The sequence below is a fragment of the Methylocystis sp. genome, from assembly GCF_051061285.1.
GTDB lineage: Bacteria > Pseudomonadota > Alphaproteobacteria > Rhizobiales > Beijerinckiaceae > Methylocystis.
The window spans coordinates 169,487-226,112 of record NZ_JBPFEA010000048.1 but is presented as its reverse complement, the minus strand read 5'-3'; the positions used below and the strand labels follow the sequence as shown (position 1 = coordinate 226,112).

Annotated in this window: 52 protein-coding genes, 2 tRNA genes, 3 pseudogenes and 1 riboswitch (2 of these 58 cut by a window edge); of the genes and pseudogenes, 25 read left to right on the top strand and 32 right to left on the bottom strand. The window is 63.0% G+C overall.

All coding sequences use genetic code 11. The features are described 5' to 3' along the window. Nucleotides 1-332 carry the final stretch of a hypothetical protein gene (locus ACR65T_RS17590; RefSeq protein WP_434497693.1) on the top strand. It extends 517 nt beyond the left edge of the window, so the window shows 332 of its 849 coding nt (coding positions 518-849); its start codon lies beyond the left edge, outside the window; its stop codon occupies nt 330-332. A 54-nt stretch (nt 333-386) separates the two neighbouring features. On the opposite strand, the gene ACR65T_RS17585 is transcribed toward ACR65T_RS17590, so the two are convergent. The 10 genes from ACR65T_RS17585 to ACR65T_RS17540 all read right to left on the bottom strand — a co-directional run bounded on the left by ACR65T_RS17585 (nt 387) and on the right by ACR65T_RS17540 (nt 14,268). Then, complete coding sequence (locus ACR65T_RS17585) at nt 387-515, bottom strand: hypothetical protein (protein ID WP_256034246.1); 129 nt, start codon at nt 513-515, stop codon at nt 387-389. Nucleotides 516-634: 119 nt separating this feature from the next. Further along, nucleotides 635-2,341: a bifunctional protein-serine/threonine kinase/phosphatase gene (locus ACR65T_RS17580; RefSeq protein WP_434497692.1), complete on the bottom strand. Its 1,707-nt coding sequence runs from the start codon at nt 2,339-2,341 to the stop codon at nt 635-637. Nucleotides 2,342-2,355: 14 nt separating this feature from the next. After that, nucleotides 2,356-3,618 (bottom strand): MFS transporter, encoded by a 1,263-nt coding sequence (locus tag ACR65T_RS17575; protein WP_434497691.1) that lies wholly within the window; start codon nt 3,616-3,618, stop codon nt 2,356-2,358. Continuing rightward, nucleotides 3,599-6,379 carry a nitrate reductase gene (locus ACR65T_RS17570; protein ID WP_434497690.1) on the bottom strand — a complete coding sequence of 927 codons (2,781 nt, stop codon included), beginning with the start codon at nt 6,377-6,379 and terminating at the stop codon, nt 3,599-3,601. The genes ACR65T_RS17575 and ACR65T_RS17570 overlap by 20 nt, the downstream gene beginning before the upstream one ends. Before the next feature lie 8 nt (nt 6,380-6,387). After that, complete coding sequence (locus tag ACR65T_RS17565; protein WP_434497727.1) at nt 6,388-7,968, bottom strand: sulfite reductase subunit alpha; 1,581 nt, start codon at nt 7,966-7,968, stop codon at nt 6,388-6,390. Between the two features lie 5 nt (nt 7,969-7,973). Next, a complete protein-coding gene (locus tag ACR65T_RS17560; RefSeq protein WP_434497689.1) occupies nt 7,974-9,728 on the bottom strand; it encodes a NirA family protein in 1,755 nt (584 codons plus the stop codon). A gap of 1 nt (nt 9,729) precedes the next feature. After that, the gene (locus ACR65T_RS17555) at nt 9,730-10,959 is read right to left on the bottom strand and encodes an NAD(P)/FAD-dependent oxidoreductase (protein WP_434497688.1); all 1,230 of its coding nucleotides are present in this window, start codon (nt 10,957-10,959) and stop codon (nt 9,730-9,732) included. A gap of 327 nt (nt 10,960-11,286) precedes the next feature. Beyond that, a complete protein-coding gene (locus ACR65T_RS17550) occupies nt 11,287-12,435 on the bottom strand; it encodes a CmpA/NrtA family ABC transporter substrate-binding protein (protein ID WP_434497687.1) in 1,149 nt (382 codons plus the stop codon). After that, a complete protein-coding gene (locus ACR65T_RS17545; protein WP_434497726.1) occupies nt 12,432-13,004 on the bottom strand; it encodes an ANTAR domain-containing response regulator in 573 nt (190 codons plus the stop codon). Before ACR65T_RS17545 ends, ACR65T_RS17550 begins: the two co-directional genes overlap by 4 nt. A 97-nt stretch (nt 13,005-13,101) precedes the next feature. After that, entirely contained in the window at nt 13,102-14,268 is a 1,167-nt protein-coding gene (locus ACR65T_RS17540) for an alpha-amylase (protein ID WP_434497686.1), read from the bottom strand. 706 nt (nt 14,269-14,974) lie between these two features. On the opposite strand from ACR65T_RS17540, the gene ACR65T_RS17535 reads away from it, so the two are divergent. The 4 genes and pseudogenes from ACR65T_RS17535 (at nt 14,975) to ACR65T_RS17520 (ending at nt 18,016) form a co-directional block, all read left to right on the top strand. Beyond that, a complete protein-coding gene (locus ACR65T_RS17535) occupies nt 14,975-16,447 on the top strand; it encodes a pyruvate kinase (RefSeq protein WP_434497685.1) in 1,473 nt (490 codons plus the stop codon). 113 nt (nt 16,448-16,560) lie between these two features. Continuing rightward, nucleotides 16,561-16,775: pseudogene (locus ACR65T_RS17530) on the top strand (IS5/IS1182 family transposase); the annotation flags it as partial. Between the two features lie 316 nt (nt 16,776-17,091). After that, nucleotides 17,092-17,202 (top strand): annotated as a pseudogene (locus ACR65T_RS17525) (DUF6471 domain-containing protein); the annotation flags it as partial. Nucleotides 17,203-17,308: 106 nt separating this feature from the next. Then, entirely contained in the window at nt 17,309-18,016 is a 708-nt protein-coding gene (locus ACR65T_RS17520; protein ID WP_434497684.1) for a hypothetical protein, read from the top strand. A 198-nt stretch (nt 18,017-18,214) separates the two neighbouring features. Here ACR65T_RS17520 and ACR65T_RS17515 read toward each other — a convergent pair. Further along, nucleotides 18,215-18,299 (bottom strand) — tRNA-Leu (locus ACR65T_RS17515). A 184-nt stretch (nt 18,300-18,483) separates the two neighbouring features. Here ACR65T_RS17515 and ACR65T_RS17510 point away from each other — a divergent pair. Then, nucleotides 18,484-19,515 (top strand): complex I NDUFA9 subunit family protein, encoded by a 1,032-nt coding sequence (locus ACR65T_RS17510; RefSeq protein WP_434497683.1) that lies wholly within the window; start codon nt 18,484-18,486, stop codon nt 19,513-19,515. Between the two features lie 16 nt (nt 19,516-19,531). Here the strand turns inward: ACR65T_RS17510 and ACR65T_RS17505 are convergent, their stop codons facing one another. The 5 genes from ACR65T_RS17505 to ACR65T_RS17485 form a co-directional block, all read right to left on the bottom strand. Next, nucleotides 19,532-20,236, bottom strand: a complete 705-nt coding sequence (locus ACR65T_RS17505; RefSeq protein ID WP_434497682.1) for a sulfate transporter family protein — start codon at nt 20,234-20,236, stop codon at nt 19,532-19,534. 128 nt (nt 20,237-20,364) lie between these two features. Further along, entirely contained in the window at nt 20,365-20,952 is a 588-nt protein-coding gene (locus ACR65T_RS17500) for an SRPBCC family protein (protein ID WP_434497681.1), read from the bottom strand. A gap of 63 nt (nt 20,953-21,015) precedes the next feature. Continuing rightward, complete coding sequence (locus tag ACR65T_RS17495; RefSeq protein ID WP_434497680.1) at nt 21,016-21,702, bottom strand: 4'-phosphopantetheinyl transferase family protein; 687 nt, start codon at nt 21,700-21,702, stop codon at nt 21,016-21,018. Between the two features lie 38 nt (nt 21,703-21,740). After that, the gene (locus ACR65T_RS17490; RefSeq protein ID WP_434497679.1) at nt 21,741-22,790 is read right to left on the bottom strand and encodes an NAD(P)/FAD-dependent oxidoreductase; all 1,050 of its coding nucleotides are present in this window, start codon (nt 22,788-22,790) and stop codon (nt 21,741-21,743) included. A 189-nt stretch (nt 22,791-22,979) separates the two neighbouring features. Beyond that, entirely contained in the window at nt 22,980-23,369 is a 390-nt protein-coding gene (locus tag ACR65T_RS17485) for a 2Fe-2S iron-sulfur cluster-binding protein (RefSeq protein ID WP_210266921.1), read from the bottom strand. A 235-nt stretch (nt 23,370-23,604) separates the two neighbouring features. Between ACR65T_RS17485 and ACR65T_RS17480 the strand changes: the two genes are divergently transcribed. Continuing rightward, a complete protein-coding gene (locus ACR65T_RS17480) occupies nt 23,605-24,411 on the top strand; it encodes a methyltransferase domain-containing protein (RefSeq protein ID WP_434497678.1) in 807 nt (268 codons plus the stop codon). Nucleotides 24,412-24,434: 23 nt separating this feature from the next. Here ACR65T_RS17480 and ACR65T_RS17475 read toward each other — a convergent pair whose 3' ends face one another. The 4 genes from ACR65T_RS17475 to ACR65T_RS17460 all read right to left on the bottom strand — a co-directional run bounded on the left by ACR65T_RS17475 (nt 24,435) and on the right by ACR65T_RS17460 (nt 28,014). Then, on the bottom strand, nt 24,435-25,031 hold the full coding sequence (locus tag ACR65T_RS17475) for an ABC-type transport auxiliary lipoprotein family protein (protein WP_434497677.1): 597 nt from the start codon (nt 25,029-25,031) through the stop codon (nt 24,435-24,437). Between the two features lie 96 nt (nt 25,032-25,127). Next, the gene (locus tag ACR65T_RS17470) at nt 25,128-26,030 is read right to left on the bottom strand and encodes an MlaD family protein (protein ID WP_434497676.1); all 903 of its coding nucleotides are present in this window, start codon (nt 26,028-26,030) and stop codon (nt 25,128-25,130) included. Continuing rightward, complete coding sequence (locus tag ACR65T_RS17465; RefSeq protein ID WP_434497675.1) at nt 26,003-26,857, bottom strand: ABC transporter ATP-binding protein; 855 nt, start codon at nt 26,855-26,857, stop codon at nt 26,003-26,005. The genes ACR65T_RS17470 and ACR65T_RS17465 overlap by 28 nt, the downstream gene beginning before the upstream one ends. An 8-nt stretch (nt 26,858-26,865) precedes the next feature. Then, nucleotides 26,866-28,014, bottom strand: a complete 1,149-nt coding sequence (locus tag ACR65T_RS17460) for an ABC transporter permease (protein WP_434497674.1) — start codon at nt 28,012-28,014, stop codon at nt 26,866-26,868. Nucleotides 28,015-28,230: 216 nt separating this feature from the next. On the opposite strand from ACR65T_RS17460, the gene dgcA reads away from it, so the two are divergent. The 6 genes from dgcA to ACR65T_RS17430 all read left to right on the top strand — a co-directional run bounded on the left by dgcA (nt 28,231) and on the right by ACR65T_RS17430 (nt 37,255). Then, nucleotides 28,231-29,214, top strand: a complete 984-nt coding sequence (gene dgcA / locus ACR65T_RS17455) for an N-acetyl-D-Glu racemase DgcA (RefSeq protein WP_434497673.1) — start codon at nt 28,231-28,233, stop codon at nt 29,212-29,214. 55 nt (nt 29,215-29,269) lie between these two features. Beyond that, a riboswitch (Fluoride riboswitch) is annotated at nt 29,270-29,331 on the top strand. 83 nt (nt 29,332-29,414) lie between these two features. Continuing rightward, a complete protein-coding gene (locus ACR65T_RS17450) occupies nt 29,415-31,034 on the top strand; it encodes an efflux transporter outer membrane subunit (RefSeq protein WP_434497725.1) in 1,620 nt (539 codons plus the stop codon). Between the two features lie 39 nt (nt 31,035-31,073). Then, nucleotides 31,074-32,264, top strand: a complete 1,191-nt coding sequence (locus tag ACR65T_RS17445) for an HlyD family efflux transporter periplasmic adaptor subunit (RefSeq protein ID WP_434497672.1) — start codon at nt 31,074-31,076, stop codon at nt 32,262-32,264. 118 nt (nt 32,265-32,382) lie between these two features. Continuing rightward, entirely contained in the window at nt 32,383-34,944 is a 2,562-nt protein-coding gene (locus ACR65T_RS17440; RefSeq protein WP_434497671.1) for a plasma-membrane proton-efflux P-type ATPase, read from the top strand. Between the two features lie 32 nt (nt 34,945-34,976). Further along, complete coding sequence (locus ACR65T_RS17435; protein ID WP_434497670.1) at nt 34,977-35,831, top strand: polyphosphate kinase 2 family protein; 855 nt, start codon at nt 34,977-34,979, stop codon at nt 35,829-35,831. After that, nucleotides 35,828-37,255 (top strand): MFS transporter, encoded by a 1,428-nt coding sequence (locus ACR65T_RS17430; RefSeq protein WP_434497669.1) that lies wholly within the window; start codon nt 35,828-35,830, stop codon nt 37,253-37,255. Before ACR65T_RS17435 ends, ACR65T_RS17430 begins: the two co-directional genes overlap by 4 nt. 190 nt (nt 37,256-37,445) lie before the next feature. Here the strand turns inward: ACR65T_RS17430 and ACR65T_RS17425 are convergent, their stop codons facing one another. The 6 genes from ACR65T_RS17425 to ACR65T_RS17400 form a co-directional block, all read right to left on the bottom strand. Beyond that, entirely contained in the window at nt 37,446-37,829 is a 384-nt protein-coding gene (locus tag ACR65T_RS17425) for a cytochrome C oxidase subunit IV family protein (protein WP_434497667.1), read from the bottom strand. A gap of 18 nt (nt 37,830-37,847) precedes the next feature. After that, on the bottom strand, nt 37,848-38,507 hold the full coding sequence (locus ACR65T_RS17420) for a heme-copper oxidase subunit III family protein (RefSeq protein ID WP_434497724.1): 660 nt from the start codon (nt 38,505-38,507) through the stop codon (nt 37,848-37,850). Between the two features lie 81 nt (nt 38,508-38,588). Next, nucleotides 38,589-39,299, bottom strand: coding sequence for a cytochrome c oxidase subunit 3 (locus ACR65T_RS17415; RefSeq protein WP_434497666.1), 711 nt, complete (start codon nt 39,297-39,299; stop codon nt 38,589-38,591). Next, nucleotides 39,296-41,062: a cytochrome c oxidase subunit I gene (locus ACR65T_RS17410; RefSeq protein ID WP_434497665.1), complete on the bottom strand. Its 1,767-nt coding sequence runs from the start codon at nt 41,060-41,062 to the stop codon at nt 39,296-39,298. The genes ACR65T_RS17415 and ACR65T_RS17410 overlap by 4 nt, the downstream gene beginning before the upstream one ends. Nucleotides 41,063-41,177: 115 nt before the next feature. Further along, nucleotides 41,178-42,005, bottom strand: coding sequence for a cytochrome c oxidase subunit II (locus ACR65T_RS17405; RefSeq protein WP_434497664.1), 828 nt, complete (start codon nt 42,003-42,005; stop codon nt 41,178-41,180). 249 nt (nt 42,006-42,254) lie between these two features. Then, complete coding sequence (locus ACR65T_RS17400; RefSeq protein ID WP_434497723.1) at nt 42,255-42,977, bottom strand: invasion associated locus B family protein; 723 nt, start codon at nt 42,975-42,977, stop codon at nt 42,255-42,257. A 368-nt stretch (nt 42,978-43,345) separates the two neighbouring features. Between ACR65T_RS17400 and ACR65T_RS17395 the strand changes: the two genes are divergently transcribed. From ACR65T_RS17395 to ACR65T_RS17365, 7 genes are all read left to right on the top strand, one after another. Next, nucleotides 43,346-45,175: an extracellular solute-binding protein gene (locus ACR65T_RS17395; protein WP_434497663.1), complete on the top strand. Its 1,830-nt coding sequence runs from the start codon at nt 43,346-43,348 to the stop codon at nt 45,173-45,175. 181 nt (nt 45,176-45,356) lie between these two features. Further along, nucleotides 45,357-46,349, top strand: a complete 993-nt coding sequence (locus ACR65T_RS17390) for an SPFH domain-containing protein (protein WP_434497662.1) — start codon at nt 45,357-45,359, stop codon at nt 46,347-46,349. A gap of 2 nt (nt 46,350-46,351) precedes the next feature. Then, a complete protein-coding gene (locus tag ACR65T_RS17385) occupies nt 46,352-46,816 on the top strand; it encodes an NfeD family protein (RefSeq protein ID WP_434497661.1) in 465 nt (154 codons plus the stop codon). 127 nt (nt 46,817-46,943) lie between these two features. Beyond that, nucleotides 46,944-47,204: a type II toxin-antitoxin system ParD family antitoxin gene (locus tag ACR65T_RS17380; RefSeq protein WP_434497660.1), complete on the top strand. Its 261-nt coding sequence runs from the start codon at nt 46,944-46,946 to the stop codon at nt 47,202-47,204. 4 nt (nt 47,205-47,208) lie between these two features. Continuing rightward, nucleotides 47,209-47,511: a type II toxin-antitoxin system RelE/ParE family toxin gene (locus ACR65T_RS17375; protein WP_434497659.1), complete on the top strand. Its 303-nt coding sequence runs from the start codon at nt 47,209-47,211 to the stop codon at nt 47,509-47,511. A gap of 21 nt (nt 47,512-47,532) precedes the next feature. Then, entirely contained in the window at nt 47,533-47,877 is a 345-nt protein-coding gene (locus ACR65T_RS17370) for a recombinase family protein (protein WP_434497722.1), read from the top strand. Continuing rightward, on the top strand, nt 47,865-48,659 hold the full coding sequence (locus tag ACR65T_RS17365) for a DUF5677 domain-containing protein (protein WP_434497658.1): 795 nt from the start codon (nt 47,865-47,867) through the stop codon (nt 48,657-48,659). The genes ACR65T_RS17370 and ACR65T_RS17365 overlap by 13 nt, the downstream gene beginning before the upstream one ends. A gap of 11 nt (nt 48,660-48,670) precedes the next feature. On the opposite strand, the gene ACR65T_RS17360 is transcribed toward ACR65T_RS17365, so the two are convergent. Continuing rightward, on the bottom strand, nt 48,671-49,000 hold the full coding sequence (locus ACR65T_RS17360) for a helix-turn-helix domain-containing protein (protein ID WP_434497657.1): 330 nt from the start codon (nt 48,998-49,000) through the stop codon (nt 48,671-48,673). Further along, entirely contained in the window at nt 48,990-49,364 is a 375-nt protein-coding gene (locus ACR65T_RS17355; RefSeq protein ID WP_434497656.1) for a type II toxin-antitoxin system RelE/ParE family toxin, read from the bottom strand. Before ACR65T_RS17355 ends, ACR65T_RS17360 begins: the two co-directional genes overlap by 11 nt. A gap of 130 nt (nt 49,365-49,494) precedes the next feature. On the opposite strand from ACR65T_RS17355, the gene mutL reads away from it, so the two are divergent. From mutL to msrA, 3 genes are all read left to right on the top strand, one after another. Then, complete coding sequence (gene mutL / locus ACR65T_RS17350; protein ID WP_434497655.1) at nt 49,495-51,273, top strand: DNA mismatch repair endonuclease MutL; 1,779 nt, start codon at nt 49,495-49,497, stop codon at nt 51,271-51,273. Nucleotides 51,274-51,364: 91 nt separating this feature from the next. Further along, nucleotides 51,365-51,874, top strand: coding sequence for a peptide-methionine (R)-S-oxide reductase MsrB (gene msrB, locus ACR65T_RS17345; RefSeq protein ID WP_434497721.1), 510 nt, complete (start codon nt 51,365-51,367; stop codon nt 51,872-51,874). Nucleotides 51,875-51,885: 11 nt separating this feature from the next. Continuing rightward, nucleotides 51,886-52,560, top strand: coding sequence for a peptide-methionine (S)-S-oxide reductase MsrA (gene msrA / locus ACR65T_RS17340; protein WP_434497654.1), 675 nt, complete (start codon nt 51,886-51,888; stop codon nt 52,558-52,560). 298 nt (nt 52,561-52,858) lie between these two features. Here the strand turns inward: msrA and ACR65T_RS17335 are convergent, their stop codons facing one another. Both ACR65T_RS17335 and ACR65T_RS17330 read right to left on the bottom strand, forming a co-directional pair. Then, nucleotides 52,859-53,101, bottom strand: a complete 243-nt coding sequence (locus tag ACR65T_RS17335) for a GDCCVxC domain-containing (seleno)protein (RefSeq protein ID WP_434497653.1) — start codon at nt 53,099-53,101, stop codon at nt 52,859-52,861. Further along, entirely contained in the window at nt 53,102-53,533 is a 432-nt protein-coding gene (locus ACR65T_RS17330; RefSeq protein WP_434497652.1) for a mercury transporter MerT, read from the bottom strand. It abuts the gene before it with no gap. 70 nt (nt 53,534-53,603) lie between these two features. On the opposite strand from ACR65T_RS17330, the pseudogene ACR65T_RS17325 reads away from it, so the two are divergent. After that, a pseudogene (locus ACR65T_RS17325) lies at nt 53,604-53,999 on the top strand (MerR family transcriptional regulator); the annotation flags it as partial. Between the two features lie 534 nt (nt 54,000-54,533). Here ACR65T_RS17325 and ACR65T_RS17320 read toward each other — a convergent pair. Then, nucleotides 54,534-54,609 (bottom strand) — tRNA-Phe (locus ACR65T_RS17320). Nucleotides 54,610-55,819: 1,210 nt separating this feature from the next. Here ACR65T_RS17320 and ACR65T_RS17315 point away from each other — a divergent pair. Then, nucleotides 55,820-56,173 (top strand): RidA family protein, encoded by a 354-nt coding sequence (locus ACR65T_RS17315; RefSeq protein WP_434497651.1) that lies wholly within the window; start codon nt 55,820-55,822, stop codon nt 56,171-56,173. A 67-nt stretch (nt 56,174-56,240) separates the two neighbouring features. On the opposite strand, the gene ACR65T_RS17310 is transcribed toward ACR65T_RS17315, so the two are convergent. Further along, nucleotides 56,241-56,626, bottom strand: partial view of a HesA/MoeB/ThiF family protein gene (locus tag ACR65T_RS17310; protein WP_434497650.1) — the 3' end only. Its footprint extends 391 nt past the window's final position; only the last 386 of its 777 coding nucleotides appear in the window; its start codon lies off the right edge, out of view — the gene reads right to left on this strand; it ends in the stop codon at nt 56,241-56,243.

Genomic DNA, 56,626 nt, shown 5'->3' with positions numbered 1-56,626 from the left:
TGCACGGCTTCATCGACGAGACCGACCCGGCCGTCTGGGAGACCTGTCTCGTCTGCGTTTGCGGCGTGGCCTTTGGGCGCCGCGACAATGTCGAAATCGCAGCCGCCATGTCGTTGATGGGCGAAGAGTCGGTCGGAACGCGGCTTCTCTATCTCGAGAATGCGCATGATTTGCCTCAGGCGATGGCGTGTTTGGCTGCGGCTCTCGCCGATAGGGATCTCGGAGAAGGCGTTTTCAACGATCCCTATCGCATGTGGCGTGATCTTCTGGGCGACGTCGCCGCCCGGCATGTTGGTAAAGGTTTCTTCCCCGCGCTCGGCCGCGATCGATGACGATTGCGTTATGCGCGTCGGCCAGCGCCGCCGCCGGCGCGCTACTGCGAAGCGTCAGAAGAGCCCCGCATTATAGGCGGCGACGTGACTGAATTCGCCAAGGGCCATGGCGATGTTGAGCGCTTCGGCGGCCAATGCGATGGCGACGACTCCGAAAATTCCTGTCGTGATGATCGGTCCCATGACGTTCTCCTTTCTGCGTTAATCAGAAGTTAAGGAGAGACGCGCGCTGGCGCTGTGCGCCGACGCACAAGCCATGAACGCCGGAAATCGCCCGGCTCAAGGAGATTCCCTACGCGCTCCTAGCGATAGAAAAGCGCGACCGCCAACAAGAGCGCCAGCAGCAAACAGAGCGTTTGCCAGAACACGACAGGGTTGCGTTCGTAAAGGGATTTCTTGCGCAGCGTCAACGGCTGCGCGCGCGCCGAGCCGTTTTCAAGCTCGAAGGCAAACTCCAACACGTCGCCGAAGCGATCGGCGCGCTCGACGGCCATCGCTTTGAGGATGGCGGCGTCGAGCCAGGACGGAAGGTCGGGTCTCTTGTGGGCGAGCGGCGGCGGCTTGGCGAAGCGCGGTCGGCTGAAGGGCTCGATTTCACCGTAAGGATAGCAACGGCTGAACATGCGATAGACCGTCACGCCGAGCGCATAAAGATCCGACGCTTCGTCGCCGGCGGCGCCGTCGAAAAGCTCCGGCGCCATATAGCTCGGCGTGCCTGGCGCGTGTATTTCCGGCAAGTTCTCGAGGTTTGGCGCACGACAGACGCCGAGATCGACGAGGCGCAGCCCGCCATCCCTGAGCAATATAACATTATCCGGTTTGATGTCGCGGTGGATGACGCCGCAGCGGTGCAGGGTCGCGATGGCGCGCGACAGGCGCGTCGCGATCGAGGCGCCCTCAGCAAGGTCGATGCGCGGTTCGCGCCGCAGCCGCCGCTCCAACGTCTCGCCATCGTAATATGGCATCGCCGAATACAGCCGGCTTTGTCTGCCCGGGAGCAGCTCGACGACTTCGCCGATGAACGGACTTCTCACCCGCGCCGCAACCCAGGCTTCATTGACGAAGGCGAGCCGGTAGGCCGCGTCATTGGCGACGTGCGGATGCGGAAATTTCAAAACGACCGCATTTCCGTTCTGCGTATCCGTCGCCCGCATCAGCCGACTGTAGCGCCCTTCGGAGAGAAGGCCGTCAATTCGAAACTCGTCGACAAGATCTCCGATCGCCGGCAGCTCGCCAATCCGCAAGGCCGCGAAAGCGCGCGACAGGGCGCGCTCGTCGGCGGGCGGCACATCGACGACGTCAACGACAAGCGCAGTGACATTGTCATGGCTACCCGCCTCGAGCGCCGTCTGAACGATCCTCTCCGACGTTTCCTGCGGCCCGCCCCTTTCGGCGAGCAGCGCACGCAGCTTCGCGTCCGGCAACACGCCATGAACGCCGTCCGAACACAGCAGAAATCGATCATGGATATTGAGACTATGCATTCCTTGGTCAAACAAAAGCGCATCGTCGAAACCGACCGCGCGAAGAAGCGCATGGGCGAAATCGCCGCGACCGATAGTGTGATCTTTCGTCAGTCTTTCGAGGTTGGCGCCAGCGAGTCGGTAGACGCGCGTATCGCCAACATGGAGAATAAAGGCCGTTCGGCGCGACAGGATCAGGGCGCTGAACGTCGTCGCCATGCCTTCCAACGAAGGATCGACTCTCGACTGAGCGGCGATCCAGCTGTTGGCCGCTTCGAGTGAACGGGCGGCGGCGCGACTGACCCCCAAAGTCTCCGGCTGCGCATAGTAGCCGTCGACGAAGGCGCGGACAGCGGTCTCAGCCGCCGCGCGTCCGCCCTTGTGGCCGCCGACGCCATCGGCGACGGCGGCGACGACGCCCTGCAAGGCACCGGCGCCGCCTGAACCCAGGCAAAATCCGACATAGTCCTGATTGTCGGGCCGTCGGCCTTTTTGCGTCGCAAAGCCCGCTTCGATTCGAAGATCATGAACGACGCGGACCGACACGGCTGTTCCTCGGCTCAGATTCGCGCGCCGGAAACGGCGCCCCAGGTCGTCCGCCAGCGCGTCTTAACGAAGATCAAACCCACGAGACCGAGCAGCGCAAGGAAACCGAAGAAGACGAACCCGGCGGTGAAGCCGCCCGTCGCGCCCTTGGAGTAGGCGAGCGTCCTGGCGAGGAAAAATCCGCCAAAACCACCCGCGGCGCCGACGAGGCCGGTCATCGCGCCGATCTCCCGGCGGAACCGCTGCGGCAGCAACTGAAACACCGCGCCATTGCCCATGCCGAGCGATAGCACGCCGACAGAGAACAGCGCCACCGCTGCAAAGGCGACGGGCGGCAGCTGCATCAGACCCCATCCCGCAACGCCCTTCGCCGGGGCCGGTCCCGCCGGCAGAAAGGCGACGGCGAAATAGCAGGCGGAAACGAGAACGAAGAGGAAGCACAGCGTCTTCACCCCGCCGATGCGATCCGCGATATAGCCGCCGACGGGCCTGAAACCCGAACCGAAAGCGACGATCAGCGCGACCATGAGGCCCGCGGCGACTCCCGTGGCGTGATACTGCGTCGTGAAATAGAGCGGAAGCGCCGAAGCAAGGCCAACGAAGCCGCCGAAGGTGATGAAGTAGAAAAACATGAACCAGCGGCTGTCGGAGTCCGCGAGCATTCTGCCGTAGTCGGCAAGAGCAATCGTCGTTTTGCCGCCGGGCGCGTCCTTGGCGGCCAGCGAATAAATGAGCAGCACCAAGACCATCAGCGCGAGCAGAACGCCATAAACCGTCTGCCAACCGTAAGCCTCGGCGATCGAGGGCGCAAAAAGCGTGTCGAGCACGACGCCCATATTGCCGGCGCCGGCGATGCCCATCACCAGACCCTGATATTGCGGCGGATACCAGCGGCCCGCCTGCGGCAAGGCGACGGCGAAGGAGGCGCCGGCGAGTCCGAGAGACAAGCCGAAAAGCGCGATGGCGATCGAACTGCTCAGGCCAAAGACGCACACCAGAGATACGGCGAACATCACGATCGCCTGCGCGAGGATGCCCGTCATCTTCGGGCCGATCGCGTCGGCGAGGAGGCCGAGCGGAACGCGAAAGAAGGCGCCGCCGAGAACCGGAATCGCGACAAGCGAGAGTTTGTCCTCGACGGAAATCGGCATGTCTTTGGCGATGTAGATCATCAACGGCCCGAGCGAGACCCAAGCCATGAAGCTGATATCAAAATAGAGGAAGGCCGCAAGCAGCGTCGGCCAATGACCGGCCTTTTTAAAATCCGACAGTTTCATCAGGTGCTCCTTCTTTCATGCTTGTTTGGTCCTCTCGCGCCAAATCCATCGCAGAGTCGGCGGCGAGAGAAATCTTGATGAGACGTTGAATTTCCGGTCGGCATGAGCCGCAATTGGAGCCGGCGCGGGTGGCCCTGCCGACGGCGGGCGCCGAGCGGCAGCCTTGCTGGATTGCGGCTTCGATTTGCTTTTGGCCGACGCTAAAGCATGAACAGACGAGCGGACCGTCATCCGACAGCTGTCGGCCCGAGCGACCGGACAACAGCGACAGCCGCTCTGACTGATCGAGACGATCGCGGGCGAAGAGTTCGAGCGCCAAATCCCAAGATGGCGAAACAGGCGCCAGAGCCCAGATGAGCGCTGCGCGGTCCTCGACGAAGGCGGCGCCCGAAAAGAGGCCCGTCGTCTCATCGATCAATTGTGCGACGTCTTCGCTCGCCGCAGCGGCGCGGATGACGTCTGTCCAGCCGTCATCCGACAGGTCGGCGGCGACGCGGTAGCCGTAGCCATCAGCGACGGCGACTCGCGCCCACCATACGCCCTCGGGCAGCGTGATCGAGCCGCGCGAGAGGAGGAAACCCTGGCGCGCAAAGCGCAAAGGGGTGACGATGGCGGGCGTCGCCTTGGATTCCGGCTGACCCGAGAAGGGGTCAAAAAAGGGCGCGACGAGCGCGCCAATGCGCGCATCCGCGGCGGTTTCATCGGTCCAGTGGATCGGCGCGAAAACATGCCCGGCGGGCTGACGATCCGTCGCCACCGCGCGCAAGACGCAGCTCCCATAGGGCGTCGCGACGCGAGCGAAGCCGCCGTCTTCTACTCCAAGATCCGTCGCGTCTGACGGATGGATCTCGACAAAGGGTTCAGGAAGATGTCGCGCAAGGCGGGGGCTCGCGCCCGTGCGCGTCATGGTGTGCCACTGATCGCGGATGCGGCCGGTATTGAGCCGAAGCGGAAAATCCTTCGTCAATGTGGTCGCCAACGTCGGCTTCGTTGGCGCGACGAATGTGGCTCGTCCGCCCTGCGAGAAGAACGCGCCGTCGGCGAAGAGGCGTGCGCGGCCCTTGCCGTCGCCATCGCGGATTGGCCACTGCGTCGGCTCGAGCGCGTCATATTCAGCGTCGCTCAGCCGCGCGAGACCGCCAATGTCGAAAGCCCGCGTTGCGTCATTCTCGAAAGCCGAAAGCGCGGCGTGTTCGCGAAAAACATCTGCGGATGAGCGGTAATCAAAACCTGCAAAGCCCATGCGTCGCGCGACATCCGCGAAGATCGCCCAGTCGGCGTGCGTTTCTCCCGGGGCAGGCATAAAGGCGCGCTGACGCGAGATGCGGCGCTCCGAATTCGTCACCGCGCCGCTCTTTTCTCCCCACGCCTGCGCCGGCAGGAGCAAATGCGCGCCGCTATTGATCGTATCGTTCGACGCCACATTGTCGGAGACGATGAAGAGTTCGAGCTTGCTAAGTGCGGCGCGTGCGGCATTGGCGTCTGGAAGCGACGCCGCCGGATTGGTTCCGACGACCCACAGCGCCTTGATGTCGCCGCGCCCGATGGCGTCGAACATCTGCACCGCCTTCAGCCCCTCGCGCGTCGCCATGCGCGGCGCATTCCAGAAGCGGCGAACGCGGTCGATGTTTGCGGGCTCGAAGTGCATATGGGCAGCGAGGCTGTTGGCGAGTCCGCCGACTTCGCGCCCGCCCATGGCGTTGGGCTGGCCCGTGAGCGAAAAGGGCGACGCGCCAGGCTTGCCGACGCGGCCTGTCGCGAGGTGACAATTGATGATGGCGTTGACCTTGTCGGTCCCCTGCGCCGACTGATTGACGCCCTGCGAGAATGCCGTGACCGTGCGGGGCGTTTGCGCGAACCATCCGAAGAAGGACGCAATGTCGACCTCGCGCAGGCCGGTCGACGCGGCAGTCGCTGCAATCGACGGCGCGAGACGCCGCGCGGCCGTCAGTGAGCGCTCCAGGCCCGCCGTATGGCGGCCGACGTAATCCATGTCGAAGGCGCCGACCTTCGCCAGATTGACGAGGAGGCCGCAAAACAGCGCCTGATCCGCGCCCGGCGCGATCTGCAGAAACAGGTCGGCGCTTTCCGCCGTCACCGTGCGGCGCGTATCGATGACGACGAGCTTGGCGCCGCGCTCCTCCTTGTTGCGCATGATGCGCTGGAACAGAATGGGATGACACCAGGCGGCGTTGGAGCCGACGAGCACAATGAGGTCGGCTTCGTCCAGATCCTCGTAACAGCCGGGCACGACGTCGGCGCCGAAGGCGCGCTTGTGGCCCGCGACCGTGGAGGCCATGCACAAGCGCGAATTGGTGTCGACGTTGGCGGAGCCGATAAAGCCCTTCATCAGCTTGTTGGCGACGTAATAGTCCTCGGTCAGCAGTTGACCGGAGAGATAGACCGCGACGGCGTCGGGACCGTGCTGGTCGACGATGCGGCGAAATCCCTCCGCGGCTTCGTCCAGCGCCGCATCCCAACTCACGCGCGCGAAGGCGCCGTCAGACTGACGACGCATCGGATAGAGAAGGCGCCCCTCCAGCCCAAGCGTTTCGCCGAGAGCTGAGCCCTTGGAACAGAGCCGGCCGAAATTTGCGGGATGGGCCGGATCGCCAATCACGTCGGCGCCATTTGCGGACGCGAGCACGCCGCAACCGACGCCGCAGTAAGGGCATGTGGAACGCGTCGCGGCCGCCTGAATCGATGGCGCGTGCTCTTGCAGATTTTCAAGCGGCGCGGGCGCCAGGACGTCTTCGAGCATGAGCGGCCTCAATAGACGTCCTGTTGATAGCGCCCGCTCTTCTTGAGCTGCGCGACGAAGGCGACCGCTTCATCGGCGTTGCGGGCGCCGAATTCGGCGACGACGTCGACAAGCGCGCGTTCGACATCCTTGGCCATGCGCTGCGCATCGCCGCAGACGTAAAAATGCGCGCCTTCCGCAAGCCACGCCCATAATTCACGGCCGGACTGGCGCATGCGGTCCTGCACATAGAATTTTTCCGCGCCATCGCGTGACCAGGCGAGCGACAGACGTGTGAGCAGACCCATCGCCTTCATCGTTTCGAATTCGTCGGCGTAGAAGAAATCGCAGGCCGAGCGCTGGTGTCCAAAGAAGAGCCAGTTCCTGCCGGGCGCGCGGGTCGCCGCGCGCTCATGCAGAAAGGCGCGAAATGGCGCAACGCCGGTGCCAGGCCCGATCATGATGATCGGCGTCGCGGGATCATCCGGCAGGGCGAAGCCGTGCGCAGGCTGCACATAGACCGGAAGGCTGTCGCCCGGCGCGATGCGCTCGGCCAGAAAGGTCGAGGCGACGCCAAGACGCTTGCGCTTGCCGACGACATATCGAACCGTGTCGACAGTCAGCGACAGGCGTCCCGGCGTCGCCTTGGGGGACGAGGAGATGGAGTAAAGGCGCGGCTGTAGCGGCTCCAACGCTTCGACAAAGGCTTCCGGATGCGGCCGCGCGCTGGGGAATTTCTGCAGCACGGCGAGCACGTCGAGCTTGGCCGCGTCGCCGTCTGGATCCTCGCCCTGCGCCAGCAAGCGCGCCTTCTCGCGCTGCGCGCCGCCGGTGACAAAGGAGATCAGTTCGAAAAGCGCATCAGGCGCCGGAGCGAGAGAGACGTCGCTGAGCAATGCTTCGCGCAGAGTCCTGTCGCGCACGGGCGTTACATGCGAGGCGCCAAGCATGGCGATGATCTGGTCGACGAGGCCGAGATCATTTTTGGGAAACACGCCGAAACTATCGCCGACTTGGTAATTCAGTTCGCTCGCGCCAAGATCGAACTCGACGTGCCAGGTCTCCTTCTCGGAGCCTTCCATATTCAGCCGACGGCGCGACGTAAAAGTCGCGCGCGCCGGATTGTCGCGTGAGCAGCCGGGCGCCGCAACGATAGTGGGTTCAACTTGCGCAACAATGGTTGGCGCTGGCGAAGGTTGATCCAGCTCCGCCGCAAGCGCCTTCAGCATGCGCGCCGTGTCCTTGCCGCCGGGCGCGCAGAGATTGAGGCGAGCCTCCTTGCGCACCGCGAGCGCGTCCGCATAGGTCTCGCAAATGTAGCCGCACTGGCCGCAGTCCTGTTGCGCCATCGCCGCCATCAGGCGGCGACGCAACGGCCGGCCTTGGGCGAGCTGCATGCGCGATTCGAGCGCCAGCGTCTGGTCATGCCACGGCGCCTCGCCATCGTCGCTATCGGCGCCGGCCATGACGGCGGCGTTGGCCTCTGGCGAGAGCGGCGTGATCGAGCTGTCATCGGGCGCGGCGAAGCCGGCAAAGAAGCCGCTGAGCCAGGCGCGCTGCTCGGGCGTGAAAGGCGCGTTCGGCGGAATAAGGAACGGCGGAGAGGACATATGGGTCACGCCACGCTCTCCTCATTGGCGAGACGGCGCAGCGTCTCGATGTCGTGACGGCGCGCGAAGCCGACAAAGGTTTCGTCCGCGTTCGCCCGGTTCTTTCGATAGGCGCGAAGAATCTTCGCCACCATTTCCGGCGCCTCTTCCGCTTTCACATTTTGATAAAACTCGGCGGCAATGCCGGCGTCTTCGGCAAAGCCGCCGCCGACGAGAATGTGATAGCCCTCGACCGTGTCGCCCTCGTCATTCACCGGCACGCGCGCGCCGATCAGTCCGATGTCGCCGATGTAATGCTGCGCGCATGAATGATGACAGCCAGTGAGGTGAATGTTGATCGGCGTGTCGATCGGCGCCGCCGTCTCGCAATAGGCGGCGATTTCTTCCGCATGCCGCTTGGTGTCGGCGGCGGCGAAACGGCAACCGGAATTACCCGTGCAGGCGACGAGTCCGGCGCGAATCGGCGAGGCTTGCGTGGAAAGGCTGAGCGCCTCGATCATCGCGACAGCTTCGGCAAGCTGTGCGTCGCTAACGCCGGTGATCAGCACATTCTGCCAGACCGTGAGACGCAGGCCGCCGTCGCCGAATTGGCGCGCGATCTCGGCGAGACCGCGCGCCTGCTCGGGGGTAATACGACCGACCGGCAACGCAACGCCGATCCAATTGAAGCCCGGCTGCTTTTGCGGATGCGCGCCGATATGCGCGGCGCGATCCTGACGCGGGCGGACGGCGATCGCAGCGGCGTCGACGCGAAGCAGCTTGCGGCCCAGCTTTTCTTCGACGGCGGCGAGAAATTTGTCGAAGCCCCACGCGTCGAGCACATATTTGAGCCGCGCCTTGGCGCGATTGGTGCGGTCGCCATGCTCGATGAAGACTCGCAGAACCTTGTCGGCGACCTCCACCGCCTCGTCCGGCGAAGCGATGACGCCCGTGTCGCGCGCGAAATCCTTGTGACCCGTTATGCCGCCGAGCGCGAGACGGAAATAAACGCCCGGCGCGACGCCGTGGGCATCCTTTACGGCAACGGCCTGAAAGCCGATGTCATTGGTGTCTTCCAGCGCGCCGATCAATCCCGCGCCGTCAAAGGCGATGTTGAACTTGCGGGGCAAGCCATACAACGAGTGATCGTTGAGGATGTGATGATGCATGGCGCGCGCATAGGGGCGCGTGTCGATGAGCTCCTGCGGATCGACGCCGGCGGTCGGCGTGCCGGTGATGTTGCGAATATTGTCCGCGCCGGAGCCCTTGCTCCACAGTCCGAGATCCTGAATCGCCTCCAAAATATTCGTCGCGTTTTTCGGCGCGACCTCGCGGATCTGGATATTGGCGCGCGTCGTCACATGCAGATAGCCGCCGCCATAATTTTCCGCGAGATCCGCAAGCCCAGCGAATTGCCAATAGTTGAGCGCGCCATTGGGAATGCGCAACCGGCACATATAGGAATCCTGCGCCGGCGCGACATAGAAGAGCCCATAGTAGCGCCAGCGGAAATTGTCGGCGGGCTTTGGCGGCGCGTTCTCTTTCGCTTGAGCGACAAGCCGCGGCCAGGCGTCGAATGGATGCTCTTCGCGCTTCCATTTTTCTTGATCGTTGAGCTTGCCGCCGGCGGCCGTGACGCGGTCCTGCGCGGATAAATGCGCGGCGTCCGGCCCCATCGGCTGCGCTTGCGCGGGCGGCGCCTTTTGTCCGCCGCGCGCGGAGAAGCCGGCTGCAAAACCTTCGAGATAGCGCTTCTGGTCGAGCGTGAAATCGACGGACATGTCAGGCCGCCTCTTGCATCGGCGCGCCGAACATCAATTCGTCGCGCAGAGATGAAATGTCCGCGCCGGAACGGATGAGATCGAGAAGATCAGCCGCGCCGCTCGTATCTCCGATCAGGATCGCGCCAACGAGCCTGTCGTCGCGCTCGACAAGCTTGCGATAGAGGCCCATGCGCGGGTCCTTGCAGACGATGCGGCGTGCATCGCCTTCGCCGAGATAATCGCCGGCCGAAAAAACACGCACGCCGGAGACTTTCAGATTGGTGGAGACGACGCTGCCGCCATAGGACGCGTCTTGTCCGGCGAGGCGCATGGCGAGAACGCGGCCCTGCTCATAGGCGGGCTCGACGAGGCCGTAACAGACGCCGCGATGTTCGGCGCATTCGCCGATGGCGAAAACGCCTGGCGCGCTTGTCTCGAGGCCATCGTCGACGATTACGCCTCGGCCGACGTCAAGACCGACCTGTCGCGCGAGGTCGGCGTTGGGGCGAATGCCGACGGCGAAAATCACGGCGTCGACTGGAATCGTTTGTCCGTCGGCGAATTCTACATTCTCGACTCGGCCCGAACCGCTGATACGCGTCGCGCTGGCGTTGAGAAGCACGCGCACGCCTTTTTCTTCGACGAGGCGGCGCAAGATGTCGGCGCCGGCCGCATCGAGTTGGCGCTCCATCAGCCGATCCATGACATGGGCGAGCGTCACGTCGACGCCGCGTCGCGCAAGGCCATAGGCCGCCTCCAATCCGAGAAGGCCGCCGCCAATCACAAGCGCGCGCATCTCCTTTCCCAGCCGCGACAGCGCGTCGACGTCCTCCACGTCGCGAAACACGTGAACGCCGGGAAGATCGGCGCCCTCGATCGGCAGCCTTGCCGCGCGCGACCCGGTGGCGAGCGCGACTTTCGAATAGGCGACGCTCTCGCCATTATCGAGAAGGAGGCGCCGCGCCGCGGCGTTGATCTTGATGACCTTGCGGCCGCTCAGGACCTCAACGCCGGCGGCGCGCCACCATTGCCGGGGCTTGAGCTCGATGTCGTCGACCGACAATTCCCCGGCGAGCACCGAAGACAGCAGCACGCGGTTATAGGCAAGCCGCGGTTCGTCGCCGATCACGAGAATGTCGTATCGATTCGGCGCCCGGTTCGTCAGCTCCTCGACGAAACGCGTGGCGGCCATGCCCGCGCCGACGACGACAAGCTTCTCGCGACTTTTACACTCCTGCAATCCAGTCATGTGTCGACTCTGCTGAACGGCCGAACGGTCCGGTCACAGGTCGCTTTGCCTTACGTGGGATGTGAACGGGCAAGACGACCAAAGCGCGACGCAAATTGCGAAATCGCTTCTGTGACGGAGCCCAGCTTTGGGCTCGTTCCGGCGGACCGGCGGTCGTCGTTGACCGATGAGGTGATTGCACATTTCGGGCCAGACGCGCCGGCGGGGTTTTTCCTGCAGAATGCGGGCGTTTGGCGCTGACCAACGGCGGCAGGCGGCATTTTGCGGTGCCGAATGCTTAGGCGCGAGGCGCCTAACGGCTGTCCCTTTTGAGCATCAGTTCAGCGCTCACAGACGCTGTCCGATATCGAAGCCGGCGAGATAATCCGCATAGCTTCGGCCGTCGAACGACGGTCCCGCAAAGGCCCCGATTTCGCGCTGAATGTGCGCGCAATTAATGGCGGCGTCGAAAAGATCCGGGCGCAGGACGCTCTTCGCACGATCGGCCATCTCTGGCGAATGGCGCGTCTGCCCCCAGCGAAGCATTTGCGCATAAATCCACTCGGCTTGCCGTGGATCCGGCCGCATGGCGCCGTCTCGTCCAATGATGAGGTAGTTGGCGTCGCTTCGTTCATCGCGCGCCTTGACGCGCAAATTGCCCGTGAGCACGCGGCGGATGATCTCGGCGTCGACGCCGACATATTCCGGTCGCGAGAGGATTTGCGAAACCTCGCCTAGGTTTTGCGGCTCGTCGACGAAGGCGGCGCCCCTATCGAGCGCGCGGATCAGCGCGGCGACGAGATTATGATCATCGTCGGCGAAGCTTTCGCGCAGAGCGAGGACTTTCTCGGGCGCGCATGCGAAAATCTCGCAGCCGAAATGCAGAATGACGCCAACGCCGGCGTCGACCGCGACAGAACTCCAGGGCGCGCCAACACAAAAGCCGTCGAGCTGGCCGCGCGCCAGATTTTCGACCATGTAGGGCGGCGGCAGAACGATCAACCGCAGGTCTTCATCCGGATCGACGCCGCCTTCCGCCATCCAGTAGCGCAGCTGATAATTGTGCATGGAGAAAGGAAAGGTCATGCCGAAGGTCAGAGGCTCCCGTCCCTCGGCCCTTCGCCGCGCGACGAGCTTGGCGAGCGCGCGGGCGGTTTGCGCCGGATGCGCGACCTCGCCTTCCGCGGCGAGTTCCCCATAAAGCGCTGTCGACACCGCGATCGCATTGCCGTTCATCGCGAGATTCATCGGCGCGACAAGCGGGACTCGCACATGGCCCAGTCCGAGCGTGGAAGCGACCGCCATTGGCGCCAGCAGATGCGCCGCATCGAAACGGCCAATGGCGAGCTTGTCTCTAATATTCGCCCAAGACGCTTCGCGGATCAGTTCGATGTCGAGACCTTCCACCTTGGCGAATCCCTTATGCGCGGCAATCAACAGCGCAGCGGCGTCGACGAGCGGAATGAAGCCGATTTTCACATGCGCTTCGCCGGTCATTTAAACATCTCCGCCGCAGTGATGACCGAGCGCGCAATTTCGATAATCTTTTTGTTTTCGCGCATGGCGGCGCCGCGCAGCATCTTGTAGGCGTCGTCTTCGGAAAGCTTCTTCGCCTTCATCAATATGCCTTTGGCGCGTTCGATCGTCTTGCGCTCCTCGAGATCGGATTTGGCCTGCTCGAGATCATCCTGAAGCTTCGAGAAGGCGTTGAACCGCGACACGCACAGATCGAGGATCGATTTGATGCGCTCCTTTTTCAATCCGTCAACGATATAGGCCGAGACGCCAGCGTCGACCGAGGCTTGAATCGACGCCGTATCGCTCTGATCGACAAACATGGCGATCGGCCGACGCACGGCGCGACTGACCTGAAACATTTGCTCAAGCGTATCGCGCGAAGGATTCTCGAGATCGATCAGGATCACGTCAGGGTCGCTGGCGTAGATGTGCTTCAGCAGATTGTGCATCTCGCTGATGCGCTCGACTTGCGTGAAGCCGGCGTCACGCAGTCCCTCCTCGAGGATCAACGAGCGAATGGGACTTTCGTCGACAATGACGATCTTCAATTCACGGCGTCCAGTGAGCGCATGTATGGGTCGCGCCAGCGGCGGCGCATCGCCGAAAGTCTCCGCGATCCGCCCGCCAGGCCGCGACCAACGCACGTTATATCTTGAACCGCAGCGACATGCCCGCCTGCCAGTTTTTCATGATCTGCGGACCGTTGAGATTCTGATAGACGGGCAAACCGGCCTCGAGTGCGACCGTCGCATTGTCATAGCCGACAAATTTGCCGCTGATCGTCGCGCCGCCGAAGAGTTCGACCCGCTGCCCGCCGTAAAAGGCCGGATTTGCCGGCACGGCCGGGCCACGGATTTCCGGATCGAAGCCGCGAATCGGGCCCTGCGTCGAACCGCTCACGCGGAAGGTGGTGGTGAGTCCGGGCGTCCAGGTATAGCCGCCCCAGGCGTTGAATTCATGCAGATCGCCCCATCGGTAGCCTCCGGAAGGAGTGGGGCCGAGCGGGAAGCGCAGGCGATATTCGAGCAGGTAGTCCGAGGAATAGCCCAGCGAATTTGCGGCCAGCGGGAAGCGCCCGCGATAGCCAAGCCCCCACGACCATGGTCCCAGATAGCCCGCATAGACGATGCCCGGTAGCAAATCGAATGTGCCGGTGCCGGGCTGCATCCCATAGAACGCGCGGACGTTGCGGCGGGAACCGTCGGGCAGAAGAAAGTCCTTGAACGTGGCGGTGTAACTGCCGGCGGGCAAGGAGACGCCAAGCGAGAGCTGGATGCGGTGGACGTCGTCCTGATAGATGCGATAGACGCCCGACAAAGTGACGTCGGCAAGGCTCGTCGTTCCCGGCAAACTCCTGCCGAGCGGCAGAATGCCCGACGCGCCCTTGAAGGTTAGCGCATTGAGATTTTTCTCGATCATGCCGGCCGTGAGAACCACCGCGAAATCTTTCGTGACGCCATAGCTCAGGCCGACAATTTGCGTCGCGACCGCAATGTTTTGCGGAATAATGCGCACAGTCTGCTTGGGATTGAGAAAGAACGGCACGGTCGTGACGATATATTCATTTGAGACCGTGCGCGTTCCCATCTTGATGCCCGACAGATTGGCGAAAACGGGCGTAATGGAGAAAACGAGTTTGCCGGCGGCCGGCATATCGGCGCCGAATACCCCCATGGGCGCCGGCGGCGGCGGAGGCGGCGCGGGCGCCGCGAGCGATGGCGGCGGCGCTTGAACTTGTATCGAAGTCGCCTCGGACGGCGCGTTCTTGCGGGGCGCGGCGTTCGCGTCGGTCGCGACGAGCGCGGACGCCACGACTATCAATCTTGCGCCGCGCCATGGCGGCTGTCGGCGCATCGATCGCTGGGACTGTGCTCTCTTCATCGCGAACCTCATCTGCATCTCGCCTGCGCGCGCCCCAGAAACGAAAAAAGCCGCTGCCTGAACGCCTGCGAAGCAGACGTTCAGGACAGCGGCGATGCTGGGGGCCCTTCTGTGGACCGGGTGACGTCGCAAGCGACGCCCTCGCGCTAAACGGATGCAATGAAGGCGCCACCTACAGCCAAGCCGTATGGCGCTAGTCGCTTAGTCACGCTGAACGACAGGCTTTTGCGAGCGTTCGCGGTTACACACGCTGGCAAGCGAAACGTTCACGAGGAACCATTCGCGTGGCGCGCTTTGCTTGAGAGGCGGCAGCGAGCGCTGAAAAAATTCGCATTCTGCCGCCAACAGCGACAGCCGATCAGACTGACCGCCGAGCCGACGCCAACGGCGAACCAGGGCGTCCCTCAACAGAGTGGCTACTGCGCGCGGTCAAAGGGAATAATCATGCCCTCAAGCATGGCCGCTACACCGCGATCAATCGCCGAACCGCACGAAAAACGCCGCCTGCCGAACTTCGTGCTATCGAACTGCACTTGAAATCAGCCCCCCTCGCGCCGTGCGGCAGGGTTTTTGATTCTTGTCACGTAACAGACTTAGGCCGGGCCTAGGCCTGAACCTGGAGATTCTGGGGCGAGTCATGGCCGATCCTTCGGCGCTTTACGATGAAATCGATCGTCTGTGCGCGCAACTGCAACTCGACGCGGCGCGTCAGGCGGAAGAGTGGCAAGACTGGGCGATCCGCCCGGATTTCGTGGCCAGCGCCGAAAATCTCGCCGCCTATCTTGCCCTGCGCCGTTACGATCTGCGCGCGACGCAACGCGAACTGATGGCGCTCGGCCTGTCCTCGCTGGGGCGGCTGGAAAGCCGCGTCCTGCCGACGCTGCAGGCCGTGCGCGCCGCGCTGAGCGCTCTCGCCGGGCGCGAAAAATGGGCGAAGCCGGATGAGGAAGCGTTTTTCGCGGGCGAAAAGGAGCTGGCCGCCCGCACACGCGCCCTTTTCGGCGACATATCCACCGACGGCATCGCCTCATTGCTCGTCACCTGCCCGTCGGAAGCGGCGGAGGATAGAAGCTTCATGTTGTCGCTGGCAGAGAAGGGCGTGGAGGCCGTGCGTATCAATTGCGCGCATGATGACGCCGACAAATGGGCGCGGATGATCGAGCATGTGCATGCCGCTGGCGAGCACACCGGGCGAAGGATGCGCATTTTTATGGACCTCGCCGGTCCAAAGGTCCGCACCGGCGAATTTTGCGCGCTCCACCACGACAAGCGTGTCCGGATCGACGATCTGATTGCGCTGGTCGCGCCCGGCAAACTCGACCGGCCGGGCAAGAAGGACGCCGCTTTCGCTGTCGAATGCACTTTGACCGAGACGCTCGACGCCTCGAAGCCGGGCGACCGCCTTTCGATCGACGACGGCAAGGCGGAGGCGAGGATCGAGCGGGTCGAAGACGATTTCGTCATCGCCCGCATCACCCGCTGCGACGCGGAAGGCTATAAACTCAAATCCGAAAAAGGCCTAAATTTCCCCGACGCGGAACTGGCCATCCCCGCCTTGACCGCGAAAGACCGCGAGGATTTGCGCTTTGTCGCCGTCCATGCCGACGCCATCGATTTTTCCTTCGTCCAAAGTGTTGAAGACATTGAATTACTGCAGGCGAGGCTCGCCGAAATTCGTCCGGACGACTGGCGAACCATTCCGCTGGTGTTGAAGATCGAAACGCCGCGCGCCGTGCGCCATCTCCCGGACCTGATCGTGCGCGCCGCCGCACGCCAGCCAATAGCGGTGATGATCGCGCGCGGCGATCTGGCGATTGAAATCGGCTTTACGCGTCTGGCCGAAATGCAGGAGGAAATCTTGTGGATCGGCGAAGCGGCGCGGGTTCCAGTGATCTGGGCGACGCAGGTGATGGAGAATCTGGTTAAAACGGGCGCCTTTTCGCGGGGCGAGATGACCGACGCGGCCATGGCGGCGCGGGCCGAATGCGTGATGCTGAATAAGGGGCCGCATCTCATCAAGGCGATCGGCGAGATTGACCGCCTAATCGGCCGAATGGACGCGCATTTTCACAAAAAAAACCCGCAGATGCGCCGACTGACCAGCTGGTGAGACGAGTGGCACAGCCTCGACCAATCATTCTTTACTATGAGACGCTGTTGAAAACGTCTCGGGCCGCTCGATCACGATGTGACTCATTTTTCTTGCTCGACGAGGGATGAATCATACGGGGCGAAGATCGGCGCACAGGATCGCTATTCAGCTATGTCGATCTTGAAGCGCAGGTTGGAAAGGATCTTCCGCTGCGAGCGATCCGATTGCTTGTGAACAAGACTTTGGCGGCGCTGGCAGGCGATTTCTCGGCCGCTATATACGCCGATTGGCCGCCCGTCGATCCCGGCGGAGATGCTGCTGGGGTGCAATGCTACTGCAAGCATTCGATCCGCTCGGAGCGCCAGTTCGGTATTATGGCGCAAACGCCACAGCCGGCAACGCCTTATTTTTTCGGCATGGCTGAGATACGCACAGTCACCACCCTGCGCAGAGAAGCGCGACGAAATCATTGCCGTCATTAAGCTCTATGAGCGCCAGCTAGAACAAGCCCGCGCCGATCGCGCGCATGTATTGGCGTCGATGCAAATATTCGACTCAGACGCTGACGTGAAGCCCTACGTCGATATTCACCACATATTTAAGCGGACAGAGAAGATCGTCCTTTGCCGGGAAGCGCTCGCTGACGGCCGGGTTTCAACGAAACCGAAGCCTCGATCCCGATGAAGCTGAAGCGGGGAACATTCTCCGCGATTTTTCTTCTAGCTTGCATTGCCGTTCTCGGCGTAACCGGCATAGACTTGGGAGACATCTAACGGCAACTAGCCTCGATCAGAATTACGATCGCCATCATAGCCATGGTGAGATCGAACCAATTACTGCCATTGCAAAGCCGATGTTTTCTCGGCGGACGGATTGCTTATGCGCGAATGGACCAAAGAGAAGTATGAGGCCAAGGAAGCCGAGCGTCGCAAAAAAATAGAAAGCAGGATAAAGGGACGTTCGAGGTGTTTGTATCTTGGGCAAACAGACGCTATTGCCGGATTCACGGCTTGGCTCGCGATATTCACCGGCGTTTTGGTTTTTATAGCTGTATTGCAGTGGAATGAAACGCATAGCTCGGGAAACGATTTCGAATCCGTCCAAAAAGCTTTCGTCTACCGAGCTTCCTTCGAAAGCGGGATAATGGGAGATTTCCAGATAGTCACTGCATTCTGGAAAAATAGCGGGTCGACACCCGCAATGAGGGTTTCTCGTTGGATTAATTGGAAGGCATTCGGTGGAAAGGGGCTGCCTGACAATTATACGTTCCCCGATCTCGAAAAAGATGAGAATTACAGCTCCAGCTCCCCCGAAAGAACCGTAATGGGACCCGGACAAACTACCGGAAGTGCGGTAATGAGAATCCCTTTGCAGACTTTCAAATTGGCTAGAGAGGGAAAAATCAGAATCTTCGTTTGGGGATGGACTGAATATTTTGATGTTTTCGAAGATAGGAAAGTTCATCGCACCGAATTTTGTAACGAGCTTACGGCAACTCAAATCGGTCCTGTCAATGCGGACGGAAAAGCGCAAACCGCCATTAGTTTCCCCGAATGCGAAGGCGGTGTTCACAACGGCGCCTATTAGAACGAGCCCACACCGGGCCGCCGCGCTCACTTTGTCAGTTCTTCCGGAAGCGCAGGCGCGCATGCGAGGGATAGCGCGCGCCGAGCCAAATAAGCTCGGCTGCAAATCGGGAAATCATGCGAGTGTGGGACTAGTTGTGGGACCGACTGACATCCTGACGCGCAACTGCTTGAAAAATATTGATTAAATCCATCTGGATGGTGCCCAGGAGAGGACTCGAACCTCCACGGCTTTCACCACTGGTACCTGAAACCAGCGCGTCTACCAATTCCGCCACCTGGGCTTAGAGCGCGTCTCATAGGGGCAGCGGCCGCCTCGTGTCAATGCGCGCTTTATGCAAAACCACATGGCCGCCGAGGTCGCGGCGGCGCCCGCCTCGCGCATTTCCTTCGTCGTCAAATTTCGCTAGAGCCTTAGCGACCTTTTTTCCGGCGGAATCCGGCGCGGCGCAAGCGGAGCAAATCGCGATGATCGGCGACAATAACCAGACCATTGGCGAAGGACGGGTGGTGACGGTGTTCGGCGGCTCCGGCTTTGTCGGCCGTTATGTTGTCCGGGCGCTGGCCCGCGACGGCTGGCGCGTGCGCGTCGCCTGCCGGCGGCCGGACCTTGCCTTCTTTCTTCAGCCGCTCGGCCGTGTTGGCCAGGTGATGGCGGTGCAGGCGAATGTGCGCAGTCCGGAGTCGATCGCGGCGGCCCTGCGCGGCGCCTCGGCGGTGGTTAATCTCGTGGGCATCCTTGCTGAAACCGGCGCGCAGAAATTCTCGAGCGTGCAGGCGGGCGGCGCGCGCGTGATCGCCGAGGCGGCGAAAGCCGCCGGCATCGATAATGTCGTCCACATCTCCGCCATCGGCGCCGATCCGCAGTCGCGTTCGGCCTATGGCCGAAGCAAGGCGGAAGGCGAAGCCGCCATGCTTGCGGCGGTTCCTTCCGCGGTCATCCTGCGCCCTTCTGTGATTTTCGGGCCGGAAGATGATTTCTTCAACCGCTTCGCCACCATGGCGCGCTACTTTCCCCTCGTGCCGATCGTCGGCGCCGAGACGAAATTCCAACCGGTCTATGTCGGCGACGTCGCCGACGCGGTGGCGATCGCGCTCGCCGGCCGCGCCAAGCCGGGCGTCGCTTATGAACTCGGCGGTCCGGAGGTCAAAAGCTTCGCGGAGATCGTCGATTATGTTCTAAAGGTGACGCAGCGCCAGCGCCGCCTCCTGAAACTCTCCTTCGGCGCCGGCAAGCTTATGGCCAGCGTGACGCAGCTGCTGACCAAGCTTTCGCTGGGACTGTTCCCGACGCTCTTGCGCATGACGCGTGATCAGGTCGAATTGCTCAAACGCGACAATGTCGTCAGCGATGCGGCGAAGGCGGAAGCGCGCACCCTCCAGGGGCTGGGAATCGCCGATCCGCAATCGATCGAGTCGATCGTTCCCACCTATCTCTATCGCTTCCGCAAAGTGGGGCAATATCAGACGCAGCGGCTGGGCGAATCCGCCTCGCGTTGACGACGTCGCTTCCGAGCTAGCGTCGGCGGGCGGACTGCGCCGTTTCTCCGCGCGGGCTTGGCGGCAGCATCCGATGGATGCGGGTCATGAAGGCGACGGCAAAGAGCGGCGTCAGCACGTTCAGTCCCGGCGTCGCGACGAAGACGGCGATGAACAGTCCGGCGACGAAGAGCCGCAGCGCATGGCGACGGCGCAACTCTTCCGATTCTTGTAGCGAACGAAAGCGCGTCGCGGCGAAGAGAAAATATTCGCGACCGAAGAGATAGGCGTTGGCGAGCAGAAAGGCCGCGGCGTTTATTCCCGGCACGAAGAGCAGCAGCAGCGCGAAAAAATTGACGACCGCCGAAATCCCCGCGAAGCGCAGGCCCATGAAAATCGCCTGGGTCGCCGGAATGGCGCGACCGTGTTGTCCCGGCGGATAGAGGTCCGCTTCGACATGATCGGCGAGATCGTCGAGGAATAATCCCGAAACCAGCACGGAGACGGGGGCGATGAGAAACGCCATCAGGAAGAACAGTCCGGCGCCCATCGCATAGGTGAGAGCCGTCTGCAGCCAAGGATGCTCGACCATCACGAAGGACATAGCGAGCTTATCGAGACCGACCCAGGCCAGCGCCAGCAGCAGGAAGGTCATGCCCAGACTCTTGACGAGGACCGCCCGGAACGGCGGCGTCACGATCTGGCGCAGCGCCGCCAAAGCGGCTTCGAACATTTCGGTCATAACGAGTCAAACACCTGCATCAATCACGGCGAGTCGCGCCGCAGAATCGGCGAGCGCGCTGCGGCCGCCATCCAGATGGCGTTTCGCAGCGCGCGACGCAAGAGCCGCGCGGGGTCAGAGGTCTGTCGCTATGTGCTGAGATGCGCGCCGAGATTTTCGAGGCCTTTCTCGAACTGATCGCCGATCATCTTGTCGCGGCTGACGAAGATGTTCATCGCCTTGCTGGCGAGACTGGCGTTGCCGGACATGCTCCAAACGACATGAGTCTTATGCGCCGCAGAATCGCCGCCCAAACCCAGCGTGCGCGCGAGCCAGCGACCTTTCGTCAGTTCGCCGTCAGGAGCGAGAAAAAAGGTCACGTCATTGGCCGCGGCGAAGGGCTTACGCATATCGAGTCTGAGATCGACGCGCTCGCTCGGCCGACTGTCGACGATGGTCATGCGCCCTGCGCCGACATTCTTGTCGCCCGCCCATTCGAAGGCGGCGCCGGGACCGGCGGCGGGTCCCTCGTAACGGGTTTCAGCGCTTGGATCGAGTTTCGCCCAGGGCGACCAAGATTCCCAATTGCGCAGATTGTTGATCGCCGCGAAAACCTTGCGCGGCGGCGAATTGATGACCGCCTCTCGCCGCACGACGAAACTATCCGGCTGAAGATAAATGGCCAACGCAAGCAAAGCGGCGCCATAGCAAATGACGATAAATAGCAAGGTGGCCATGAATCTCCTCCAATGCCTGCGCGACAAGAGCTCGCGACAGAACTAGCGCGCCGGGCTCAGGCTTCAAACGATTTGACCCGTCCGGATCAGCGCGCTCGCGCGCGCTTCCTCGATTCGGAAAGTGACATCGCCGCCGCGCGCCGCCGCAGCGACGAAGAAACCCGCGCGCCGCCATTGCGCAACGCCGTAGCTCTCGTCGGGACCGCTGCTAACGGCGAGCGGCGACAGGCTCACGACAAAGCTGTCGAGCCCGCCCGCCAGGCCGCGCCCGTCCGCCTTCAAGACAGCCTCCTTGAGAGTCCAGATCGCAAAGAAAACTTCGCTCTGCGACTCCGGATCGGATTGGGCGCGCACGATCGCCGCCTCTTCGGGCGCAAAGAAGCGCTCGGCCACCTTCAGCGCGTCTCGCGGCTTGAGAAACGACTCGACGTCGACGCCGACGTCGCGTCCCGACGCGATCGCCGCAGCGGCCATGCCGCGGGTATGCGACAGGCTGACGTCAAGGCCGGCGCGCGGCGACAGCAGGAAGGGCTTGCCGTGCGGCGTCGCGCCAAATCGCCACGCGGCGGGCGCAACCCATGTCGCGCGCTCGGAAAGGCTTGCGCGCAACAGCGCATGCGCGGCGACATAGGCGCGGCGATCGGACTCGAAAGCGAAACGCGCCGCCCGCGCTGTTTCGGCTTCATCGAGAAGCGCAGCGAGCTTCGGCCATTCGTCGGCGGCGATCTGCGCGACGTCGATGATGAACACATCGACGAAGGCGGCGGACGTCTCAGCGTCGGCCGACGTCAGGAGACCCCGAGCTTCTTTTGCAGATTGGTCGAGGATGTCGTGTATTGGAACAGAAGCTTCTTGTCGGGATAGACGTAACGATGGGCCTTCTGCGCGGCGAGCGCGACCTCGTGGAAGCCCGAAAGGATGAGCTTCAATTTGCCGGGATAAGAGTTGATGTCGCCGACGGCAAAAATGCCGGGATGGCTCGTTTCGAATTTCTCGGTGTCGACGGGAATGAGGTTTTCATTGAGCTGAAGCCCCCAATCGGCGACGGGGCCAAGCTTCATGGTGAGGCCGAAGAACGGCATCAGGCGCTCGCAGGCGAGCTTCTCGACGACGCCGTCATTACCCTTGAGAATCGCGCTCGCGAGTTCGCCATCCTCGCCTTCGACCGCGGTGATCTGGCCGAGCTTGAAGTCGATCTTGCCCGCCGCCACGAGCTCCTGCATCGCCGAGACGGAATGCGGCGCGGCGCGGAACTGGTCGCGACGATGAACGAGCGTGACGCTTTTCGCCACCGGGTGCAGATTGAGCGTCCAATCGAGCGCCGAGTCGCCGCCGCCGACGATGACGACGTTCTTGTCGCGGAAGTCCTCCATGCGGCGCACGGCGTAAAACACCGACTTCCCCTCATAGGACTCGATCTTCGGGATCGGCGGCTTCTTGGGCTGGAACGATCCCCCGCCGGCGGCGATGAAGACGACCTTGGCGTGGAAAATTTTTCCCGCGTCGGTGCTGAGGCGGAATTCCGGCTTTTCGGCCGTTCCCAGCGACACGAGCGTCTCGACCATTTCGTTGAAGTGAAAGGTCGGATGAAACGGCTCGATCTGCTTCAGGAGATTGTCCGTTAGCTCCTGGCCGGTGCAGACCGGCAGGCCGGGAATGTCATAGATCGGCTTTTCGGGATAGAGTTCCGAGCACTGGCCGCCGGCGCGCGGAAGAATGTCGATGACATGCGCCTTGATGTCCAACAGGCCAAGTTCGAACACCGAAAAAAGACCCGCCGGGCCGGCGCCGACAATGACCACATCGGTTTCGATCGCGGCTTCTTTAAGCTGGTTCATCGTCAATTCCCGACTAAATCCTCAAACGCGGAAGATCGAAGGCGCCGTTCGCGCCGCGTGCGGGCCGCCGCCCGGCGCTGCGCGCGCGTCTTGCGCGGCGGCCGGCTTCAAATTTCGCCCCGCCGGTTCGTCTATCGCATTTGTCGAGAGATTCAAACCCGCTCGGGCGCAGTCTGGAAAAATTGCGCGTCAGCCCTGCTGGGCGGGGGTCGTTAAGACCAGCCCGTCCAGTTCCGGCCTTACGGTGATCTGGCAGCACAGCCGCGAATTCGGCTTCACGTCAAAGGCGAAGTCGAGCATATCCTCCTCCATCTGCGACGCCTTGCCGGTCTTTTCGGCCCATTTTTCATCGACATAGACGTGACAGGTGGCGCAGGCGCAGGCGCCTCCGCATTCCGCGGTGATCTCGGGAATATCGTTGCGTCGGGCTGTCTCCATCACAGTCGAGCCGACCTCGCCCTCGACGGATCGGGCTTGACCCTGGGAGTCGACGAAGGTGATCTTGACCTTTGTCGGCGCGCCGCCCCCCGGTTCCGCGCCATAGCGGGTCGCAGCATCCTCAAAGCTCATCTTCGCCATGACGCCTGTCTCTTCCTCATGCATGCTCGACTTTAGCGGCGGTCCCGACTGTGCTTGAAGCGGGAAGCCACGAGCCACTGTTCTTCCGCGCGTCGTGCGGTTGCGCCGCCAGCGCTGCCCAAATTGTCGCCGTTCAGTTAGCACCCGTCCGTTTGCGGCGCTAGCCCCTCCCAGCGCGCGCGACCCCAGGCCACATTCGATGAATTCACCGGCGAAGGCCGAAAGAGGCGCGCATATGACAGACATCGCTTTAAGCTTCCGGAACGCCGATGGCGCGCTGCGGTCCGAGCTGACCGGCTGTCTCGATTTCATGAACGAAACGCCTTTTTTCCAGCGCTACAAGCAGGAGACCTGGGACGCGCTGCAAATATCCGGCAACAGCAAGATATTGGACGTCGCCTGCGGCGTCGGCTTCGACGTCATCGGACTCGCGCGGCGCTTCCCGCGCGCCGACGTCTTCGGGCTCGATTCGGCGCATGGCTTTCTCGGCCTGGCGCGCGAGCGGGCGCGGGGGCTTCCCAATGCGCTTTTCGTCGGCGGCGACTCCCGCCGCCTGCCCTTCGGCGATCGCCAGTTCGACGGCGTTCGAATCGACCGCTCCTTGCAGCACATCAGCGCCCCCATCGAGGCGCTGCGCGAAATGGTCCGGGTGACGCGCAGGGGCGGCAGAATCGTCGTCGCCGAGCCCGATTGGGGAACATATTTCGTCTACAACGGAAAGCTCGAAACCGGGGCGAAGCTGGCGGGACGATGGGAGAAGTCTTTCGCCAATCCTTACATCGGCCGAGAGATCGGCGTTCTGCTGCAAAAGTGCGGCGTCGAAAACATCGACTGCAAGGCGCATGCTCTGATCGTCAGAAGCCTCGACGCGGCGGAGGTCATCTTCGACCTCACGCGCGTGACGGAGAACTGCGTGTCCGCGGGCGTCTTGACGCGAGACGAGGCGGAAGACTGGTCGAGCGCGTCTAAAGCGGCGTCCCAAAGCGGCGCGTTTCTCGCGTGCCTGAACATCATGCTGTGGGACGGTTCGATCCCGGACTGAGCGATTGCGCCCTGCCGGCGTCGCTACAGCCGGGCGCGCGTCCATTGGCCAATGCGCAGCGCGATACGCGCCGCCGCCTCACCGAGCGCCCGCGCGGCCGGCGAGCCGGTGTGTTCCGGCGCCGGCGTTTCTTCGACAAAGATCCGCGCCGCTTTCGCCCGGCCGCCGACCGAGTCGACGAGCTGGACGGAAACTTCAATGACGGCGAGATTGCGGGCGACGTCGACCTCGAAACGCCGCACATCCGTCTGCAGTATTGTTTGCCCGCCAAAGTTGGCAGAGGCTGAAAGACCGCGCTGCTGCAGCGCTTCGATCAGGCGGCGCTGGAAAAGACGCGGCATCGGATCCGACCACTGCACGCCGGGAAGAACGGCCACGCTGTCGTCGCCGGCGCGAACCACGATGCGATCTGAGGAGGTCGGAGCGAGCGCAGCGGGTTCGGGCACGAAGACCGCGGGGCCGCCCCGCAAGGCGACGCTTCGCAAAACGCCCGCCTCGGTCGTCAGATCGAACGTCTCGCGCGGCGCTTGGGCGCAGGCGGTCACGAGAAACGCAAGCGATGCGATCGCCGTGGCCTGCGCGACCTTTCGTTGCGTCGTAGCGGACGCCTCCAGTTTCATGCCGACCCGTCGCCCCATTTCGCCCGCGCGCCCCGTCGGGCGCGACGTCCTTCTAAACGATCCGCGCATCGGCTCAAAGCCACGCCTTGGATTGATTTAGCGGCCTTGATACTCCGGCACGGACTGGGACGGCCCGAAGATGAATTGTGACGGGTTTTTCTCGACCGAACGCAGCGTGCGATCGAATGAGTCGACCGCCTTGCGCCCATCCACTGCAAGCTGTTCATATTCGCGCAGCCCCGTCGCGGCGAAACGGTTGATGCGTTCCGAAGCCCCGGCGATATTGCCGGTGATCGCCTTGATCTGCTTGGGATCAATCGCCTTAATCGTCTTTTCGCCGGCCGCGAGGACCTTATCGAGCCGCGCCGCCACCGGCTTCATCGACTGCGCAATATCGGATGCGTCGCGGATGAAGCTTGTGATCGAAGCGGAGTTGTCGGCGAGAGTCTTGCTGACGATTTCAGCGTTTTTGAGCGTCGCGGTGATGGCCGGACCGTTATCGTCAATGAGCTTGTCGAGTTTCGTGAGGAGTTCAGCGGCCTTCGTCGATAGGCTCTGAACATTGACCAGCAAATTTTGGATTTCGGAGCGCTCAGCCTGAATTTGGGGATATTTCTGGCCGACTTGCGCCGTCAGAGCCGGCGCGCCGGGCGTGCCGCCGACGAGCAGGACGTCGGAAACGCCCGTAAAGCCCCGCGTCTCGAGACGCGCGCGCGTGTCCGTCTTGACCGGCGTTCTGCTGTCGATCCTGACGAGCACGTCGACCTTGCTCGGATCTTGTTCAGAAATGCCAAGATGCGTGACCTCGCCGACTTTCACGCCGTTGAACAGCACCGAGGACCCGCGGGTCAGCCCTGAAACCGCGGTGAAGACGATCTGGAAAGTGTCCTGCCGGCCAAGCTGGCTCGGTCCGGAAAACCAGTAGACGAAGAGAAAGGCGGCGAAGGCGACCGCCAGCGTGAAAGCGCCGATCAGGGCGTAGTTGGCGCGGGTTTCCATTGTTCGTCCTTCTGCTCAACGCGCGCCGCAGTCAGTCTGCCGCCGCGCACGCCGTGGAAATAGGCTTTCAGCCACGGGTGGTCGGACGCGAGCAAGGTTTCCAGCGGCCCTGCGGCGATGACCCGACCTTCAGCGAGCGCGGCCACCCTGTCGCAGATAGAATACAGGCTGTCGAGATCGTGCGTCACCATAAACACGGTCAGCCCGAGGGTCTGCTGCAGCGTGCCGATCAGCGCGTCAAATTCGGCGGCGCCGATCGGATCGAGTCCCGATGTCGGCTCATCCAAGAACACAAGCTCGGGATCAAGCGCCAAGGCGCGCGCCAGGGCCGCGCGCTTCACCATGCCGCCTGACAATTCTGACGGAAATTTGTCCGCGGCGTCGGGGCTGAGGCCAACAAGCTCAAGCTTCAGCAACGCCAGCTCGTCCATCAGTCGCTCGGAGAGGTCGCGCGTTTCGCGCATCGGCATCTGAATATTCTGCTTCACCGTGAGGCCGGAAAACAGCGCGCCGTTCTGAAATAGCACCCCCCATCGCTGTTCCAAGGCGCGCCGCTCGAGCGGCTGCAGCATGTCACGATTTTGTCCAAAAACCTGAACGGAGCCGCTCCGCGTGGGCGTGAGTCCAAGTATCGTGCGGGTGAGAACCGATTTTCCTTGGCCGGAGCCGCCGACGACGCCGAGCACCTCGCCGCGGTAAACGTCGAGATTTAGCCCTTTGACGATGGTTTTATCGCCAAAGCCGACCACGAGATCGCGCACGCTGATAATGACGTCGCGGTTCGGACGCGGTTGAGCGTCGTTGGCGTCAGCCGAGGAACTGGTCATCGCCGCGCTCAATAGTCGATCGCCGCGAAAAATACGGCGAACACCCCATCCATCACAATGACCATGAAGATCGATTTCACGACCGACGAGGTGACCTGCCGGCCAAGCGACTCGGCGGAGCCCTGCGTCGCGAGTCCGTCCATCGACGCGATGAGACCGATCACCAGCGCCATGAAAGGCGCTTTAATGATGCCGACAAGAAACGTATGCAGCGCGATCGCTTCTTTGAGCAGTGACGCGAACGCCACCGGGCTTATCCCCCCATACCACCAGGACACGAGCAGGCCGCCAAAGAGCGCCGCTATGTCGGCGAGAAACGTCAAAATCGGCAGGGAAATCACCAGACCAAGCACGCGCGGCGCGATCAGCACCTCGAAGGGCGAAAGTCCCATCACCAGCAGCGCGTCGATCTCCTCGCGCATTTTCATCGAGCCGAGTTCGGCGGTGATCGCCGAGCCTGAACGGCCGGCGATCATGATCGAGGTGAGCAGCACGCCGAGTTCGCGCAAGACAAGGATGCCGATCAGGCTGACCGTGTAGCTGGACGCGCCGAACTTGAGCAACTGAAAGATGCCCTGTTGCGCGACGATGCCGCCAACCAGAATGTTGATCAGCACGATGATCGGGACGCTGCGAAAGCCGACCAGCTCGATTTGCGCGACGAGCGAAGTGAGCCTGAACCGCCGCGGATTGGCCGCCACATACATCATCGAGGAGACGAATTCGCCGAGAAAGCCGACGCCGCGGTAAAATTCGTGAAGCGCATCCGCGATCGATTCGCCAAAGTCCGCAAGCAGAACGAAGATGACGTTGAAACGCGGCCGCGAGGGCGCAGCGAAGGCGCGGTAATGCGTTTCTTCGAGCAGAGTCGAATATTCAGGACGCACATCTTCGAGCGTGACCGCGACGTCGCGGCGCGCCAGATCATGCCGCGCGCGATTGATCAGCCAGGCGCCGGCCGTGTCGAGTTGCGAGACTTGCGAAAGATCGATCGCGACCATGCGGTCGAGGCGGGCCTCCTCGACAATTCGACTCCCCTCCTCCTCCAGGCGCCGAGAGGCGAAGAGCGTCCAGTCGCCCGAAAGCGCAAGGCGCACGCCCGCCGCCGAGGACTGGCGCGTGACTTTGGGCGGACGCTGCATCGCCGCGACGGTCATCGGGCTTCGCTCCGCGCTGGAGTCAGTAATCGGCTCATTGATGGCGTCATCCTATCCGACGATTGTGGCGCGCCGCTGACGCGGGCCGGCGCGCAGCCGCTTGTAAAGCCGCCTCTTGCAAAAGCGTCATAACTTCGTGAATTGACGTCAGCAAGCGCGTCGGCGCACATCGCAAGCGCCGAACACAGCCGCGCGACGCGGGCGCCGGAGAGAGATTTGAAGCGAAAACTATCTGTCGCCATACAGAGTTACCCGATCGCCGGCAGCTTCGTGATTTCGCGCGGCGCCAAAACCGAAGCCGTCGTCGTGACCGCGACTTTGGTTCAAGGCGGCGGCGTCGGGCGGGGCGAATGCGTGCCCTACGCCCGCTATGGCGAAAGCGCCGAAAGCGTCGTCGCCACAATTGAAAGCGCGCGCGACGCCCTCGAAGCCGGCGCCGACCGCGCCGCTCTGCAGCGCCTGCTGCCGGCGGGGGCGGCGCGCAACGCGCTCGATTGCGCCCTGTGGGACCTCGAGGCCAAGCTTTCGGGCGTTCCGGCCCATGTCGCGGCAGGTTTCGAGGCGCTCTTGCCGCTCGTGACGGCCTTCACGATCTCGCTCGGCGCGCCCGATCAGATGCGCGCCGCGGCGGAAAGGGCGGCAGACCGCCCGCTCTTGAAAATTAAGCTCGCCGGCGAGGGCGATGAAGCGCGCCTCGCCGCGGTGCGCGCGGGCGCCCCTGATTCGGCCCTTATCGTCGACGCCAACGAATCATGGACGGCGGAAACCCTTCCCCGCCAGCTCGCCGCCTGCGCCGATCACGGCGTCTCGCTCGTTGAGCAACCTCTGCCGGCGGGCCGGGACGACATTCTCGCGACCATGCCCCGCCCCGTGCCGATCTGCGCCGACGAGAGCGTGCATGACCGCGCCTCGCTCGCGCCGCTCAAGGGCCGCTACGACGCAATCAACGTCAAGCTCGACAAGACCGGCGGCCTGACCGAAGCGCTGGCGCTGGCGCGCGCGGCGCAGGAGATGGGCTTTTCCATAATGGCGGGCTGCATGGTGGGGACGTCGCTCGGCATGGCGCCGGCCGTTCTGGTGGGGCAGATCGCCGCCTTCGTCGACCTCGACGGGCCTCTGCTTCTGGCCCGCGATCGCGTCCCCGGGCTGTCCTATGAGGGATCGACCCTCATGCCGCCGGCGCCGGAGCTCTGGGGATAGCGCGCGAACTCGCCATCTGGACTTATTGACCGGTAGCTCGGTCGTAAACTAAGTTTTAACGGATGGGGATGGGGTTCCCCCGATAACCGCCGCAAGGCTGATGACTCCTGCGAACTCGCCGCCGCCTTCTTAAGATCGTCGGCGCTGGGTAGGAGTGTCTGTTGCTTAACGAGCCCGCACCCTGTCGTGCGCCTTCCCGCCTGCGCCCTTGCCGCCTGCGCCCTTCCCGCGGGCGCATCGCCGCCTGGGGCATCGGCGCGATTCGGCGCGGGACGCCAACTCGATGGCTGTGCTGCGGAACCCCGATCGCGCTTTTTCTCGCTGGCTGCGGGCCCACGATGCCGGTAGAGCGCGCCCGATTTCTCGGCGCGCCGGCCATGGAGCGCACGCTGGCCAGATCCGGCCTGAAAGCCGCCGCTGGCGAAATGGCTTGGCCCCGCGAGGAATGGTGGCGCGCTTTTCGCAGCGCAGAGCTTGACGGCGTCATCGACAAGGCGTTGCGCGATAATCAAAGCCTCAAGAAAGCGGAAGACACTCTGCGCGGCGCGGACGCCATTGTACAGGTCGCCGGCGCGAGGCTTCTGCCGGAGGTCCAAGCGACCTTCGGCATGCGGCAGTCGCGCAACCCGCTGCATGGCGTCGTGGCCTCCTACAATCCGGCGCAGGGCGGATTGCAGAAGACCATGGCCTTTATCAATCCGCTTGCGCTGACCTGGGAGCTGGATTTCTGGCAGAAAAACCGGGCTCTGCTCGACTCGGCGATCGGCGAGTCGGCGGCGCAGGAGGCCGAATTGGAGCAGGCGCGCCTGCTGCTGACCGCCTCGGTCGCGCGCGCCTATCTGCGCGGCTACGCCGCGGCGCGCCAGCTCCAGGTCGCCAGAGCTTTGACGCGTCTGCGCCGCGATCTGGTTGCGCTTGCTGAAACCCGCTATCGCACCGGACTCGACTCCTTGGACGGGGTGCAGATCGCCCGCGCCGAATTCGAAAACGCCGTCCGGCGCGAAGCGGCCGCGCAGGCGCTGGTGACGCTGCAGAAGGATGCGCTCGCTCGGCTCATGGGCGAAGGACCCGACGCCGCGCGCGACCTTTACGCCGGCCGAAGCGCGCCAGCGCCGGCGTCGCCGCCGCTGCCACGAAGCCTGCCGCTTGAACTGCTCGCGCACCGCCCCGATCTCGCCGCCGCGCTGCGCCGCGCCGAGGCGGCGGCGGCCCGGGTTCACGTCGCCAAAACGATGTTTCTTCCCTCGATCGATCTCGCGATCACCGGCGGCTTCGAAGGCTCGGTGACCTCGACGAAGATCAGCAAACTCGCGGGCTATCTCTTCACGCCATCGGCGATCGGCTACGCGGTCTCGCCCGGACTGCGCCTGCCCATTTTTCAGGGCGGCCGCCTGAGTGGAAATCTGGAGTTTCAGCACGCCGATTATGATCAGGCGGTGGACTCATATAATGAGACGCTGCTGCAAGCGGCGCAGCAGGTCGCCGACGCTATCGCCAATCTCAAGCGCGCGCGCGCTGAATATGAGGCGCAAAGCCGCTACCTGCGTGTGGCGCGCGTGCAATATGAGCTCGCGCAATCGCGGCTGCGCGACGGCATTAAGGATCGCCGCGAAATCGTCGCCGAGCGCGTTGATCTTCTTGAGTCCGGCTTCGCGCAGCGCGCGCTTGAAGGCGACAGGCTGATCGCCGCCGTCGACTTGTATCAGGCGCTGGGCGGCGGCTATGCCGATGGTCCGCCGCTGGCCGCGCCGAAGCCGGCGCCCGAATCCGACCCTTTGACGCCGGCCGTCGAGACGATCCAGTCGCTTGGCGGCGGCTGAACGCGCCACGCCTCTATCAGAAGAACGCGAACCCCATCGATGGCGCTATCCCGCAAAAGCATCCGCTCCCGCAGAGAATTTCTGCTCAAGATCGTCATTGCGGCGGGTCTTGTCGGCGCGCTGATCGCTTTCTCGCGATGGTATTTTTACGACCGCGACTGGGTGACGACGGACAACGCCTTCATCACCGGCAACATCATCCCGGTTCAGGCGGACGCGACGGGAGTCGTGGCCGCCGTGCTCGCGGAAGAAACGCAGCTCGTCAAGAAGGGCGACGTGCTCGTGCGCCTCGACGGCCAACGCGCAAGAGCGGCGCTCGCACAGGCGGAGGCCGAACTCGGCCGCGCGGTTCGCGCCGTCGGCGCGCTTTACGCGCAGCGCCGACAGGTCTGCCAAAAGGTCATTTCCCGCGCCGCGCTTCGCGACAGGACGCGCCACGATCTCGCAAGATACCGCGAGGCGACGCTGAGCGGCGCCGCCTCGCGACAGGTGCTGCAGAATACCGAGGACCAGCTCGCCGCGTTGGAAGCCGATCTGCGGGAAGCGCAGGCGGAATATCAGTCGGTCGAGGCGCGCGTCGTCGGCGTGACGCGGATGAATCATCCCGACATCGAAGCCGCCAAGGCGCGATACAACGACGCTTACGTCGAGTTCGTGCGCCAGAACATTCGGGCGCCGGCGACCGGCTATGTCGCCAAGCGCAGCGTTCAGGTCGGCAGGCGGGTGCGCCCCGGCGACGCCATTCTCAATATCGTGCCGCTCGACCATCTCTGGGTCGAAGCGAATCTCTGGGAAAACAGGATGGCCAGGGTTCGCCCCGGGCAGCCGGCGACGATCAAGGTCGATCTCTATGGATCGGAACACATCTACCACGGACAAGTGGCGGGGCTCGTTCCGGGCTCCGGCGCCGTTTTCGCCGCTCTGCCCCCCGATAACGCGACCGGCAACTTCATTCGAATCGTTCAGCGCATTCCGGTGCGCATCGCCCTGCGGCCGGACGAACTCCAGAAACAGCCCTTGCGTCCTGGCCTGTCGACGGTCGCCTCGATTGATGTGTCCGGCCCGCTGCAATCGCCGAATCACTCGATCGTCAAGACGACGACGAATGAATATCTGACCGACGTCTATGACAAGGATCTCGCAGATGCGAAGGCGCGCGCCGACAAGATCGTCAAGGATAACGCCATAGGCGCGTCGAACGACGGCGGCGCCTGCACAGCCGCCGAATAGACTGTGCACGGTTAATTTCGATTCGCGCTTGCCTTTTTGAGCGAGTCTCTTGGCGAGACTAGGATCACGCCGTAAGATTCGGTTCGGATATTTTGATGATCTGATGGGGAGAGCAAGCATGCCGGACGTCAGCGCGAAAACGCCGGCGGGCCAATCTTCGCCAGCCCTTTCGCTCGATCCGGCGCAGGTCAGAATCTCGCAGCGCCTTGAGACGCTGAAGACGACAGAGAGCGGCCTCACCGCCGCCGAAGCGGCGCGGCGGCTCGCGGAATACGGCCCAAACGCGCTAGAGGACAAGACGGAAAGCAAGTGGCGCCGTCTGCTCAACTATTTCTGGGGGCCGCTGCCGTTCCTCATCGAAGCCGCCGCCGTCATCTCCGCCGTGCGGCGGGATTGGCCGGATTTCGGCGTCGTCGCGGGTCTTCTTCTCTATAACGCCGTGGTCGGCTTCTGGCAGGACAACAAGGCGGCGAACGCGCTCGCGGCCCTAAAGAAAAACCTCGCGCCCCGCGCGCGCGTAATGCGCGACGGCGCCTGGACGACGATCCCGGCCGCCGAACTGACGCCGGGCGATATTGTCAGCGTCGCCGCGGGCCAGATCATCCCCGCGGATCTCCTGCTCATTGAAGGCGATTATTTGAGCTGCGATCAGGCGGCGCTCACCGGCGAATCGCTGCCCGTCTCCAAGAAAATCGGCGACGACGCCTATGCGGGCGCAATTGCTAAACAAGGCGCCATGACTGGCGTGGTCACGGCGACGGGCGAGCGCACCTTCTTCGGGCGCACGGCGAAGCTCGTCGGCGCCGCCGGCGCGGTTTCGCATTCGCAGCGCGCGGTGACGGAGGTCGGCGACTTTCTCCTCGTGCTTGCATTTTTTCTGGCGCTGATCCTCGTCGGCGCGCAGCTCTATCGGGAAGTCATCGCGCCGGACGACTGGAGCTGGGATCGCGTCGGCTCCATCGCCCAATATGTGCTGGTGCTGCTGATCGCATCGATTCCGGTCGCGCTGCCGGCGGTCATGTCCGTGACGATGGCGATCGGCGCCTATGCGCTCTCTTTGCAGAAGGCCATTGTTTCGCGCCTGAATGCGATCGAGGAGCTTGCCGGGGTCGACGTGCTGTGCAGCGACAAAACCGGCACGCTGACGATGAACAAGCTCACGGTGCAAAGCGCCATTTCCTATGGCGCTTTCAAGAGCGACGACGTGTTGCTCTTCGCTGCGCTGGCGACGCAAAAAAGCAGCGAAGACGCGATTGACCTCGCCGTGATGGCGGCGCTGCCGGCGCATGATGCGCTCGACGCCTTCAAGCAGAAGGCGTTCACGCCGTTCGATCCCGTCAGCAAACGCACCATCTCGACGGTCGCCGACGCCTCTGGCGGCGTTCGCCATTACGCCAAGGGGGCGCCGCAGGCGATATCCGCGCTCGTGCGGCCCGATTCGCAGACTCTGCAGCGCTATCAGAACGAGGTGGCGGCGCTCGCCGTCAAAGGCCAGCGCGCGCTGGGCGTCGCCATGTCGGAAGATGGCGCGCGGTGGCAACTGGTCGGATTGATCTCGCTGATGGACCCGCCGCGCGCCGACGCCAAGACGACAATCGCGGAGGCGCGCAAGCTCGGCCTGGAAGTCAAGATGGTGACCGGCGATGACGTCGCCATCGGCGATGAGATCGCCGCCCAGCTCGGCATGGGCTCGCATCTTCTCGTCGCGAGCGATGTCTTCAAAGGGGACGTCAAGGCCGGCGCTCTGCCGCGCAGCGTCGTCGACGCGGTGGAGCGGGCCGACGGATTCGGCAGAGTGTTCCCGGAACACAAATATGAGATCGTCAAGGCGCTTCAGTCGGTCGGCCATATCGTCGCGATGACCGGCGACGGCGTAAATGACGCGCCGGCCCTGAAACAAGCCGATTGCGGCATCGCCGTCAGCGGCGCGACCGATGCGGCGCGAAGCGCCGCCGCATTGATCCTCACGGCGCCCGGACTTTCGACCATCGTCAATGCGATCCGCGTGTCGCGCCAGATTTTCCAGCGCATCGAGAGCTATATTTACTATCGGATCGCCATGACGCTCGACATCATGATCGTCGTCGTCGCGTCGATCGTGTTTTTCGACTTTCAGCCGCTCACCGCCATCATGATCGTCGCGCTCGCGCTCCTCGACGACATCCCGATCATGACGATCGCCTACGACAATGTCCCCGTCGCGCCGCAGCCGGTCAGATGGGACATGCACCGCATCTTCATTTTCGCTTCACTGATGGGACTGATCGCGGTCGCCGAGACTTTCGGGTTTTTGCTGATCGGCATGCGCTGGACGCTCGACGATACGCTGCAGACGATGATCCCGATCGATCCCGGCCAGCTCCAGACCCTACTGTTTCTCCAACTCGCCGTCGGCGGCCATCTGCTGCTCCTCAGCGTGCGCACCAAAAAAGCGATTTTTGCGCCGCCTTATCCCAGCGCCAGACTCTTCTGGGCGATCGCGGCGACGCAGGTCGTCGCCGTGTTGCTCTGCCTCTTCGGGGTCGGCGTCGACGCCGTTCCCGGCGCGGCGATCGTCGGCGTGTGGCTTTACTGCCTGCTCTGGGTGGTCATGGCTGAGATTGTGAAGATGATCTACTGGCGTCTGGCCGGGCGGCGCGACAAGCACCTGACGGCGAGCCGCGTCGCTCTCGCCGGTTGAACGAGAGCGACGAGACGAAGGAGGCGGAGCACATGAAATTCGTCAAGAAGTTCCGCGTCGAACCCGGCTCGGACGTCAATCTTGGATCAATCGACCCGGGTTTTCATGGCGACTATGCGAATGACGCCGAAGCGGCGCAGGAGTTGCAGCGCCATCTTGCGCGCATCACCGAGCTGCAGCGCAAACTCTACGCCGACCGCACGCATTCTCTGCTGATCGTCTTGCAGGGCATCGACAGCGCCGGCAAGGACGGCACCTGCTGGCATGTCATCAGCGCCATGGACCCGCAAGGCGTGCAAGTGACCGGGTTCAAGCAGCCGACTCCCGAAGAACAGGAGCACGACTTTCTGTGGCGCGTCCATCCGCATGCGCCGCAGCGCGGCTACGTTTCGATCTTCAATCGCTCGCATTACGAAGACGTGCTCGTCGTGCGCGTGCATAAGCTCGCGCCAAAAGAGGTGTGGAAGCCGCGCTATGATTTCATCAATGAATGGGAAAAGCTGCTCACGGTAGAAAACAAGACGACGATTCTGAAATTCTTTCTCTACATCTCCAAAGAAGAACAGCTCAAGCGCTTCAAGGCGCGGCTCGACGATCCGGCGAATCAATGGAAGATCAGCGCCAGCGACTATTCCGAGCGCCAAAAATGGGACGATTACATCAAGGCCTTCGAGGCGGCCCTGTCGCGCTGCTCGACCGAACATGCGCCCTGGTTCGTCATCCCGGCAAATCACAAATGGTTTCGCAATCTGGCGGTTTCCAGCATCATCGCCGATACGCTCGACGGTCTTAATCTGAAGCTGCCTAAGCCCTCCGTCGACATCGACGAAATCCGCAAGCTTTATCAACAAGCAAAGAACGACGAGGAACGGAGCAAGGCCGGGTGACGGCCTCGCCATTGAACGCCGCCTCGGTCTTTTCCGCGCTCGACGAAGCGCCGATGACATGGCGCCATTACGCCTATTGGCTCGCAGCGAGCGGCGGCGCCTTTCTGGACGGCTTCTCAGTGTCCGGATTGGGCGTCGCGCTGCCGCTGCTCAAGCGCGACTTTCCGATCAGTCCGCTTTTCGTCGGCCTGATTGGATCGGCGCTGGTGCTCGGCGCGGTCGCGGGGTCGGCGCTCGGCGGCATCGGCGCGGACAGATTCGGCCGCAAGCGCATCTTCATCGCCGACATGGCGATCATCGCGCTCGCGTGCTTTATCGGCGCGGCGGCGCCGAACGCCCGCGTCATCCTGCTGTCGCAGTTCCTGCTTGGCGTTGGCGTCGGCATCGATTTTCCGACGAGCGGCGCCTATGTGTCGGAGCTCATGCCGCGCGCGACGCGCAACAGAATGACGGTTGCGACGATCGCCCTGCAGTCGGTCGGCATGGCGGCGGCGGCTCTCGCCGGCCTCGCCATTTTGAAGCTAAGGCCCTCGACGGAAGACTGGCGGCTGCTGTTCGGCGCCGGCGGCGCCATCGCGCTGCTTTTTCTAACTGCGCGCCTATGGGCGCCGGAAAGCGTGCGCTGGCTGGTGGCGCAGGGGCGGATCGGCGAGGCAAGGGCGCTGCTCAGGACGTTATTGGTCGAGTTCGGCGAGAAGCCCGAGAACCTCGGCGCCAAACCGGTCGCCCTTGCGGCGTCGAAGCGGGCTTCCGCGCCCAAGGCGCAGGACGTCGGCTATTCAGCGTTGTTCAGCGAAGCCTTTCGCGCCCGCACGATGCTCGTCTCCTTGCCGTGGATGCTGATGGACGTCGCGACCTACGGCGTCGGCCTGTTCACGCCCGTCATTCTCGGCGCCATGCATCTTGGCGCCGCCGACGCGGGCTCGCTCGCGGCCGATTTCGCCGACGCGGAAGGCAGCGCCATCGTCGACGCTTTTCTGATCATCGGCTTTGTGGCGAGCCTCTGGGCGGTTCCGCGCTTTGGCCGGATCACCATGCAGGTCGCGGGATTTAGCGGCATGGGGCTCGGCATGCTGCTGTTGCTCTTCGCCGCGATGTCGGACAATGGCGCGAATGCGCATCTCGCCTTCGTCATCGGCGGCTTCATGCTGTTCAATTTCGCGATGAACGCCGGCCCCAACGCCACGACCTTCACCCTCGCGCCGACGCTTTTCCCGACGACCATTCGCGCCTCGGCGAGCGGCTTCGCGGCGGCCAGCGCCAAGGTCGGCGCCACTTTCGGCACGTTCGTGGTGCCGCAGCTGCAGGCCGGCTGGGGACTGACGGGCGTCGTCGCCCTGATGGTCGCCGTCAGCGTCGCGGGGCTGGTGACGACGGCCGGCCTGGCGCATGCGGTCAATGAGGAGGGAGCGCTCGAGGAATAGCCGAGGCGGCGCTATTGCAGATGCGCGACCAGCGTCCAAGCGCCGAGAAAAATGATCATGACGAGGCAGACCGCCGCGAGGACGATGAGGATCGCCTTATTGGCGACGCGCTGATCGTCCCTTCGCATTCGCGATTCTCCGACGGCCCGAGATCGGCGCGATTCATTCAGGCGGAGCGGGCAAGCCCGCGTCACGCGCCGAAAAAGATCACGCGCAGATAATTGGTGTAGTCGCCTTCCCACGCCATCATCGCCATCAGAACCAGCACCGCCATCGGCGGCGCCAGAATGGCGACGACCAGCGCCAGCCGCTCCCATGCCATGTGCATGAAGACGGCGACGATGAGCCCCGCCTTCAGCAGCATGAACAGGACGATCAGGAACCAGCGCAAATAGCCCTGAAAGTCGAAATAATCGACGAGATAGGAGCAGGCGCTCAGAAAGAAGAGCAGCCCCCACACCAGAAGATAGAGCTTGATCGGATGCTGTTGGCCATGCGCCTGCGCCGCGGGCTGCGCCGCTTGCGCGACATGAACATGGCTATGGGTCGTATCGTCCGTCGTCGCCGTCATCATTTCCCCCTGTCGGAGACGTCACCACAGATAGAAGAATGCGAAGATGAAGACCCACACAAGATCCACGAAGTGCCAATATAGGCCCATGATCTCGACGATCTCGTATCGGCCCTTGCGACTCGTGAAAAAACCGCGCCGTCCGACGTCATAATCGCCGCGCCAGACGGCGCGCGCCACGATGAGCAGGAAAATCACGCCGATCGACACGTGGAAACCGTGAAAACCGGTGATCATGAAGAAGCTCGAGCCGAACTGCGCCGCGCCGAAGGGATTGCCCCACGGCCGCACGCCTTCGTGAATGAGCTTGGTCCATTCGAAGGCCTGCATGCCGACGAAGGCGGCGCCAAAGAACGCCGTCACCAGCATCAAAATCGCGGCCTTCCTGCGCTGGCGCGCATAGGCGAAGTTGACGGCCATCGCCATGGTGCCCGAGCTCGTGATGAGATCGAACGTCATGATGGCGATGAGGATGAGCGGGATTTTCTTGCCGCCGATCTCGAGAGCGAAGATTTCGCTCGGGTGCGGCCATTCCACCGTCGTGGACATGCGCACCGTCATGTAGGAAATCAGAAAGCAGCTGAAGACGAAGGTGTCGCTGACGAGGAAGATCCACATCATCGCCTTGCCCCAGGACGCGCTCTTGAAAGAGCGCTGATCCGAGGACCAGTCAGCGACCATGCCGTGCAGGCTGCTCCGCAGCGTGGGCTCAGTCGTTACATGTTCAGTCGTGACAGGCTCCGCCGTCATAGCGCGTTCCCTTTACGAAAGCAGACGCCGGCAGATGGCGCCGAAACCATCGGCCCAACCGATCAGCATGGCGAACATCAGCAACCAGACGAACAGCAGAAAATGCCAATAGATGGCGCAGAGCTCGACGCTCGTCGTCAGCGCCTTGGTGATTCGCTCGGCGCCGCGCACCTTGTCGGTGGTTCGCGCAAGCGCCACCAGACCGCCAATGAGATGCAGCGCATGCACGCCCGTCAGCAGATAGAAGAAGGCGTTGGCGGCGTTGCTCGAGGCGAAGAATCGCAGCTCGAGAAGCTCGCGCCACGCCCAGATCTGGCCGATCAGGAAAAGAGCCGCGGTTACGGCTCCGATAAGCAGCGCCGTCTTGACCCGCTCGGCGTTGGCGCGCCGGGCGGCGAAGACCGCGACCTGCAGCGCGACGCTGCTGGCGGCGAGAAGAAAAGTGTTGACCCAGAGCACGCCGGGGATCGGCGGCATCTGCCAGTCGGGCGCGTCGCCGCGCATGAAAAAGGCGGCGGCGAGCAGAGAGAACAGACAGCCGGCGACGGCGAGAAAGACCGCGAGCCCCACTCTCCCGGCCGTCGGCGGCTCGGCGCCGCCGGCGCGACGATAATGCGCGACCTCGCCTTCCTCGAGCCAGGGCGACTCCAGCACCCCCTGGCGCACCAACCACATGATCGCAACCGTGGCGATAAAGACGAAGAAGAGCCCCATGACGCTCATGGCGAACGCTCTCCTCTCACCGGCGGCGCGTTCTGCGGCAGATAATCCTCCGGCGCGCCGGGCACGCTATAGGCGTAAGGCCAGCGATAAACCACCGGCAGATTCTTGCCCCAATTGCCGTGACCCGGCGGCGTTTCGGGAGTCTGCCATTCGAGCGAAGCGGCGCGCCACGGATTGCCGCCGGCCGGCGCGCCATGCTTCAGGCTCTTGAACAGATTGTAGAAGAAGATCGACTGCGCGAAACCGACCGCCAAGGCGATGACGGTGATGACAATGTTGAGCGTGGCGGCCGACGCGGGAACGAAGGCGGTTTCGCCCATCTCATAGAAGCGCCGGGGCATCCCGAGCACGCCGAGATAGTGCATGGGGAAGAAGATCGCATAGGCGCCAAGGAAGGTGATCCAGAAGTGAATCTTGCCGAGCCGCTCGTCCATCATGCGGCCGGTGATCTTCGGATACCAATGATAGATGGCGCCGAAGATGACGAGCACCGGCGCGATGCCCATCACCATGTGGAAATGGGCGACGACGAACAGCGTCGCCGACAGCGGCACGTCGACGATGACATTGCCGAGGTAAAGGCCGGTGATGCCGCCGTTGACGAAGGTGACGAGGAACCCCAGCGCGAACAGCATCGGCGTCGTGAAATGGATGTCGGCGTGCCAGAGGGTCAGCACCCAATTATAGACCTTCAGCGCCGTCGGCACCGCGATCGCGAGCGTCGTCACCGCGAAGAAGAACCCGAACCACGGGTCCATGCCGCTGATATACATATGGTGGCCCCAGACCACCATGCCGAGCACGCCGATGGCGATGATGGCCCAGACCATCATTCTGTAGCCGAAGATGTTCTTGCGCGCATGCACGCTGATCAGATCGGAAACGATGCCGAAGGCCGGCAGCGCAACGATATAGACCTCCGGATGCCCAAAGAACCAGAACAGGTGCTGGAACAGGATCGGGCTGCCGCCGACATAGTCCTTGCGCTCGCCGAGTTCGACGAGCGACGGCATGAAGAAGCTCGTGCCGAGCGTGCGGTCGAGGAGCAGCATGACGCAGGCGACGAAGAGGCCGGGGAAAGCGAGAAGCGCCATCACGGCGGCGGCGAAGATCCCCCAAACCGTCAGCGGCATGCGCATCAGCCTCATGCCTCGGGTGCGCGCCTGGAGCACCGTCACCACGTAATTCAGTCCGCCCATCGTGAAGCCGACGATGAAGAGGATCAACGAAACGAGCATCAGGATGATGCCGTATTCGTGGCCCGGCGTGCCCGTCAGGATCGATTGCGGCGGATAAAGGGTCCAGCCGGCGCCGGTCGGCCCGCCAGGGAAGAAATAACTCGAGACGAGGACCAGGGTCGCGATCAGATAGACCCAGTAGCTGAGCATGTTGACGTAAGGGAACACCATGTCCCTCGCGCCCACCATCAGTGGAATGAGATAGTTGCCGAAGCCGCCGAGAAAGATGGCGGTAAGCATATAGACGACCATGATCATGCCATGCATGGTCACGGACTGGTAATAGACATTGGCGTCAATGAACGGGATTGCGCCTGGAAAGGCGAGCTGCAGGCGAATCACCCATGACAGCACCAGGGCCAAAATGCCGACGGTGATGGCCGTGCCGGCGTATTGAATGGCGATGACCTTGGCGTCCTGGCTGAACACATATTTCGTGATCCAGCTGTGAGCGTGATAGAGTTCGACGTCCGCCACCTCCGCCGGCGGCGGCGCGACGTTCTGTGGTACGCTGGCGTCGGTCATGGAACGATCCTCCCTTCGCCGCTATCGCGCTTCCGGCGATTGATCGAGCCCCGTCGCAGCGGCGCTCGATCAGCGGCGATGAATGTCAAAGCGGCGCAACTCGCATCGGTGAGCGTCATTGAGCAGAGGCCCGCTTGTCTCGGCCTGCGTCGCTCTTGCGCGACTGCTCGAACGTCTGCTGCGCCGTGCGCCAGGTCTCGAAGTCAGCCTCCGACTCTATGACCATCTTGCCGCGCATCTGCGGATGCCCTGTGCCGCAATAGGCGGCGCAGAGTATCTCATATTCGCCGATCTTGGTCGGCGTGAACCAAAAATATGTGACGATGCCCGGCACGAGGTCCATCTTCGCCCTGATCTCGGGGACATAGAAGTCATGTAGGACGTCGATCGATCGCAGCAGGACCTTGACCGGCTTGCCGAGCGGCAGGTGCAGTTCCCCGCTTGTGATCAGCAGATCATCCTGTCCCTTCGGATCGGCCGGGCTCAGACCCAAGGAATTGGTTGAGTCGATGTAGCGCACATCGCTCGAGCCGAGCTGGGCGTCAGCGCCCGGCAGGCGAAAGCTCCAGTTCCACTGGACTCCCACCGCTTCGATCTCCATCGCGTCCTTAGGCACGGTGATGAACTGGCCCCAGACCAACAGGCCGGGCGCGAGGAGAATGATGACGGCGATCGTCGTGACGATTCCAAGCCAGGCTTCGAGCTTCTGATTCTCCGGCTCATAGGCGGCGCGCCTGCCCGGCACATGGCGAAAGCGATAGAGGCAATACGCCATAAACAGGATGACGGCGACGAATCCGGCCCCCGTCACCAGGAAGGTCAGCCCCATCGTATCGTCGATGAAGCCCCAGTTCGACGCGATCGGCGTCGCCCGCCAGGGACTCAACACGTGAAACAGGATCGAACCCGCGACGACCAGGACCATAGCGATGGCGATAGACATGCGTGCTTTGACCTCGCCGGTGGTTGCGATCGATATGGCCCGACGGCCTATATAGACCGGCTCATCGTCGCGCGTCAAAGTGACGCTGTCGTTATGCGCGACTCGTCGGGGGTTCAGCGAATCTCCGGGAAAAGCGGAGGGCGGAAGGGCGACGCCGCGCCACGCGTCATTCGCGCCCGAGGCCATGCCCGCAAAAAAAACCGCGCGGGAGCGTCCCGCGCGGGCGTTCGTCTCGGGCTCGTTACAAACTTACTTCTTCGCGGCGGCCGGCGCGGGCTTCGTGGCGGCCGGCGCGGCGGCGCCCTTCTGGGCCTCGAGCTTCTTGCGCTCTTCCTCGGCCTTCTTCTGCAGTTCCTCCTGCAGCTTCTTTTGCTGCTCTTCGAGGACCTTGGGGTCGACGGCGGGGCCGTCGAAGGCTTTGCCGAAATTGGCGAGCGGCAGATAGAAGGTGACCTCGCCGTTCGCCTGATTCTTAACGACCACCGTCATCTTTTCGGCCTTCTTCATGCCGTCGACGACCGCCTTCTTGACCTTCGCCTCGGCGAAGCAGCCATTGGGGAAGCAGATTTCGAACGCGCCGCTTTCCGGCGCTCCCTTATCGATCGAAAAGCGGAAGCCGGGTTTCAGCATGAGGCCAGGCGGCAGCAGCAGGCGGATGATCTTCTGATCGTCGCCCTTGGGATCGTAAATCGCGAGCGCGAGCAGCGGCTGGGGCGCCTCGCCCTCCTTCGCCGACACGCCGAAGTCGCGCGTCGTATAGCACATTTCCTTTTTGGTCTGCGGATCAGCGCCGCACACCTTGGTCCAGTCCGGCTGGACAGCGACGAGTTCGGCGGCGATCGGCCCTTGAGGCTGCTGTTGCTGCTGCCCTGCGCCGGCCGCGGGCGCCTGCTGAGCCAACGCGCCGCCGCCGACGAACAGCAACGCTCCCGCAAGGGCGATCGCGCAAGAACGCGAGATATGGGTCGACATCGGAAGTTCCTTTCGATTGTCCTGCTGGCCGGCGCTCTCCGGCTCCGGATAGTTTCGAGATCGCGTCATAACGGGAGCCGCCTTCGCGCCACAGCGCCATGGAACTTGTACCAGCCCGTGTTCCAGCGCGATCGCGAGACGCCGACGAGGCGACGGCACCGCTCTTACATGGTCGCGGCAGTAAATTCCAGCCGGACGGAGCGCTCAATGCTTGGAGAAGGCGCTTTTTGCCCACAACTATCGCAAAAAAATGGCCGAAAACTTAAGCGCGACTCGCTTCTTGCGACAGGACGTTGGATTATGGTCCGCCGATGAAGATTCACCCGACCCCTGCCAGACGCCCCGCCAGCGGCGGCGGCGAACAGCGAATGCGGGGGCGCCGCGCGCTCAGCTTCGCCCTGTCGCTCCTTATCGCCGCGCCCGCTTCGGGCGCCGCCCCAGCCTTGCGGGCGGCCGAAGCGCCCTGCCCGACGCATGGGATCGCCATGCACGGCGCGCCCGCTTTGCCAAGCGATTTCCATCACTTTCCTTACGCCGAGCCGGGCGCGAAGCGGGGCGGCAAACTTCGCGTCGGCCTTGCCGGCACCTTCGACAGCCTCAACCCGTTCAATCTGAAATCGGGAACCGCGGCGCAAGGGCTTGTCGGCAATGTTTTCCAGGGCCTGATGGCCCGCTCGCAGGACGAACCCTTCACGCTCTACGGCCTGATCGCGCGCTCGATCGACGTCGATCCGGCGCGTTCGCAGGTGACCTTCCATCTCGACCCGCGCGCGCGCTTTTCCGACGGCCAGCCGATCACCGCGCAAGACGTGCTGTTCTCGTTCGATCTCTTAAAGACGAAGGGACGGCCGCAGCAGCGCATCGCCTATGGGCTGGTCAAATCGATCGACGCGCCCGACGCGCATACCGTCCATTACGACCTCTCAGGCGTCGGCGACCGGGAGCTGCCGCTCATTCTCGCGATCATGCCGGTGCTGCCCAAACACGCGACCGACGTCGAGCGCTTTTCCGAAGCGACGCTCGCCAAGCCCGTCGGCTCCGGTCCCTATGTGATTGCGGACGCGCAAGTCGGCGCGCGCCTGCTGCTGCGCCGCAACAAGGACTATTGGGGCGCCGACCTGCCGAGCCAGCGCGGATTCTACAATTTCGACGAGATCGACATTCAATATTTCCGCGACGGCAACTCCCTCTTCGAGGCCTTTAAGGCGGGCCTGCTCGACTATCGCGACGAAACCAGCACGACGCGCTGGGCGAGCGGCTACGACTTCCCGGCGCTCACCGATGGACGTGTGGTGAAGGAGACGCTTAAAAACGAAAATCCCAAAGGCATGGAGGGATTCGTCTTCAATACGCGGCGTCCCCTGTTCAAGGACATCCGCCTGCGCGAAGCGCTCGGCATGATGTTCGACTTCGAATGGGTCAACACGAATCTCTACGCCGGCCTCTACACCCGCACGAAAAGCTTCTTCGACGAATCCGAATTGTCTTCCTCCGGCCGCCCGGCGTCCCCCGGGGAGCGCGCCTTGCTGGCGCCGTTTCCGGACGCCGTGCGCGAAGACATTTTGGAAGGCCGCTGGCGACCGCCGGTCAATGACGGGTCAGGCCGCGACCGCGAGATGGCCAAGCGCGCGCTCGATCTGCTCGAGAGCGCCGGCTACCGCATCGAAAACGGCGTTTTGCGCAAGGACGGCGAGCCTGTCGCCTTCGAGATCATGGTCAAGGACCGCAACCAGGAACGGCTTGCGCTCAACTACGCCGGCTCGCTGCAGCGCATCGGCGTCGACGCCCGCGTGCGTCTCGTCGACGAGGTGCAATATCAACGCCGACGGCAGAAGTTCGATTTCGACATGATGCTCGGCCAGTGGGTCGCCTCGGCCTCGCCCGGCAATGAGCAGCGCATGCGCTGGGGGTCTTCGAGCGCAAACCAGGAAGCCTCCTTCAATTTGGCCGGCGCCGCCGCGCCGGCGATCGACGCGCTCATCGCCGCCCTGCTGGCCGCGACAAGCCACGACGATTTCATCACCGCCGTTCGCGCTTACGACCGCGTGCTGCTGTCCGGCTTCTACGTCGTGCCGCTGTTCCATGCGTCCGACCAATGGCTGGCGCATTCGACCGACATCGCGCGCCCGGCGCGATTGCCGCGCTATGCGTCGCCGATGTTCGGTCCGACTCTCGAAAGCTGGTGGCGACAGCGCTGAACATCGCGCGAGACATGCGCCGGCGCACGCCTTCGGCGTGTCTGACGCGCTAGACGTCGATGGGCGCCCAGGGCTGGCCTTCGCGGGAAGGCCTGCGCCCCGTGCGCACTGAATAGGAGCGCCCGTGTCCCAGTCGCTCGATAACATTCTCTCAACGCGCCTGTCGCGGAGGGTTCATTCCATGGGTTTCGCACTTTTTGTCGTCGGCGCCGCCGCCATCGGCCTCTTGATCATCGACCGATCCTTTAACCTCGGCCTGCCCATCGGCCTCTTCCAAAATCCGCTGTTCTGGTTCGCCTATGTCGCGCTGCTGGCGCTGTCGACGATGGTGCGCTTCGTGCGCCAGCAGACCGTGCTCGTCATCGAGCGGCTGGGCCGCTACAACCGATCGCTGACCGCGGGCGTCAATTTCGTCTGGCCGATCGTCGAGCGGGTGGCCTACACCTTCGATCTGCGCGAACAGGTGATCGACGTGCCGGAGCAGGACGCGATCACCAAGGACAACGCCACCGTCACCATCGACGGCGTTCTCTATTACAAGATCGTCAACGCCAAGGACGCCGCCTATGGCGCGCAGGACATCCGCCGCGCCATCATCAATCTGGCGCAGACCTCGATGCGCTCGGCGATCGGCTCGATGGAGCTCGACAAGACCTTCGAGAACCGAAGCGAGATCAATGAGCGGGTGGTGCGCGCCGTCTCCGACGCCGCCCAGCTCTGGGGCGCGCATGTGACGCGCTACGAGATCAAGGACATCGCCATGCCCGAATCGCTGCGCCAGTCGATGGAGCGGCAGATGAAGGCCGAGCGCGACAAGCGGGCGACGGTGCTCGAATCGGAAGGCGTGAAACAGTCCGAGATCAACCGCGCCGAGGGCGAGAAACAGGCGGCGATTCTGCGCGCCGAAGGCCAGGCGAAGGCGATCGAGCTGGTGCGCACGCAAATCACCCAGGTCGGCGGCGATCAGGCGGTGCAGCTCGAAGTCGCCAAAAGCGCCATCGAGCAATATGGCCGCCTCGCCAAGGCCGGCAATTCCTTAGTGCTGATGGGCGACGGCGCCGACCCCGCCGGCTGGATCGCCAAGGCGATGGCGGTGCTCAAGGCCGTCAACGCCAGCCCGGCGTCGAACGATTCGCAGCAGCGCCGCGCGCAGCCCTGGCGGGAAGCGGAATAAAGATGGAGACGGCCTTCCTCTATGATCCCGCCAATGCGAGCCTGATCGCCGGCCTGATCCTGCTTGGACTCGACATTATGGTGATCGGCCTGTCGCCGGTGATGTTCGTGGCGGTGGGCGCGCTACTGACCAGCGCGGTTCTCTACGCCACCGGCTGGCGGCCGTCGCTGGTCGAAACCGCGGCGATCGTCGCCGGCGCCGGCCTGCTGATCGCCATCGTCGGCAGGAAGCCGCTGCAGCGGTTTCAGAACGCCGACATTGAAGAGGATAAGAGCAGCGATCTAATCGGGCGCGAACTGACGACGACGCATGAGGTGACGAAAACCCGCGGCGTCGTGTTCTGGTCGGGCGTCGAATGGCAGGCGCGACTCGCCGAAGATTCGCCGGTCGAGAGCCTCGCGCCCGGCGCCAGGGCGCGTGTCGTGGCTGTGGAGAATCTGGCGCTGATGCTGGCGCCGCTCGCGTGAGGTTCGCGCGCGGAGCGCGTTGTTCGCGTTGACGCAAATTTGCGGATCTGATGCCTCAAATGCCTAACATTAGCAAAGTTTGCTATTTCGCAGTATTTTGTCGTTAGGCATACCCAAGAGGCATCCCATGAATATGAACGTGTCCTTGACCGACGAACTGGCGGATTTCGTCAAGGCGAAGGTCGCGGGCGGGCGCTACAGCTCATCGAGCGAGGTTGTCCGCGAAGCGCTGCGGATGATGGAGAAGGCCGAGCGGCAGGAGGCAGAAAAACTGCGGCTCCTGCGAGAAGCCTGGCGACAAGGCGTCGACAGCGGCGACGTTGGCGAGCTGGACTTTTCCGAATTGAAGAAGGAAGCGCGCGCGCGCCGAGCCGCTGCAAAAGACTGACCGCGTGGCCAAACTCCATTACACGCGCCGCGCGCGCGAAGACCTTTTGGATATCTGGCTTTACATTGCTGCAAGGAATAGCGAGGCGCTTGCCGACGCGATCTATGACCGCATCGAGGAAAGCTGCGCGCGTCTCGCACAGCATCCGCACATCGGACAGGCGCGTCCGGAGATTGCGCCCGACGCGCGGGTAAGGGTGATCGAGCGTTGGCTGGCGCTTTACCGTCTCACCGAATATGGCGCACAGATCGTGCGAATCATCGACGGCGCGCGCGATCTTGCCGCAATCGAATGGACGCCGGAATAAAGGCGGCTTGCCGCGCGCCGTATCGGGAAAGCAGGAGCCGGATTCCGCTCGCTCGCCGACGCATCGGCCGACACGACACCCCCGCACGGGCGGCTTATGCTCACCGTGTTGGGCGGCCTTGCGGAGTTCGAGCGCGAATTCATCCGCGCCCGCACAGGCGAAGGCCGCAGCCGCGCGAGGGCGGGAGGCGTTCACTTGGCGCGACCCGCCCAAGTTCACCCGCCATCAACGCGAGGAGGCGTTGCGACGGTCGCCGAAGGCAGCGCCACGGGAGCTGATCTCGCGCAGCGCTATAATGTCAGCAGAATTACGATTTCGAGGCTGCCCCCGAACCTTGAACGCGATGGAAGCAGATGGACATTCTGACACGCTGGCGCACCTTTGCTGACGACCTAGGACGCGCAGCTTATGATCTCGTCGGAGCGGTAAAGCTGCCCATCTCTGAAAAAGGGTATTCAGACGAAAAAGTGCTGGCGCTGTTATTGCTTGCACGCACAATCTCCCATCTCAAGGGAGCCCGTATTCTACTTGACGAAAAGCGCATCGTAGAAGCTCGGACGATTACCCGATGCTGCTTTGAAAACCTGTTTTGGGTAGTGTCGTTGCGCCAAGAGGGTGAAGCGTTCGCGCGAAAAATGCTTCACGACACTCTGCATCATCGCCGCGCACGCGGCCAATTCTTGTTCAATAATCGTCTTCAGATGCCTCAAGAAGTTGAGGAACGGCTACGCGCTTGGATGCGGAACACCGGTAAGGATTTTCCAAACCTGCAGTCTCTCAGTCCGAGCGAGGTAGCTAAAGCGGCTGGGGATAATGGCAAGTCCTACATTTTTTATGCTGCTCTCTCGTCTGACGCGGCGCACCCAAGCGTTGACGCTCTAAACAGATATATCATTCCAAAAACTGACGGCGATGAGATTGGTGGTATAGATTTCGAGCCACCAGTCACCGAGGCGGAAGCCGTCGAAACACTTCAATTGCTTTGCATGTCCATTCTAGGCGTTGGCATCGCAGTCAGAGAAATTGTTTACGAGACAGACCTACCTGCCATGTCGTTTGATCAGCTGGCTCAGGTATACATGGATCTCTCAGCTGAAACTGATCCCCTACATTATCCCCGCTCAACCGATAACGATTGCAAACGGTAGACCCTTTGCATTCAAATTATCGCCTCAAGCCCGCGCGCTTTCACGAGTGAGAGCAGCTTGAGCGAGGGGCCGCTTGGCTTCTTTTCGCCGCGCTCCCATTCGCTCACCAGTTTCGGCTTGACGTTCATCACGCGGGCGAACACGCCTTGGCTCACGCCTTCGCGCTCGCGCAGCGCGAGGATTTGCTTGCCCGTCAGCGGCTCAATTGTGGTGAGACACGCCGCATCAAATTCGCGCATCGTCTTGGCGTCGAGAAGGCCAATGCGATGCAGGCCGCTTGCGGTTTCGTGCGCCGCTTCCGCTATCGTGCTGCGAAATTTCTTCTTGGCCTTAGTCGTCATGTTCCACCTCGTTGAGTTCGCCTTCTTCGATTGCCCTTTCAATCTCCGCTACGCTCATTGGCAGGAATTGCCGCGCCAGCTTTTTCAAAATCTCCAAATCATCCGCGTCAATATTGTCCCGCTCGTTCTTGGCGAAGCCGTAGAGAAAAATGCTTCGTTCCTTCACGCGGTAGGCAATGATGGTGCGGAATCCGCCCGACCTGCCCCCGCCATCCCGCGCAACCCTCTGCTTGATAAGGTTGCCGCCAAGCGTGGCGTCAATGCCGCCCTTCTCCGCGCGGTCGATCGCTTCGCGCAGTCGCGCATCGCCGACCCTTTCCTTTCGTGCAAATCGCGCGAACCATTTGGTTTTGAAAATCCGCAAAACCGCTCCAAGCCAATAGCGCTAATATATACCCCCAAGGGGTATAGTTTCAAGAGACCTATTTTGGCCGCCCCGTCCTCGCAAAGCCGCTATAATCCACAAAGCCCTGGCCCGCTGAGCCGATTCACCCATGCCTGTTCGCCGCCTCGATCCCCTTCTCGTCGATCGCATCGCCGCCGGCGAAGTGGTCGAGCGGCCGGCGTCGGCCGTCAAGGAGCTGGTCGAGAACGCGCTCGACGCCGGCGCGACGCGCATCGACGTCGCGGTCGAACAGGGCGGCAAAAGCCTCATTCGCGTCATCGACGACGGCAGCGGCATGGACGCGCGCGACCTGGCGCTCGCCATCGAGCGCCATGCGACGTCCAAGATCCCCGACGGCGATCTGACCGCGATCGCGACGCTTGGCTTTCGCGGCGAGGCGCTGCCGTCGATCGCGGCGGTGGCGGACCTGACGATTGAAACGCGGGCGACGGGCGCCCCGCACGGCTGTTCAATCCGAGTCGACGCCGGCGAAAAGCGCGGACTCTCCGCCTCGAACTGGCCGCGCGGCACCAAGATCGAAGCGCGCGCGCTGTTCGCCGCGACGCCGGCGCGGCTGAAGTTCCTCAAAACCGAGCGCACCGAAACCGCGGCGATCGTCGATGTCGTCAAGCGACTCGCCATGGCGCATCCGCAGACGCGGTTCTCGCTGTCGGCCGACAGCGGCGCGCTCTTCGACTATCCGCCCTGCGGCGACGATTCCGCGCGGCGCATCTTCCAGATCCTTGGCGAAGATTTCGCCGCCAACGCGTTTCGGCTTGAAGCGGAACGCGAAGGCGTGAAGCTCTCGGGCCTCGCGGGGCTGCCGACCTACAGTCGCGGCAACGCCCAGCTACAATATGTCTATGTCAACGGCCGGCCGGTGCGCGACAAACTCTTCGCCGGCGCCATCCGCGCCGCCTATCTCGATTTCTTGAGTTCCGACCGCCACCCCATCGCCGCGCTTTTCATCGACTGCGATCCGCGCAGCGTCGACGTCAATGTGCATCCGGCCAAGGCGGAGGTGCGCTTCGCCGATCCGGGGCTGGTGCGCGGCCTCGTCGTCGGCGCCTTGAAGCAGGCGCTCGCCGAGAAGAGCCATCGCAGCGCCGATACAAACGCGCGCGCGGCGATCGACGCTTTGGCGCGCGGCAAGGGCGCCCAATATCGCGCGCCGGCGACGGCGAACTGGAGCCTGCCGCGCTCGCCTTACGCGCCCGCCGGCTTCGAAGACCAGCCGCAAGCGGCTTTTGAGGCCGGCGCGCCGATGGCCGATTCGCGCGCGCATGAGACGCCGGCGCAGGAGCCCGAGGCGCCGCTCGGCGCGGCGCGCGCGCAGCTGCACGAAACCTACATCATCGCGCAGACGCAGGACGGTCTCGTCATCGTCGACCAGCACGCGGCGCATGAGCGCATCGTCTATGAGAAGCTCAAACGCCAGCGCGAGGAGGCCGGCGTCGCGCGACAGATGCTGCTGATCCCCGCCGTCGTCGAACTCGATGAGTCGCGCATGAACGCGCTTGCGCCGGCGCTGGACGAACTTGCGGCGTTGGGTCTGGCGCTTGAGCGTTTCGGCCCCGGCGCCATGCTGGTGCGCGAGACCCCGGCGCTGCTCGGCGAGGTCGACTGCAAGCGTCTCGTGGAGGACATCGCCGACCTGTTGGCGGAGGAAGGCGACGCGCGCGGACTTTCGCGCCGGCTCGATCACGTGCTCGCCACCTGCGCCTGCCATCATTCCGTGCGGGCCGGCAGGCGGCTTTCGGCGCCCGAGATGAATGCGCTGCTGCGCGAGATGGAGACGACCCCGGGGGCAGGCCAATGCAATCACGGCCGGCCCACCTATATCGAGCTGAAGCTCGCGGACATCGAGAAGCTTTTCGGACGCCGGTGATCTCAAAAAGGTGAGAGGGGGCGTAACCTTTCCGGCCCCCGCACGAATAGAAACGAGAACGCAGGAGCCGATCGTGAACCGTCGCAGCCTCATGTCTGGCGCCTTTTTTCTGGCCTTCGCTCGGAACGCCCATGCCGCCGCTGAAATGGTCGAGATCGAAACATTCGACTCGAACGGCAGGAGCGCTGGACTTTCGCGCCTGGAAAAAATCGTCAAGACCGATGCCGAATGGCGTGCGCAGCTCTCGCCACTCGCTTTTGAGGTCACGCGCAAGGACGGCACGGAGCGCGCGTTTACTGGACCCAACTGGGATAATCACGCCGACGGTCTTTATCGATGCGTCTGCTGCGATACCGCGCTGTTCGACTCAAAGACGAAATATGACTCTGGCACAGGCTGGCCGAGCTTCTTCGCGCCGATTTCCAAGGCGAATGTCGTGGAAAGCGCCGATACGTCGTTCGGCATGAGGCGCGTCGCCGTCTCCTGCAAGCGCTGCGACGCGCATCTTGGCCATGTCTTCACCGACGGACCCAAGCCGACCGGGCTGCGCTACTGCATGAATGGCGTCGCGCTGCGTTTCGTGGGACGCGGACAAGCGTAGGAAACTTCCTCATGAGGCGCTCCGCTTTTCTCATCGCCGTTCTGACGATTCTTGCTCCATTGCATGCCGGCGCGGCCGAGCGCGCCGTCGTCTTGCCGCCGCCTGCTTACGATCCGCCAGCCGCGAGCGGCGGCGAACAGAAGCTCGTCGTCGCCGGCGGCTGTTTTTGGGGCGTGCAGGGCGTGTTTCAGCGCGTCCAGGGCGTCTCGCGCGCCGTATCCGGCTATGCCGGCGGCGCCAAGGAGACGGCCCGCTACGAAAAGGTTTCCGGGGGCGACACCGGTCACGCTGAAGCGGTCGAAGTCACTTTTGATCCGAAGACCGTGAGTCTTGGAGAACTGTTGCGCGTCTACTTTTCCGTCGCGCATGATCCGACGCAGCTTAACCGCCAGGGCCCTGACGCAGGCGCGCAATACCGTTCAACGATTTTCGTCGCGAACGCCGAGCAGGAAAAGACTGCGCGCAACTATATTGCGCAGCTGTCCGACTCGAAGGCCTTCTTCGCGCCGATCGTCACGACGCTCGAACCGCTCACGGCGTTCTACCCGGCGGAGGCCTATCATCAGGACTATCTCCTTCGCCATCCCGCGCAGCCTTACATCGTCTACAATGACCTGCCGAAGATCGACGATCTCAAGCGCCTCTTTCCGACGCTCTATCGCGAAAGTCCGGCGTTGACCAACTGATCCGCCAAAGACGCGATCCCGGGTCGCGGCGGGCGCGCTCAGGCGGCCATGGGCTCGCGCTGCGCTCCGCTTACGATACGAGCTACGATGCCGGAGCCTTCGGCCGGCTGTTCCGCGAGCGCGGCCTCCCCTGCGCCATCCGCTCCGACAATGGCGTTCCCTTGGCCAGCCCCAACGGTCTCTTCGGAACCGCCACAACGCATTTCGAACCGTAGCCGATCTCGTAATGAAATCGTATGGGCCGCGGCCAATCAAGAGATCCATCTTCGGACATTTGTAACCGGCCATCGAACCGATTTCATAAATCTCCCTGCTGCATGCCCGAACAACATCCGGCGGCGCGGCCATGCTCTCTTGCCTCCTGAATCGGCGGGCACGGAACGTCGCCATAGGAGCAGAACACGCAGCAATCCCCCGCCTTTGGCTTGAGGAGGGCGCCGCAACCCTTGCATTCATAGAAGAACTGACAAGCGTCGGTCGGCATCATTTCCGCCGATCCATGACCGCAGGACGGGCAAGTAATGGTCGAGACGAGTTGCATTCAGCGGCCTCTAAAAAGCTTGAGCAGCATTGGGTCGATATAGCTCCAACTTGCCGCCGCGAGTACGGCCGTCGACGCGCAGAGAAGCAACGCCAGCGTTGCGCGCGAGCGACCGGGCGACGCGCAGCTTGCGTCCGATGCGCAGGCGACGGGACGCTTCAACCACCACGCTCCCCAGCCCCCGACAAGCGCCAGGGCGCTGACAGAGAGCAGCGGAGCGCGCCACATCGCGACCGCTTCGAGTCCTCCCAGCACGCCCGCGCCTGCGCCGAGAGCGGCTAACCCGAGGGGAATGACGCAGCACGACGACGCCACGACCGCGCCGAGAGCCGCGCCAAGTCCAAAGGCCGCGAACCATTTCGGCGTCGCTGGCGCGGCGGAGGAAGACGAAGCGCCTGGGGCGCCTTTTTGTGCGGCGTGGTTGACGGTCATAGCTTGGCTCGCCCTTTCTCAGCGTAAGGACTATTCTGCAACCCGTAGCAACTACGGGTGCAAGCGAAATATGCAGCCTTTCACCATTGGGCGACTTGCGGCGGCGACGGGCGTCAATCTCGAAACTGTGCGCTATTACGAGCGCATCGAACTCATGCCGTCGCCGGCGCGGACGGCGAGTGGGCGCCGCGCCTATGGGGAAGGCCATATCCGACGGCTGGCCTTTATTCGCCGCGCCCGCGAGCTGGGCTTCAGCATCGAGCAAATCCGCGCGCTTCTGGCGCTCGCCGAACCGTCCCGCGCGTCCTGCGCCGAGGTACGAGAGATTGCGCAAGCGCATCTCGAAGAGGTTCGTGCGAAGCTGGCCGACCTCGCCAGACTTGAGAGTATTCTGGCCGAGACAGTCTCCCGCTGCTCGGGCGACCCCGCGCCATCATGCCCCGTGCTCGACATGCTGGCGGCATCGAAAGGCGCGCCGATCAACCGATCGGCGAAGATTGACCACCGCATCAAGGGTCGATCTGACGCGCTGACGCGCCGCCGTCGATGAATTTCCATACCCGGATGCCGAGCATTCGCGCCTTATCGGCGAGATTGGCGGAGATTCCTGACCCGGGAAAGACGATGACGCCGATTGGCGGCGTCGCCAGCATGTGGTCGTTTCGCTCGAAACCTTGCGATTTTTGGATCCGGAGGAAGAAGCGCGTCGGAATCGGCGCGACGATTGGCGGCGATAAAGTCGCGACTGACGATACGCGGCTTAAGGCATACGCTGGGGCGAGGGCTGCGCGAGGGTCACGTCAGACCTCGATCTGATCCGCCGCATTCTTGGCCAGCGAACGCTCAGCATTATTCGGAGACCGCTGACGCTTCTCGCCAAGCGCGGCGGGCGCCAGGCAGCTCGACTTTACCGAGAACACATGGCCGTCAGAGTTGTCAACATTGGCCGAAAAAAGTGTCGACACGCCTTTGGCGTTCCGCCTTAACTCAATGATTTTAATGGTGCCCAGGGGCGGAATCGAACCACCGACACTGCGATTTTCAGTCGCATGCTCTACCAACTGAGCTACCTGGGCTCGCGCGGACGCGATGTGTCGGGCTTATAGAAAGCGCGCAACGACTTGTCCAGACCCGCTAGGGTGGCGAGATGTAGCGCGACAAAACGAATGGCCTCTGGGGACAGATCAAATGGCCGCACCCCTGAAGCGCGGCTGAGGCCCTCCCTGGGCGGCTCAGGCTCCGCAAGTGGCTAGCGGACGAATGGCGGCTGCTGGCCCAACTCCGATCTTTGCTGCGCGATCTCAGCTCAAAGGCGAGCGTGAACAGCGTCCGGACGATCGGCGCTAAGTCCCCGCATTGGCGAAGAACAATTCTGTAGCCGAAAGCACCGCGAGGCGTTTTCGGCTACGTTTCTTTTCTGATCGAAAGGCGCGCGACGCTCGGAAATATTGTGCGATCTAACAGCACGCCTTTGCCTAAGCTGTTCGGCCTCCACAGCAGCTCCGCCAAAGCCTCATGATCGGCGCGAGGAAAGCCCGCCTGATAGTAGCCCTCGGTCCCGTAATAGGGCGGATCAACATCAAACAGGGTCTCCGGCCGGTCGCAGCCCAAAGATCTTGCACAAACAGGACTTCAAAGCGCTCGGCCACGTGATATAGTTGACAATCCCTTGTGAGGCGTTTCGAAGAGAGTTAATTGAAGATGCTGGCTCTTGTCGTCGAGCGCATTGCGTTGTCTGAATAATCAGGAGGCTTGCAATATGCATTTGCAGGTCACAATCGAATGTAGCACTGCGGCGCTTGGCGGGGATTCAATCTCGCGAAGCCAGGAGCTTGCCAACATTCTAATCGCCATCGCGGCGGATTTGTTGGACCAAGGCTTGGCGCCTGGCGACAAATGGCCTTTGCGTGACCGCAATGGCCACTGTGTCGGAATAGCCCAACTGATCGAACAACCCAACGTGCTCGCTTCGAGCGCGCTCCTAAAGCAGGACGCGGGAGGCGACGCTGATCGTCTGCGCCAAACAGGCGGCCAAGCGCGGCCCTTGCGTCGGGAGCTTTCGGTGGCCGGACGCTCGCAGCGCGACTAATTCGCCGCACCGGCTTGTGCTTCGCCAAACTCGACCCGCATCCGCTTCCCAGTATACAAGTCGCTAGACTATTGGCATCGATCGTTCGTCGGCCGGGACCCGCCCGCCGCGCGGCGGGTTTCGCGGCGTTCGGCTTCATCCCGGCTTGCCCGCGACACGCGCTTCGCCTAGACCGGCGCGGCACGCATGGAGGCGAAATGAGCAGCATCAAAAGGATCGGCGCGGGGCCGCGTATGAGCCAGGCCGTCGTTCGCGGCAACGCCGTCTATACGGCCGGCCAGGTGGCCGACAAGACCAAGGGCGGATCGGTCGCCGATCAGACTCGCGAAATCCTCGCCCAGATCGACGCGCTTCTCGCTGAAGCCGGCAGCGCCAAGGCCAATATCCTGTCCGCGACGATCTATCTTGCCGACATCGCGACCTTCGCGGAGATGAACGGCGTCTGGGACGAATGGGTCGACAAGGCCAATCCGCCCGCGCGCGCCACCGTCGAAGCGAAGCTCGTGTCGCCCGCCTATAAGGTCGAGATCGCCGTCATCGCGGCGCTCTAGCGCGTTTCCGCCGAAGTGGGCGCCGGTTCGGCGCTGAAAATGCGCCACTAAAAACGGCGCGCATTCATCATTGCGCGCCGGCGCCGCTGAGCGGATTTTCCGGGTCAAAGGCGTAGCGGACGGTCTCGAAACGCAGGTCGCGCGCGTCGACGAGCAGCAGACGGCCGACCAGTCCCTCGCCGAAGCCGACGATCTCGCGAACGACTTCGAGCGCCATCATCGCGCCGACCATTCCGGCAAGCGCGCCGAGAACGCCGGCTTCTTCGCAGGTCGGGATTTCCCCCGCCAGCGGCGGCGTCGGAAACAGGCAGCGATAGGTCGGATTGGGGCCGCCGGGGCCGCGTTCGAACGGCCGCAGCGTCGTCAGCGACGCGTCGAAACCGCCAAGCGCCGCCGTCACCAGCGGCTTTCTTTCGTAATAGCAGGCGTCCGAAACGAGATAGCGCGTGGCGA

Excerpts from the sequence above, each read along its gene's own strand:
- ACR65T_RS17535 (WP_434497685.1), top strand. The coding sequence starts at position 14,975 with ATGGCCGATCCTTCGGCGCTTTACGATGAAATCGATCGTCTGTGCGCG.
- ACR65T_RS17520 (WP_434497684.1), top strand. The coding sequence starts at position 17,309 with ATGCGCGAATGGACCAAAGAGAAGTATGAGGCCAAGGAAGCCGAGCGT.
- ACR65T_RS17445 (WP_434497672.1), top strand. The coding sequence starts at position 31,074 with ATGGCGCTATCCCGCAAAAGCATCCGCTCCCGCAGAGAATTTCTGCTC.
- ACR65T_RS17465 (WP_434497675.1), bottom strand. The coding sequence starts at position 26,857 with ATGACCAGTTCCTCGGCTGACGCCAACGACGCTCAACCGCGTCCGAAC.
- ACR65T_RS17420 (WP_434497724.1), bottom strand. The coding sequence starts at position 38,507 with ATGGTCGCTGACTGGTCCTCGGATCAGCGCTCTTTCAAGAGCGCGTCC.
- mutL (WP_434497655.1), top strand. The coding sequence starts at position 49,495 with ATGCCTGTTCGCCGCCTCGATCCCCTTCTCGTCGATCGCATCGCCGCC.
- msrB (WP_434497721.1), top strand. The coding sequence starts at position 51,365 with ATGTCTGGCGCCTTTTTTCTGGCCTTCGCTCGGAACGCCCATGCCGCC.
- ACR65T_RS17510 (WP_434497683.1), top strand. The coding sequence starts at position 18,484 with ATGATCGGCGACAATAACCAGACCATTGGCGAAGGACGGGTGGTGACG.
- ACR65T_RS17560 (WP_434497689.1), bottom strand. The coding sequence starts at position 9,728 with ATGTCCGTCGATTTCACGCTCGACCAGAAGCGCTATCTCGAAGGTTTT.
- ACR65T_RS17415 (WP_434497666.1), bottom strand. The coding sequence starts at position 39,299 with ATGAGCGTCATGGGGCTCTTCTTCGTCTTTATCGCCACGGTTGCGATC.
- ACR65T_RS17485 (WP_210266921.1), bottom strand. The coding sequence starts at position 23,369 with ATGGCGAAGATGAGCTTTGAGGATGCTGCGACCCGCTATGGCGCGGAA.
- ACR65T_RS17425 (WP_434497667.1), bottom strand. The coding sequence starts at position 37,829 with ATGATGACGGCGACGACGGACGATACGACCCATAGCCATGTTCATGTC.
- ACR65T_RS17435 (WP_434497670.1), top strand. The coding sequence starts at position 34,977 with ATGAAATTCGTCAAGAAGTTCCGCGTCGAACCCGGCTCGGACGTCAAT.
- ACR65T_RS17315 (WP_434497651.1), top strand. The coding sequence starts at position 55,820 with ATGAGCAGCATCAAAAGGATCGGCGCGGGGCCGCGTATGAGCCAGGCC.
- ACR65T_RS17470 (WP_434497676.1), bottom strand. The coding sequence starts at position 26,030 with ATGGAAACCCGCGCCAACTACGCCCTGATCGGCGCTTTCACGCTGGCG.
- ACR65T_RS17360 (WP_434497657.1), bottom strand. The coding sequence starts at position 49,000 with ATGACGACTAAGGCCAAGAAGAAATTTCGCAGCACGATAGCGGAAGCG.
- ACR65T_RS17565 (WP_434497727.1), bottom strand. The coding sequence starts at position 7,968 with ATGTCCTCTCCGCCGTTCCTTATTCCGCCGAACGCGCCTTTCACGCCC.
- ACR65T_RS17330 (WP_434497652.1), bottom strand. The coding sequence starts at position 53,533 with ATGACCGTCAACCACGCCGCACAAAAAGGCGCCCCAGGCGCTTCGTCT.
- ACR65T_RS17570 (WP_434497690.1), bottom strand. The coding sequence starts at position 6,379 with ATGCTCGAAGACGTCCTGGCGCCCGCGCCGCTTGAAAATCTGCAAGAG.
- ACR65T_RS17365 (WP_434497658.1), top strand. The coding sequence starts at position 47,865 with ATGGACATTCTGACACGCTGGCGCACCTTTGCTGACGACCTAGGACGC.
- ACR65T_RS17400 (WP_434497723.1), bottom strand. The coding sequence starts at position 42,977 with ATGTCGACCCATATCTCGCGTTCTTGCGCGATCGCCCTTGCGGGAGCG.
- ACR65T_RS17575 (WP_434497691.1), bottom strand. The coding sequence starts at position 3,618 with ATGAAACTGTCGGATTTTAAAAAGGCCGGTCATTGGCCGACGCTGCTT.
- ACR65T_RS17395 (WP_434497663.1), top strand. The coding sequence starts at position 43,346 with ATGCGGGGGCGCCGCGCGCTCAGCTTCGCCCTGTCGCTCCTTATCGCC.
- ACR65T_RS17335 (WP_434497653.1), bottom strand. The coding sequence starts at position 53,101 with ATGCAACTCGTCTCGACCATTACTTGCCCGTCCTGCGGTCATGGATCG.
- ACR65T_RS17480 (WP_434497678.1), top strand. The coding sequence starts at position 23,605 with ATGACAGACATCGCTTTAAGCTTCCGGAACGCCGATGGCGCGCTGCGG.
- ACR65T_RS17550 (WP_434497687.1), bottom strand. The coding sequence starts at position 12,435 with ATGACCGGCGAAGCGCATGTGAAAATCGGCTTCATTCCGCTCGTCGAC.
- ACR65T_RS17460 (WP_434497674.1), bottom strand. The coding sequence starts at position 28,014 with ATGACCGTCGCGGCGATGCAGCGTCCGCCCAAAGTCACGCGCCAGTCC.
- ACR65T_RS17390 (WP_434497662.1), top strand. The coding sequence starts at position 45,357 with ATGGGTTTCGCACTTTTTGTCGTCGGCGCCGCCGCCATCGGCCTCTTG.
- msrA (WP_434497654.1), top strand. The coding sequence starts at position 51,886 with ATGAGGCGCTCCGCTTTTCTCATCGCCGTTCTGACGATTCTTGCTCCA.
- ACR65T_RS17500 (WP_434497681.1), bottom strand. The coding sequence starts at position 20,952 with ATGGCCACCTTGCTATTTATCGTCATTTGCTATGGCGCCGCTTTGCTT.
- ACR65T_RS17440 (WP_434497671.1), top strand. The coding sequence starts at position 32,383 with ATGCCGGACGTCAGCGCGAAAACGCCGGCGGGCCAATCTTCGCCAGCC.
- ACR65T_RS17505 (WP_434497682.1), bottom strand. The coding sequence starts at position 20,236 with ATGACCGAAATGTTCGAAGCCGCTTTGGCGGCGCTGCGCCAGATCGTG.
- ACR65T_RS17555 (WP_434497688.1), bottom strand. The coding sequence starts at position 10,959 with ATGACTGGATTGCAGGAGTGTAAAAGTCGCGAGAAGCTTGTCGTCGTC.
- ACR65T_RS17490 (WP_434497679.1), bottom strand. The coding sequence starts at position 22,790 with ATGAACCAGCTTAAAGAAGCCGCGATCGAAACCGATGTGGTCATTGTC.
- ACR65T_RS17380 (WP_434497660.1), top strand. The coding sequence starts at position 46,944 with ATGAATATGAACGTGTCCTTGACCGACGAACTGGCGGATTTCGTCAAG.
- ACR65T_RS17585 (WP_256034246.1), bottom strand. The coding sequence starts at position 515 with ATGGGACCGATCATCACGACAGGAATTTTCGGAGTCGTCGCCATCGCA.
- ACR65T_RS17405 (WP_434497664.1), bottom strand. The coding sequence starts at position 42,005 with ATGTCTATCGCCATCGCTATGGTCCTGGTCGTCGCGGGTTCGATCCTG.
- ACR65T_RS17385 (WP_434497661.1), top strand. The coding sequence starts at position 46,352 with ATGGAGACGGCCTTCCTCTATGATCCCGCCAATGCGAGCCTGATCGCC.
- ACR65T_RS17410 (WP_434497665.1), bottom strand. The coding sequence starts at position 41,062 with ATGACCGACGCCAGCGTACCACAGAACGTCGCGCCGCCGCCGGCGGAG.
- ACR65T_RS17475 (WP_434497677.1), bottom strand. The coding sequence starts at position 25,031 with ATGAAACTGGAGGCGTCCGCTACGACGCAACGAAAGGTCGCGCAGGCC.